Source organism: Dyadobacter crusticola DSM 16708 (assembly GCF_000701505.1).
Taxonomy (GTDB): Bacteria; Bacteroidota; Bacteroidia; order Cytophagales; family Spirosomataceae; genus Dyadobacter; species Dyadobacter crusticola.
The window spans coordinates 633,791-691,461 of the sequence record NZ_JNJB01000001.1 but is presented as its reverse complement, the minus strand read 5'-3'; the positions used below and the strand labels follow the sequence as shown (position 1 = coordinate 691,461).

The following is a 57,671-nucleotide window of genomic DNA, read 5'->3' as shown; positions in this document are numbered from 1 at the left end:
TAAAATACGTATCATCGCAATTGCGAGTGTGGTGAATAATGAAATAAGTGCCAAGCGTTCTCCACGAGACATTGGTTGCTCGTTTCTTGGTTCTTTCACAGGAATTGTGATAACGGAACCTGGTTCAACACGAGGGTAGGATCGGAAGAACAGGAATTTGTTGGTCCTGTGTGTACGGCCATTGGGGTACGAAACGTAGGTTCTGTTTTTACGTGCTCTCTCCGTATAGCCACCTGCTTGTGAGATATATTCCTTGAAGTTGAAGCTTCGGTCAAAGTTCACGACCGAAGGGTTGTAAACTCCTCCTTGAATCCGGATCATTTCTGACTTTTTAGGAATGTAAAGCGTGTCTCCGTCGACAAGTAGAAGGTTGGCAGGAATATTTGGCTTTTCAACTATTGCCTTCAAATCAAGCGCCACAAGTTCTCTGTTCCGGTAAAAGCGTGCTCCTTCAATGTATGCTTCCTTTTTCAATCCGCCTACTTTCGGAAACAGATCTGAGATACGTTCGAAGTTGTTCAATATCGTGTAAGTGCCCGGGTAGGTAACTTCTCCGGCAACTGTGACAATTTTCTGACTTTCGTACCGCGGCGATTTGCGGATAAGTACAATGTCGTAAGGCAAAAGCTTAAACTTCTGGTCTTCCTCATTCAACACCAGGTTATCCGCTACATTCAATGTGAATATGCGCACATTCTGCGACTCAGGCAGACCGGTAGTATCATTTTTTACCCGCCTGGAAACTTCAATGCGGTAAGGAACCCCGCCTTCGGTAAAGCCGCCAGCCTGAAATATAAGGTCGGCTATTGTAATGTCTTTGTAATAATAGTAAGCTCCTGGGTTGATAACCGATCCGTCAATTGACAGGTAAGTGAATTCTTTCAAGTCTTCGACAGACTTGATTGTCAAAATATCACCTGGTAATAGCTGAATATCGGGGATTTCATTGTTCAGCAGTTTTCTCAGATCGATTGCAACCAAGCCGGTTTGCGTATCCCCGCTGGCGCGTTCCAACAATGCGCGGTTCAAAAATGCTCTCTGACCAATTCCCTGTGCTATGTTGATCAGTTCCTTCACTGTTTTTGTACGTTCATCCAAGGGGTAAAAACCTGGGCGGGTGACAGCGCCACGAATTTCGACCTGATTGGCAATCACGTCGAGGATCTTCTTGATCGTAAAAATGTCGCCATTTTTGGGCACAAAAGAACTGATTTGAGTTGAATCAATCGTGCCGATAACAAAGTTGTTACCTGTATTACGTTGATATTGAATAAGCTGGGTAAATGCTTCGGGAGAAAAGCCGCCTGCATATCTGATCAGATCATTTAAGGTTTCACCAGCTTTTGCTTCAAAAACACCCGTTTTCTTCAATTGCCCTGCAAGTTCAATTCGCGTATCGTAAGGGCGAATAAGTATAATGTCCTGATCCCGCAACGCTATATTATCGCGGAGATCTCCGTCAATCAGAAACCGGTAAAGGTCAATTTTGCGAAGTATCTTGTTGTCTCTGATAATCTCTATATTCCTGTAAGATCCGTTGCGGTTAGGCCCGCCTGACACATATAATGCATTGAACGCACTAGCCAGGGAAGAAACAGTGTAGCTTCCAGGTCTGACAGCTTCTCCGATAATCATCACTTTAATGCTGCGTACATTGCCCAGCGTAATGCTCGAGTAAGTGCCGGATCCAGGTCTGTTTAATGTAGAGTATGCCTGCCTAAGCCGGTTAACTATTCTTTCATTTGCTTGCTCAATGGTGAGGCCGCTTACCTGCACCGGCGCCAGATTCAGCATTTTAACTGTTCCTTCCGGACTAACCTTCATCCTGAAATTGTCAACCGAATTCCCGTAAATATCAACGATCAGCTCATCGTCCGGACCAAGAATGTAGTTTTTGGGAGTAGCTATACGCAGGTTGGGTTCAAAAGTAGCGGATGAGCGACTAAAGAATGCTGATCCAAACGTTCTGTTTAATCTCCTCTGCCTTGCTCTTCCAGCGGCTGTCGAATCTCTTTCGTTGTTAGTCTCGTCGTCGAGTTCATCCAGATCATCCTGCTCCCGCGTTTCGTCGATCTCGTCTCTATTAGGATCGTTTCTCGTATTGTCTTTCGAATTTTGCTGAAGTCTCCGGCGAATTGTAGAGATATCATCGAGAGAGTAGCCTCTCTGAAGCGCAGCTCTTTCAATATCCATGTCGGACATTCCCGCACCTTTTGCCTGATTGTAAAAATCGACAGCCTGCTGGTTGCCTACTTGTGTGGGATCTACCGTTGGTTGAGTGGTTGGTGTCTGCGGAGCGGTGTTTTGTGCAAAAACTTGAAGATGGGCGAGAATTAGAAATACTGGAAAAATACTCTTAAAGTATTTCGCTAAAACGGATTGATAATGCATGTAGTGTTTTTATTTCAGCCGGTACTGGTGCGCTCCATTGTACCGGAATTATTTGGAAAATCCTAAGTTGTGGTAAAACTACAAAATCTTAACTAATAATGGTTTAACAGCCACTACAGTTGGCAAAATAGAACTATACAACTTTTATTGACAATTCTTTCAACTGACTGTCTGCGATAACCGAAGGTGAATCGATCATCACGTCACGGCCTGAGTTATTTTTCGGGAATGCAATGAAGTCTCTGATCGAGTCAGCACCTCCGAAAATGGAGCAAAGCCTGTCAAAACCAAATGCGATACCTGCGTGCGGTGGTGCGCCGAATTCGAATGCATTCATCAGAAAACCAAATTGTTCCTGCGCTTCTTCCGGCGAAAACCCGAGAATGCCAAACATTTTCTGTTGCAGTTCTTTCTCGAATATCCGGACAGATCCTCCGCCAACTTCAACGCCATTTATAACCATATCGTATGCATTCGCTCTGACAAGACCCAGATTTTTGTCCAAAAGATCAAGATCCTCAGGCTTCGGACTTGTGAATGGATGATGCATTGCAAACCACCGGTTTTCACTTTCACCAAATTCCAGCAGCGGAAAATCAAGAACCCAAAGAACTCGGTATTCGTCTGGATTACGTAAACCCAACCGCGATCCCATCTCCAACCGCAATTCATTTAATTGCTTCCGCACTTTATCGCCCTGACCCGAGAGGATCAGCAGCAAATCGCCCGGTTTTGCATTGAATGCAACTATCCATTTTTTAAGGTCTCCTTCGGTGTAAAATTTGTCAACGGAAGACTTGATTGATCCATCGGCATTATATCGTACATAAATCAAACCTTTCGCACCGATTTGCGGACGTTTGATCCAGTCTGTAAGCTCATCCATTTGCTTGCGTGTATACTCGGCACAGCCAGGTGCGCAAATACCCACAACCAATCCTGCATCATCAAAAACACCGAAGCCTTTGCCCGAAGTAAGATCCTGATCTTCGCCTTTGAGCTCCGTGAATTTCATGTCAAATCGAATATCCGGCTTGTCTGAACCATACAAACGCATTGCATCTGCGTAAGTCATTCGGGGGACTTCCGGCAGCTCGATTCCTTTTACATTCAAAAACAAATTCCTGATCATACCCTCGAAAGTGTTCAGTACATCTTCCTGGGTCACAAATGACATTTCGCAGTCAATTTGTGTAAACTCAGGTTGACGGTCTGCACGCAGATCTTCGTCCCGGAAACACTTCACGATTTGATAATAACGGTCAAAACCGGCTACCATCAATAACTGTTTGAAAGTTTGGGGCGATTGGGGCAATGCATAAAATTCACCTGGGTTCATCCTGCTCGGCACCACAAAATCGCGCGCTCCTTCTGGCGTGGATTTGATCAGAACCGGAGTTTCGACTTCGATAAAATCTAAGTTATCGAGGTAAGTCCTTGTATATCGGGCAACCTGATGACGCAGCTGCAGATTCTTGCGCACATTGTTTCTTCTCAGGTCAAGATAGCGGTATTTCATCCTGATATCGTCACCTCCGTCAGTTTCGTCTTCAATCAGGAACGGCGGCAGTTTTGCGGGATTAAGGATATTCAGTTCCGAAACCCGGATCTCAATGTCGCCAGTCGCTATTTTATCGTTTTTTGACAAACGTTCAATCACAATGCCTTTTGCGGAAACAACAAATTCGCGACCCAGTGATCGGGCGATTTCCAGCACATTCGACGGTGTCTTTCCTTCTTCAAAAAGCAGCTGGGTAATGCCGTACCGATCACGCAGATCGAGCCAGATCATTCCCCCCTTGTCGCGAACCCGCTGAACCCACCCGCACAATACAACCTCTTGATTAACATGTTCTAAGCTTAATTCCCCACAGGTATGTGAACGTAACATATAACTATTTTGATGCTGATATAAAGAAAGTCCCTGATAATAAATGCCGCAAAACTACGTATTTTTAGCAAATCTAACATGCAACGTTTTTCATGAATGTAATCTCCCGGCCGGTCAACCAGCTTTCAATTGTCCTTGTTTCCCTTGCTTTTGGTTTAACTTTTTCGTGTAATCCTGAGCCGGAGCCTCCACTGGGCACGTCTGATCAGTTTGAAACCCGGGCCGAAAAATTTCCCATTACACCGGGCATTGTTGACGAAGCTTCCGGGCTCGCACCAAGCCTGAACATGCTGGGCTACTTGTGGACACACCAGGATTCTGGTAACCCCAATTCCGTTTACCTGATCAGTAAAGATGGGAAGACGATTAAGGAATACACCGTGCCCGGCACAACCAACCGGGATTGGGAGGACATTGCTTCCGGTCCGGGCCCAAATGCAGAGTTAAACTACTTATATATCGCAGATATCGGGAATAACAATTCTCCGATTGCACCTGTAAGTGTCATTTACAGGGTACCGGAAATAGCGGATCTAAATGCGGCTTTCAATCAATCTGCTGTTGAAAAAATATCATTCAGCTATCCCGACGGTCCCAGAGATTCTGAATCGATGATCCTGGATCCTGTAACAAAGGATATTTTCATTATTTCAAAAACGGTCGAAAATACTGGTATTTACAGATTACCTTATCCGCAATCGACTAGTGAGGTGATTGTAGCTGAAAAGGTAGGCTCCGTTCCGGGTGTTTCCACTGCCACAGGTGCAAGCATTTCAAGAGATGGTAGCGAAATTTTAATCCGCACTTATCTGAACGTACATTACTGGAAGCGAATGGAAGGGGAGAGTGTAGGACAGGTTCTTACTCGGTCTGCATTCAAGCAGCTGCGAGTTGAACTGGAACCGCAGGGCGAAGGTATTTGCTTTGAAGCAACTAGGGCCGGATTTTACACTATATCTGAAAGATCCACAGCAACCGCGGTATCATTAAATTTTTACAAGAGAAAATAATTCATTTGATATGTTTAAAACGCTACTAACCGGGGTACTTCTATTTATCCTCTTTGCCGCCAATGCACAACCTGCGTCTAATGAGAATTGGATCCGCGAGAATTACACAAAGACAGAGTACGATGTTCCGGTTAGGGACGGGATCAAGCTTCACACCATTGTATATGTGCCGAAAGATGCGGCTCCCGATAAGAGATACCCGTTTTTAATGCAGCGGACCTGTTACAGTGTCGCTCCGTATGGGGCTGACAAGTATCCCGCGAAATTGGGTCCGAGTCCGGCTTTGATGCGGGATAAGTTCATTTTTGTGTACCAGGATGTTCGTGGAAGGTATATGAGCGAAGGCGAATGGACCAATATGACGCCGCATATTGACCAGAAGAAAAAGAAAACGGACGTAGACGAAGCCTCAGATGCTTATGATACAATCGACTGGCTGCTTAAAAATATTCCAAACAACAATGGCCGGGTAGGGCAATGGGGTATTTCTTATCCCGGTTTTTACACGACAGCCAGTGCATTATCAGGCCATCCTGCATTGAAAGCTTCTTCGCCTCAAGCACCGATTGCGGATTTCTTCTTCGACGATTTCCATCACAACGGTGTTTTTACACAAGGTTATTATCTTACATTCCCTGTATTTGGCATTAAGCCGCCAAAACCGACAACAGCATCCTGGTTTGCGAGCGAAATGATCAGCCCCGAACCTGACGGTTATACTTTCAACCTGAAAATGGGTTCGCTGAAAAATTTTGATAAGTATTATTCCAAAAACTGGTACTGGCAGGAAACGGTCGACCATCCCAACTACGATGAATTCTGGAAAAAGCGTGATATACTTCCGCATTTGAAAGGATTAAAACACGCATTCATGACAGTCGGCGGCTGGTTTGATGCGGAGGATCTGTACGGTCCGTTAAATACCTACAAAACCATTGAGAAGAATAATCCGTCGGCTTACAACACCTTGGTAGTTGGTCCATTCGGACACGGTCGCTGGAGTGCGGAGACCGGGCACACGATGCATAATGATATCTACTTCGGTGACAGTATCGCGACCTTTTACCAAAACAATATTGAAGCCAAATTCTTCAAGCATTTCTTGAAAGAAGCTGGTGATGGAAAAACTGGTTTACCGGAAGCATATCTTTTTGACACTGGTAAAAAAGAATGGAAAACTTACGACAAATGGCCGGTAGCTAATGCAGAAAAACGGAAGCTGTATTTTCATGAGAAAGGTAAACTAAGCTTCAATGCGCCTGCTGAAAACAAGTCGGTTACTGCTTATGTAAGTGACCCTCTGAAACCGGTTCCGTATACTTCGAATTACAAACAAATGTCGGGCTTTACGCCTTTCGAGTATATGTCCGAAGACCAGCGTTTTGCGGCAGCCCGGCCCGATGTGCTGGTTTTTGAAACTGACGTTCTGGACCAGGATATTACATTGGGCGGAGAGATCACTGCATTGTTAAAGATCAGCACAACAGGTACCGATGCCGATTTTTTCGTGAAGTTGATTGACGTTTATCCTGGTAATGAAAAGAACCACGATTACCTGAAAGACAACAAAACCGTATTAGCAGGTTACCAGCAAATGGTAAGGAGTGAAATTATGCGGGCAAGATTCAGAAACAGCTTTGAAAAGCCCGAGCCGTTGGTTGCCGGACAGTTGACGGACATTAAGTTCAGGTTACAGGATGTGCTGCATACTTTCAAAAAAGGACATAAAATTATGGTACAGGTGCAAAGTACTGCATTCCCGCTTTTTGACAGAAATCCTCAGAAGTACGTCGAGAACATTTACAAAGCTGCTGATACTGATTTTACAACTGCTACGCAGACTGTCTACCACCAGGCAGACGCAGCAAGCGCGCTGGAAGTTGATATAATCAAATAACACTCCACATTTATGAAATTTAAATTAATGGCAATGAGTCTTACTGCTGCAAGTCTGAACCTGTCCGCACAGGAAATTACATACCCACAGACCAAAAAGATAGAACATACCGACGAGTACCACGGGACCAAAGTTGCAGATCCTTACCGCTGGCTGGAAGACGATCGTTCAGAAGAAACTGCTGCCTGGGTGAAGGCTCAGAATGAGGTTACTTTCGGGTATTTGAACAAAATTCCATTTAAGGGAAAGATTTTCGCTGATCTCGAAAAAGCATATAACTATCCAAAGTATTCAGCTCCTTCTAAAAAAGGCGAGTACTTCTATTTTTATAAAAACGATGGTTTGCAGAATCAGGCTGTGTTATATCGTCAGAAAGGCCTGAAAGGAACACCGGAAGTGGTGATTGATCCGAATAAGCTTTCGGCAGACGGGACTACCAGACTGGCCGCATTCAGCTTGTCGAAAGATGGCGGGTATGCAGTGGTAGGATTGTCAAAAGGCGGCTCCGACTGGCAGGAATACGGGGTAATGGACATGAAAACGCTCTCTATGTTATCTGATAAAGTAGAATGGGTGAAGGTTTCCGGTGCAGCCTGGCAGGGAAATGGATTTTATTACAGCAGGTATCCAAAGCCGGACGGAAGTGCATTGGCTTCAAAGAATGAAAATCACCAGGTGTATTTCCACACGGTCGGCACGCCGCAAAGTGCAGATAAGCTGGTTTATGAAGACAGCAAAAATCCACAGCGTTTTCACACGGTTGGAACTACCGAAGATGAAGAATATGCAATCCTGAGTATCAGCGATAGAGGTAAGGGAAAAGACGGAAACGGGATTTGGGTTTTGAAAAAAGGAGAGACCAGATTCATTCCAATCAAGGAAGAAATAACAGATTTTAGTTACGGTGTAATTGACAATGTAGGTTCTGACTTTTTGATTGAAACCAATGAGAATGCGCCGAATAGCAAGGTAATGCTGTTTGAAACCAAATCAGGAAAGTGGAAAATCGTTTTGCCGGAAAAACCCGAACCTTTGCAGGGCGCAGGAACAGCAGGAGGGAAGCTTTTTGCGACCTATTCAAAAGATGTGACAACCAGAGCATACGTGTATGATCTGGCAGGGAAGTTGGAAAATGAGGTAGTATTGCCTGCTCTGGGATCTGCGAGCGGGTTTGGCGGGGAACGCGGGGACAGTTTCGTGTTTTATACATTTACTTCCTTCAATTATCCGCCGACTATTTTCAGATACGATATCGCTGCAAAGAAGAGCGAAGTTTTCCGCGAACCGGAAGTAGCATTCAAGCCGGCAGAATACGAGACCAAGCAGGTTTTTTACACGAGCAAAGACGGTACAAAGATCCCTGCATTTATTACCTACAAAAAGGGATTGAAGCTTGATGGTAGCAATCCGACTATCCTTTACGGATACGGCGGGTTCAATGTGAGTTTGCCGCCATCATTTAGTCCAACGCGCATTCCTTTCCTGAACCAAGGTGGCGTTTACGTGCAAGCTAATTTGCGAGGCGGAAGTGAGTACGGTGAGAAATGGCACGAGCAGGGAATGAAGCTCAAAAAGCAAAACGTTTTTGACGATTTCATTGCTGCGGCCGAATACCTGATCAAAGAAAAGTATACCTCGCCGGAAAGACTGGCTATTCAGGGTGGATCAAATGGCGGTTTGCTGGTAGGCGCAGTGATGAACCAGCGCCCTGAACTCTTTAAAGTCGCTTTCCCGGCAGTGGGAGTAATGGATATGCTGCGTTTTCACAAGTTTACAATTGGCTGGAACTGGATCGCCGACTATGGCAGCAGCGACAATGCCGAGGAATTCAAAGCGCTTTACGCATATTCGCCTTTGCACAATATCAACGAAGGCGGTAAATACCCGGCAACGATGATCACCACCGCCGACCACGACGATCGGGTAGTACCTGCACATTCATTCAAATACGCAGCCGAGTTGCAGGCCAAAGCCGGCGCTTCCTCGACTAACCCGCTGTTAATCCGCATTGACACCAACTCCGGCCACGGCGCCAGCAACACCAAAAAAGCGTTAGAGACACAAGCGGATATTTATGCATTCATGTTTGCGAATATGGGATTGACTTGGAAGTAGGGGAGTAGATATGTAACTAATTGTAATTTAATGTCATGATATTTGTTTTTAGAAATTCGCTAGCTCTATCATGCCATTATGAAAAAACTTTTAACGTTCATTCTATTATTATCTTCTTTTAACACCTACTCACAGACTTTAGAACAGGATCGTCTTGCGCTGGTCGCTGTTTATAATGCTGCAAATGGTGTCGGCTGGCCTGGAAACAACTGGGTTATACCGGGAGCGCCTGGTGATAACCCATGTGGCTGGTCAGGAGTAGGATGTGAAGGTGGGCGTGTAACCAGTTTAGATATTTCGGGAGATGAGTTGAAAGGGACTTTACCAGCCGAAATCGGCAGTCTCACGGCATTGAAAAAATTACTTCTGAATGCAAGATTTTCTAGCACTCACCTAACGGGTAATTTGCCTATTGAACTAGGTAACTTGATCAATCTGGAAGAGCTGGATATAGCTGGTCATGCATTTGGAATTACGAATGCAGATGTTATCGGTAATTTAGTTAACCTAAAAACCCTTTGGTTTACCCCTCTTTGGCCAATTCCAGAGAAGATTTTTACTTTAGCTAACGTGGAGACTTTGGTGCTGTCACTTGGCCAAGCTGCCTACCCGATTTTTCCGATCGGACCAGTGCCAACTAGTCTGATGAATATGACTAGTTTGAGAACTCTTATTATCAGTAATATGGGTTTTACGGGCCAATTACCTACTGAGTTAGGGAATCTGACAAATCTGAGATTCTTATCGATTGGAGAGTCTCCCTTCTTAGAGGGAAAACTACCTTCCAGCATCGGTAATTTAACTAATTTAAAACAACTTAGTATCAGCAGAATTCAGAATGCCGGGTCAATTCCGCCTGAAATAGGCAAGCTTACCAACTTAACAGAGTTGATTCTTTATAACAATGCTCACACAGGAACTATCCCAGAAGAGATTAATAATCTTGTGAATGCAACAAAAATCGTCTTGGACTACGGAAATCTGACAGGCCCATTGCCCGACCTCTCTGGATTAAAGCCTGGAATACTTTCAATTGAAAACAACAACTTCAACTTTACTGGCATTGAAGGTTATACTGATCGATATTATAGCTATAAGTCGCAAAAGGAAATACCGATTATTAAAGGAGATGGATATTTCTATGTAAATGCAGGCGGTACATTGTCAAAAAATACATATAAATGGTATTTGAACGGCATGTTGGATGCTACAAATGTGGGGGATCCCAAGTATACACCTAGCGGATTTGGTCAGTATCATGCGGAAGTAACTAACGCTGATGTGCCCAATTTTATCTTACCAAGCGACTACTATTCTTCACCGTTGCCAGTTACTCTTATCACCTTTGATTGCAAAGCCGATAAGGGACAAAACAAGCTCACCTGGCAAACCACCTCGGAAACCAGCAACAAAGGGTTTGAAATTGAAAGAAGCGCTGATGCGAGAACATTTAACAAGATCGGGTATATCGAGGGTAGTGGTGATAGTAAAGCACCGAAGAATTATACCTACTCCGATCAAAACCCTTTTAGTGTTACTTACTATCGTTTAAAACAGCTGGATTATAACGGCGACTCTGAATACTCAAAGATCATTATGGTCAAAAACGAGGCGCAAGTAAGCGTGTACCCTAATCCGGCAAGTGAATACCTGACTATCTCCGGGCTGGAAAGAGAAGAGGACGTTTTGATATTGAGCCAGACAGGTAAAGTTGTTTTGAAGCAAAAAGCCCTGTCGACGAAACCGGTCAATGTCAAAGCTTTGCCAAATGGTTTTTACACTCTGAAAGTCAACAACACAACAAAAAGAATTGTTATCACAAAATAGCAACTAAGGATATTTCACTTCAAAATGGTCTGCCTCATAAAAGAGGCAGGCCATTTTTTTATTAACTTCCTAATTTCCCATTAATTCTCAATTTATTTCTACATGCAGGATACAACAGGACGGTGTGGATAGGTAAGTTTTCTAATCTTGTGCACCTTTCCAGAGTAAGAATCGTGCAACTAAAACCTTTCTGGGAAGTGCTATTCACCTCAAATCGACAAAATAATTAACTTAAAATATATGAGCAGTTCTAAAGTGAGCCAGTATCGGTATGTAAGCTATTTGTGGGATGATGAAAAAGCAGCTTCGCTCGGCGATGATCAGGTGGCGCTTCTTCTGTACCGTTCCAACCTGTTGGGAGCAGATCTCCGACTAACCAACTATGCTGGTGGTAACACAAGCTGTAAAACCATAGAAAAAGACCCTCTTACAGGCAATCCGGTAGAGGTAATGTGGATCAAAGGCTCGGGCGGTGATATCGGTACATTGACAAGGAACGGGCTCGCTGGTCTATATGTCGACAGGCTGCATAGTCTTAAAAATATATACAGAGGACTTGAATTTGAAGATGAAATGGTGGAGCTATTCAACCACTGCATTTATGATCTCAAGTCAAAAGCTCCTTCCATCGATACGCCGCTGCACGGATTGCTCCCATTCAAGCACATCGACCACCTTCATCCCGATGCATTGATCGCGATCGCTGCATCGAAAGAAGGGGAAGCTATTACAAAAGAGTTATTCAACGGTGAACTGGCGTGGGTACCCTGGCAGCGTCCGGGCTTCGATCTTGGATTGAAGCTGGAACAGGCGCTGGCCGAAAACCCGGGAATACGCGGCATTGTGCTGGGTGGACACGGATTATTTACCTGGGGCGATACTGCTTACGAATCTTACATTAATACATTAGATACAATTGAAAAAGCTTCTGAATACCTGAATGAGAACTATGGCAAAAACCGCCCTGTTTTCGGAGGTCAGAAACTGGAAAGTGAGCCGAAAGAGCGCCGCGCGGAGATTGCAGGAAAACTGGCTCCATACCTGCGTGGCTTAGCTTCTGAAAAGCAGGCAATGATCGGCCACTTTACTGATGATGACCGCGTGCTGGAATATATTGCCAGCAATGATCTTGAAAAACTGGCACCATTAGGTACCAGCTGCCCCGATCACTTTTTAAGAACTAAAATCCGCCCGCTGGTACTGGATCTTCCATTCGAAAAGCTGACAGCAACAGATCAGGAGATACTTGAACATATCCGCCCGCAATTTGAAGCTTACCGCGCAGATTACCAGGCTTACTACGATCGCTGCAAGCATGATAACAGCCCCGCAGTGCGTGACCCAAATCCCGTAATTATTTTGTTGCCAGGTGTGGGGATGTTTTCTTTTGCAAAAGACAAACAAACTGCGCGCGTTGCGGCTGAGTTTTATATCAATGCAATCAATGTAATGAAAGGCGCGGAGGCGATTTCTTCTTACGTTTCACTGCCTGAGCAGGAAGCATTTGACATTGAATACTGGTTGCTGGAGGAGGCAAAACTGCAGCGTATGCCGAAAGAAAAGTCGGTGTCCCGTAAAGTGGCGTTTGTTACCGGCGGTTCAGGAGGTATCGGAAAAGCAATTGCGCAAAAGCTCTTGCAGGAAGGTGCTTGCGTCGTGATTTCGGATATTGATGAAAAAGCATTGGCTGAAACCAAAGCTGAGTTTGATGCCAAATTTGGTAAAGACTTTTCTGATACTACCATTGCAAACGTGCTCGACGACGAGCAGATCAAAGCTGCATTGCACGCGACCAAACTGAAATACGGCGGTGTCGACATTGTAGTAAACTGTGCCGGACTTTCGATTTCAAAACCAATAGCTGAGACAACGGTCAAGGATTATGATATTCTGCAAGATGTTTTGGTTAAAGGTCAGTTCCTGGTTTCACAGGAATCTGTTGCTATTATGCGCCAGCAGGGTTTGGGGGGAGATATTATCAACATCGCAAGCAAAAACGGAATCGTTTCAGGACCGAACAATGTAGCTTACGGAACTGCCAAAGCAGCCCAGCAACATATGTCGCGACTGCTCGCCGCTGAGCTCGGACCGGACAAGATCCGCGTGAATGTAGTTAACCCTGACGCGGTGATTGCAGGCAGCAAGATCTGGGAAAGCGGCTGGGCGGCTGGCCGTGCAAAAGCTTATGGAATTAAAGTGGAAGAACTGCCAGCTTATTATGCAAAACGCACGGTTTTGAATGCAGAAATCCACACCGAAGATATCGCAAATGGAGTTTACATTTTTGTGAGTGGATTACTGAGCAAGAGTACAGGAAACGTGATCAATGTGGACGGTGGCGTACCTGCTGCATTCCTGAGATAAATAATTGAGTGAAATGCGCCGGGGCCGGGAAGCCCCGGTTTTTTTGTTCCATAAAAAACGCTTTTACCCATGAGAATTGAACAATATCAGATTGACCAGCACAACGACAGCTTACTTTCCAGACATAATAACCAGCTGGCTTACACCAATAACATACTGGCTGAGGAAGGGATCAATGCCGGCGAAGTAGTAAAAGCACTTTCGGATTTTCAGGTCGCTATCCCGAGCTGGGCCTTGGGTACCGGCGGTACTCGATTCGGCCGTTTCTCCGGCGTTGGCGAGCCGCGTTCTTTGGAGGAAAAAACAGAAGATGTTGGTTTGCTGCACGCATTAAACCGTTCCAGCGGCTCCATTTCGCTGCACATTCCTTGGGATATCCCTGAAAGAGCACAATCCATTATGGACCTCGCTTCTTCGGTCAGTCTCAAATTCGACGCTGTCAATTCGAATACGTTTCAGGATCAGAAGAATCAGGAGCTTTCCTATAAATTCGGCTCGCTGTCGCATGTAGATAAGTCCGTGCGCAAGCAGGCGGTTGAGCACAATATTGAAGTAATCAAATACGGAAAAGAGCTGGGTTCAAAAGCACTATCAATCTGGCTTTCTGATGGATCTACCTTTCCGGGCCAATCCAACTTTGTGAAGTCTTTCCAAAATACGCTTGAATCTTTGCAGGAAATATATACTGCATTACCCGATGATTGGAAGGTATATGTGGAATACAAAGCTTACGAGCCTAATTTCTATTCCACTGTAATCCAGGATTGGGGCAGCTCCTTATTATTTTGTCAAAAGCTGGGACCGAAAGCCGATGTTCTGGTTGATTTGGGCCACCATTTACCGAATGCAAACATTGAGCAAATCGTTGCTACACTGATGATGGAAGGTCGCCTCGCGGGTTTTCACTTCAATGATTCCAAGTATGGCGACGATGACCTGACTGTGGGCAGCATTCGTCCGTATCAATTATTCCTGATTTTCGTAGAACTCGTGGCAGGAATGCAGCGGGCTAACCGCGCCGCGGATACGTATGCCTGGATGATCGACGCGAGCCACAACGTAAAAGATCCGCTGGAAGACCTGCTGCAATCAGTAGAAGCAATCCTGATCGCACAGGCACAAGCTCTGCTGGTGGACCGCACTAAGCTGGAACAAGCAAGAATGGAAAACGACGTAGTACTTGCACAGCAAATTCTACAGAATGCATTCCGCACCGACGTGCGTCCATTGGTTCGCGAATCAATGCGCCGGAACGGCGGCGCGCTCGATCCAATCGGGTTGTTCAGAAGTCTGAATGTACGGAATGAGTTAATGAATGAGAGAGGTAAGCTGACAGTAGCGACGGGGTTGTAACAAAGTAATGCGGTTTACCCCGCTTCGACTGCGAGTTGTACTTAGCCCTTCGACCAGCTTTTGTGCCTGCCCTTCGACTGCGCTCAGGGTGACAAAGCAATAGACTTGTCACCCAGGAGCGCAGTCGAAGGAACCTCAAAGCGATTTCCTCCGGATCAACGTAAACGGATTTTTAATCACTGCCCTTTTATTTTCATTGATCAGTTCGGCGGCGGTTCTGCCCATTTGTTCGTGATCGGTTGAAATGGTGGTAATGCCGTCGAGCAGGATTTCTTTCAGTGGGGTTTCATTGTAGGAGATAATACCGATATCTTTTCCAACTGTTAACTGCTGCTCGCGCGATTTTTTGATCAGGTTAACCAGGTCATTTTCCTCAATTACTACATACGCAGTATCCTTCACAGCCTTGTTATCTTCATGGAAATCGTACATGATCTCGTGCTGGAATTCATGCTGGATACAAAAGATTCGGAAACCTTTGATAATTTCTTTCGGATACCGGATCAGGGTCGGGAATATCAAAACCAGCTTCTTATAGACTTTCAGTAAGTCGACTGCTTCATTCAACGCCAGCACAATATCTTTCTCGAAGTTCTGGTATACAGATGAATGCTTTTTACTGTTCAATTCGAGATCTCTGTCCAATAATATGAGCTTCTCCGGCGGGATTGTTTTGAGCGTTTCGATCGCCTCTTCTGCCTTTTCGTAGAAATGCGGCATGATCACATAGTAGTCGTACTCGCCGAGGCTGTTCTTGATCAGGTTCCGGAAAATATTTGCATTGGAGTGATGGATATGCAGATCCACATTTACATTCTTTCCCAGATTTTCCACAAACGCATTGTAAACCTGCTTTTTGTAGTTACTGATCTTATTAAAAACCAGTAAAATCCTGACCGAGGTTTCAATGTCAACGCGATTGATGAAATACCCTTTTCCACGGACTGAAATGAGTACGCCGTCTTTGATCAGGTGTTTGTAAGCTTTTTCTACGGTATCCCGTGAGAGCAGATATTCCTCACTGAGCTGGTTAATGGAAGGGATTTTGTCGCCTCTTTTCAGCTTTCCTTTGCTGATTGCCTGCAAGAGGGATTTGATAATCTGGATGTACTTGGGGGCACTTTCTTTGAATTCAATGTCAAATTGTATTTCCATTAAAAAGTGGGGTTAGGATAGGTTAAAAGTAACAATTTTATCCTGCATCCAATAGAAAAAACCCGCCGAAATCTAGGATTCCGACGGGTTTTCAAACATACTATTTCAGATTATCTCGGACCTCTGCTGCCTCTGTCAGAAGCGCCTCTCGGTGCACTTTCCTGAGAAGAACGTCCATTGTTTCTTGGCTCCGGCGCGCTTCTTTCCTGACGGCTGGAACGCTGCGGCGCCTCGTAAGATTCACGTCGGCCAGGGCTGGCATTTACCGGCGCATCATTGGAGCGGCTTGGTCGGGCACTTCTCTCCGAACCAAATCCTGGGTTAGCCTCCCTGCTGCTGCGATCAGGCTGACGGGGTGCTTCATACCGGTTATTGCTGCGGTTGTCAGAAGGGAACGCCGGCTCAGCTTCTCTCGTGCGGCTTCCCCTCATATTGTCACGGTCTTCAACAGGATTACGCGGCGCATTGTTGATCCGGTCGCCGTCGCGACGGTCGCCGCTACTGCGATCAGAGTTGTCGCTTATCCGGCCATTGTTGATGCGGTCGTCGCGGCGGTCAGAATTGTCACTGATGCGACCGTTGTTACTCCGTTCATTTCTGTCAAAATCGCTATTGCCCCGCTCACTACGGTTGTTGTTATAATCACCTCTTCCATTGCGGCTGGCATCGATCACCGATCCGCGGCGCGCTGGCTCGTATCTCGAACTTCTGTCATCACTACGCGAATCATAGTAATTATTTCCTCTGCCATTACCTGCAACAATCACTCTGCCGCGGCCACTTGGGCTTGCGTCGATTGTTCGTACAGGTACACTTCTCCGGGTCACACGCTCAATCTCGTCGCGGCGCGGACCGTACACATAGGTGCGGTTGTTGCTGCGATAGTAGTTGTTGATGATCACGGTTTGATTGTAAACGTTCGTTACTCTTCTCCGCGGCGGGCAGTAGTTGTACCAGTTGCGATAGGTTACATAACGTTGTGGTACAAACACCCACCAGAATGAAGGAATATTTACTGAAACATTGATATTAACCCCGGGGCCAAGCGGCGCCCAGCCATAATAGCCGCCACCTGATCGCCAGTTTACCCAGGCAGGTCCCCATTCGTAATCAGGTACCCAGAACCAGCCGAGGTAATCGTCGAAAGACCACCGGCCGTAATGGAAAGGAGCCCAGCCCCAGTCGTAGTCGGATACCCAGGTGTTACCATACTCGGTAACTTCCCAGTATCCATTAGTAGAGTAGGGTTGAAAACCTCTTGGTACGTCGGGCACCCAGATAGAACCGAACTGCGGGTTGCGCACCCACCTTCCGTAAGGAGAGAGCTCCTCATAAAAAGTCTGAAAAGAAATACTGACCCCTGGCTGAGCTTGGGTTTTATTGGACACCGTAACACCGCCTAACATTAAAATGCACAGGCCGAGAATCCGAAGTATGCGCGTGGTGCTCATGGCTGTATGTTTAAATTGTTTTCTGTTTTTAAAAATCGTTTATTGGACATCACTTTTTGCAACCGGTTTAATGATGTTATACAGACTACCGGAAATACAATTAGGTTGCTTTTTGGAATTTCAATGTAAACTTTCGTGGCATTTATTAAAGTTTATTTTGTAAAATATTATTAAACAGCTTCTTAGCATTTATTTTGATTTGACAAATCTGAAAGGCTGACCCCTGGTATGACAATCAAGCGAGCTAACAGCCCTATTTTGCGATTAAACATTAACAAGCGTTAACAATATATCTCCTCCGAATAATGATCAATCCCGACACACTTCACAATGAATTGACTTTCCAGACAGCCCGCAGCGGAGGCGCAGGTGGACAAAATGTTAATAAGGTAGAAACAAAGGTGGAACTGCGATTTGATATCCTGAACTCGTCGGTGCTTACTGACGAACAGAAGCAAACGCTCATAGAGAAACTTGCCTCCAAGTTAACGAATGATAAAGTCCTGGTATTATACCACCAGACCGAGCGCTCACAGCTTGCCAACAAGGACAAAGTCGTTGCCAAATTCGACGACTTGATCAAACAGGCATTTACGGTGAAAAAGCTCCGTAAACCCACCAAACCCACTGCCGCTTCCCGGCTGGAAAGATTGAAAGACAAGCAGCGAAATGCGATGGTCAAATCGTTGCGGAAGAAAACTTTTGAAGATTAAGACTGTTTAGATCAATCGATAATGCACTCCGTTACAGCTGCTCAGCCCAAAATAAGCGCAGTTCTTACAATACCTGTCATCGTAGCTTCACTAGGCTATTTCGTGGATGTTTATGACTTACTGCTGTTCAATATCGTGCGCGTCCCGAGTTTGAAAGATCTGGGGTTGAGCGAAGACGAAATCTCTCGCATTGGTGCTAACATCTATAACTGGCAGCAAGCCGGGCTGCTGATCGGGGGATTTATGTGGGGAGTTTTAGGAGATAAGTTAGGTCGCCGCTCGGTGCTTTTCGGTTCGATACTGACCTATTCACTTGCAAATATTGCCTGCGGTTTTACCAGTAACATTGAAGTTTACTCGCTCTTGCGCTTCATTGCCGGACTAGGCTTGGCAGGTGAGCTGGGCGCTGGTATTACATTAATCGCCGAGATCCTTCCACGGGAGCTCAGAGGGTACGGCGCCTCGATAGTTGCTAGCGTCGGGCTGGCAGGAGCGATCGCAGCCTTCTTTGCCGTAAAGCTCACCGACTGGCGAACTGCGTACCTTATCGGGGGCGGAATGGGTCTGATCCTGCTGGTGCTGCGTTTCAATGTGCTCGAATCTTCGGTTTTCAATAAAAGTCTCGAAAAACGGGGAGCGAAGCGGGTCCCCTGGTGGACGCTGTTTACAAGCTGGGCACGGTTTGTACGCTACCTCCGCTGCATGGGGATCGGGCTGCCTACGTACATGGTAATCGGCATTTATTCCACTTTTGGTAACGAATTCGCAAAAGCGCTGGGCATTCCCGGAGAAGTTCAGGCTGGTACTTGTGTGCTGTACACATACATTGGTGTTGTTACAGGTGACTTTTTTAGCGGTATCCTGAGTCAATGGCTGAAATCACGTCGGAAAGCCATTTTGGTAATGATCGCCATGACTTTGGCCGGAGTAGCGTGGCTGCTTTACGGTGGTATCCGCTCAGATGAAGTGTTGTATATCTGCTACGTCTGCCTTGGATTTTCGATCGGGTATATCGCTATGTTCCTTACCACTACCGCAGAGCAATTTGGAACCAACCTCCGGGCTACTGCCACTACTTCGGTCGCGAACAATGTGCGCGCTACGGTATTAATTACATTGCCTTTGTTCCAGCTGCTAAAACCCTCCGTCGGTGTATTGCATTCCGGTGCGATCGTGGGCGGTATTTGCTTTACCCTGGCTTTGTTGTCTCTGTGGAAAATGGAGGAAACTTACGGCAAAGAGCTCGACTATGAGGAACTGTAACCTTTACTGAGAAGGCGGAGTACCGAACACGAGCTTGTCTGGAGTAGGGTATACCAGCAGTTTTGAAAAGTCGGTTTTCCAGAAATCCAGATCGAGTAACCTGTTGTTTTCATCTTTGGTAAGCGTGATAACAACCGGCGTTCCGTCCTGGTCCTCATACTCTGCCTGTATCAGATCACCCGCGTAAGCATCTACATTGCCGCCCAGACTGATACTTCCCATTACACCGCCTTCGTATTCATCTACTTTTTCGTTAACGGGATAGTCGTCGGGGTTGAGGTTGATGTATCTCAGCATGAAAGCAATCAGGTCTTTTTCGTTTTGTCGAATCGGTCTCATTTGGTGGGGGTAGAAATGGTTTTATTGCGCCACTGTTCGGCTTTTCTTCCAACAAACCAGAAAGAAAGTGCGAGTATGGCAAAGAAAATGCCTTTGTTGGTACGGTCCCAGAAGTACTCAAAATACCGGGTGTAAATGTTAAGCAGAAAGAACACCAGACATAAGTCGCGCAGCACGTACAATCCCTTCTGAAATGCATAATACAGCATTCCGGCGAGCATCAATGTAAACGCGGCTGCCCAATACCAGAAGTGACCTTGTTTCAGCAATTTCCATCCTTCCCAATCGTCATAGTTCCCGAATATAGAGAGTGTCCAGGCTGCAAGCAGGAACAGGAAAAGCCCGATGCTGTAAGTTACTTCCTGTAAGAACTTCATTGAGCCTGTGCGCTTCAAAATGAAAGATGAGCCCCAGATCACAAGTCCGAAAACCGTCATTCTCAGCGGATAATTCATGCCTAAGAACCGGAAACTTCCTTTGGACCAATAATGCGTTTGTGCACCCCACCAGCCTGCAAGTGAAATAATCATCACCGTCCAGAGGAGCGTTGAGCGTAAGAGAACTGCTATACCACCGTACACAATCGCCGCAATGAGCAGCGGCATGGCATAGTTGCTTTGCGCGTCGGCAAAACTGCGTGTCCAGTACGTGACAGCGATAGCGACGGTAAGGATGATCGTGATATTGTAAGCTTCGTTACTGGCGCGTGCCTGCGGAAAGCGTACTTGTCGTCTTTTGGCAAGAAAAACAAACAATGCAGTCAGGAGAGAAAAGCCTATCCCGAAAATGTTCTCGGAAATCCCCCATTTCTGCCGCAGCATTTCCAGCCACTTTTCGTCTATCACCAATGCACCGAAAGCCAGCAGACCGCATGAAATGGCTGAGATCAACGCATAAATGGCAATTGCATCGACATTCGAATTGCGCAACTGGTAACTTCCCCGCAGCTGTTCCGCTTGTTCTTTGGAGATCTGATTACTTTCCTCCCAGAAAAGAATGGCTTTATTGACCGCCTCTGCCTCTTTTTTTTCTAATTCCATTACGGTTTTTAATGCCTGATTTTACAAAGTCTATGCCGATGAAGTAGCAGAAGCATCACTGTTGTGGTGCCTGTTTAACAAAAGTGACAAATTTCTGGTAAGTAGCACCTTGTATTCACTGCAAAATCAGGCGAATTCTATGCAATTCGTCGAAGTTCTATTCAAATCCGTCGAAAGTACAGGCCCATTTGACGAATGTTTTGAAGGAGTCACATTGGCTTGTCTGTACTATTGCTGTGTAAAAAGCAAAAAAGCTGCCCGAATTCGTACTCAGGCAGCCTTTTCGCTGTTGGTTTAATCTATCGTTTCAACCCCGACAAGAATTCAACTACATCCCGGATTTCCCTTTTCGACATAATTGATCCCATCGGCGGCATGCTCGAAGGGACATTTTCCCTTTTGGCAATGCGGGCCGTCGCGATTTTGAGCGGCTCGGCCTCCGAAGTTTTGAGTACCAGTTCATGCTCGTTTTCCTGTGCAAGTACGCCCGCAGCTGTCGTTCCGTCCTTCAAAGTGAGGATTACCATACCATATCCTGGCGATAAACGCGCACTCGGTTCAATCAGCGCCTGCAAGATCTGCTCGCGTGAAAGTACGTTTCCAATATTCGAAAGAGAGGGGCCGACTTCGCCGCCTTGTCCGCCTATGGAGTGACAGCGCACGCATTCCGCAGCTGAGCTTGTCAGAAAGTACCGGCGGCCCAACTGCGCATTTCCGCCAAACAATGCATCCTGGTAGTCCGCAACAGTTTCACCCTTGGAACGCATTGGAGCCAGTTTCGAAATCAAAGCTGTGGATTTTGTTGAATCAATGGCCTCTCCCAGGTCCAGCGCCAGACTTGGGGGAAGTTTCTTGGCTTCCATTCTGCCGATCAGATCAGTGAGGATCGTTTCCGTTTTGACGACCGGCAAGCTGCCCAGCACTTTCAGCATTTGTTGCTGCTCTCTTACGCTACCTTTTTCAAAGATCTGGTTGGAAATGTCGGTGAGTGTTTCTTTGGACATATTCACACTTCCTACCATTCCCAAAGCAGCGGTACGAACATCGGCGTCAGCATCAGACATTCCTTTTTTCATCACCGCGTCCATTCCTGCATAATTCAGCTTGTTCAATGCAACGAGCATTGCCGCGCGCACCTTTGGATCTTTGTTCTCATTCAGGATTTTGACCAAAGTTTCATTGTTGTCTGAAATGTTCAGGTTGCTTGCAATCTGTGAGGTAGCGATGAGTATAGTCGGGTCGCTTTCCTTTAAAAGATCCGCAATGATCGGCTGTACTTTGGATTTAATAGCAGCTGGATCTCTGGTGATAACGCCGCGGTAACGCCCGTCTACACGGTCCATTACAGATGGACTTGCCCAGGTACCCAAAGTCGCCAGAGCCTCTGCCCTTATTTCCTTATCAACATCTTTTCTTTTTGTAAATGCGATGAGATCGTTCAGCTGAGCCTCTCCGCCAACTCTCAGCGCCGCATTGATCGCACGACGAAGCAGCGGCTCCGACTTGAATCTTTTCTCGTTCAAAGTACCCGCCAGCGCCGGCAATGCACCCGGAATAGAAAGATCGTCATTGATCGCGCGTGCTGCCTCTGTTACGATATATTCATCTTTGTCCTGCAGGAAAATACTGATACCCTCATTTTTCATTCTGCGAAGTACCAGTACCGCAGCGGTACGCACCGATTTTTCAGGATTGTTGGCCAATGCAAGAATGGGCTCAGCTTCGCCAATGCGCGATAATGCAAGTACAGCAGCGTGGCGCAAGTACACGTCTTCATCGTTATTCGCTTTGATCATGCTGATCAGCGGCGCGACGCCGTCCTTGTATTTGATCCTTCCGATAGCCTGCGCAGCATAGAACTGCACGCGCGGGTTTTTACTGGACAGCATTGGAACCAGCATCGGGCCGGCTTCCGCAATGCGCGCATCGCCCAACACTTTGGCCGCCTGAACCGTAATCTCTTCGTCGGAATCTTTCAGTAACGTCATCAATACATTGGCGTAAGATTTATCCTGGCGAGCCAATTGTCCCATTCCCCAAATCCCGTGAATGCGGCCCAACTGATTTTCTTTTTGCTCAATTGCTTTGTTCAAAATCGCCGCGCCTTTTGCGCCACGAGACGCAAGCTCGAACTGTGACTTCTGTCTGATCCGCATATCCTGATTTGACAACAGCTTCAACAGCATATCGTCATTTTGCTGTGCATAATCAAGCTGCATGAATTTCTTGGTTTCTGCACGAAGTGCTTTCAGGTCGTTCTTCTCTTCTGTTACATCCAGTTTCCAGACACGCCCGTAATTTTTGGTATCCCATCCATTGATCCAGTCGGCTACATACAAAGCGCCGTCGGGACCGAAACGGATGCCGGTCGGAAGAATGCCTGACAAGATGTTTTTCTCTCCGTTCAGCACGAAAGACGCACCTTTTGGTTTAAGTCCGAAAGCCCAGATTGGTGAGCGGGCCGGGTTACCTACAAATTCTACAAGGAAAAACTTATTCTTCCATTCAGAGCCAAGCGCAGTTCCGGGATTATATTGCATTCCGGTCGGTCCATTATGGAAATTCTGGATAGGAGGGATAATGTAAGCCGCCTGACCTTCCCAGCGAGGTTTGAAAAGCTGTTCGTCCATCCACACCTTATAGCTGTTGTTTTTCGGGTCAGTATACTTTCCATACTGCCAGTTAGAGCGCCAGCCCGCATCAGATCCTTCCACTACGTGCACCAAACGCTCGCTTTCGCCGGGATGGTCACCGTCGTTGTCAGAACTGATCAGGTTACCATATTCGTCGAACACAAATTCGTGTGTATTTCTGAGTCCGTGTGCAAACACTTCAAAGTCACTTCCATCCGGATTGGAGCGCGCAATGATACCCGAGTTAGGATGTTCATGTTTTACACCTTCTTTGGTCGTAATGTTGGCACCGATATCACCGATGTTCCAGTAAATTTTTCCGTCAGGCCCTTCAATCGGGTTGGACATTCCGTGACCTCCAAAGCCGATGTGTACGCCGTATCCGTGACTTATCGAGGTTTTTTCATCCAGCACACCATCACCATTTGTATCCCGTAATCTCCAAAGATCAGGAGCTATTGCCACGAATGCATCTTTGGCACGGATCAGCACACCGCCCGCCACATCTGAAACCTCTTCAAAAAAGTCGTCAAGAATGCGGGTTGATTTGTCTGCGATACCATCATTGTCAGTATCCTGAATTTTCCATACTTCGTCTTTTTCAACGGCAAGATCTTTCCAGTCGTGAGATCCGTCGCCATTCAGATCTTTCAGCCAGCTATTCTCCTTGCTTTTTTCGGGCGCAAATGTACTCCGCAGAAATGCGCGCCGCTCTTCCACGGTTTGCAGCGCAATGGAGGCGGTCATCCAGTTCTGGTGGCCGCGAATATCGAATTCAGAGTTCTTCTGGCGGTTGGTACGGTTGAGGTAAACTGCGCCCCAGTCGTCAACCGCAATTGCAACCGGATCGGGAGCGAGGGAATCGGAGGCCCAGAGATCCAGTTTAAGTCCGTCTGCTAATTTTACCGAAGTCTTTTCACGAATTTCCTTAGCCCGGGCTTTCCCCGTAGCAGCATCTTCTTGCACTACTACTGCGGTGCTGTTTGTTTTTGAAGTAGATCCCGTCGGGGACATTTTCATGCAGGATACCACCACAATGGTAGTCCCAGCCAGGAGTAGTAAAGGTCTTTTTAGTTGGATTTTGGAGATCATTGAGAAATTAGCTTAATGCGCGAAGAATGCTTTTCCAAAACGGAAAGACATACAAAGTAACGAAAAAGGGGGAAAGTACAGGATTATACTGCCGGGAGCTGGCGTGTAGCAGAAGATACTTAACTTAAATGGAAGTCGAAAGCAGCTCCTTCACTGAGACATTGAAATCTGTCAAGACGGGAGCGGCTGAGCAAATATCCAGGTCAGTGCAAATACGGACTGTCTTGCGGGCTGTGTAAACATACACAACCTCATTTTCAGGATAGATATGCCAGACCACTTTTACACTTGCATTGAAGTATTCAGCCAGTTTTTCTTCCACCTTTTCGGCGTCGTCAGTTGGGGAAATTACTTCAATAAGGAATTCAGGTACCGGCTCTATGTCCGATTTGGCTGAATCATCAATCTGTTTTCCATTGAAGTAGGCTAGATCCGGTCGGCGCATCTGAATACCGCTGAGCATTACATCCTGCTCCATAATCAATGCAGCCCCTGTGGAGAAAGCGACAGTCTTAAAGAATAGCTGCTGTAATTTCCTGATAATGAAAAGGTGCTTCTTTTTCAATTTACCAAACCGTATTATCCTGCCATCGTTCCATTCATATTTATATCCATCAACTGACTCCCACTTCTGGAATTCATCCAGAGTGCGGGGTAAAACTGATGATGGGGAACGAAGTATCATAACTGCGGTATCGATGTTGTCTTTACTCAAAAGTCAGGAAAACAGGTTAGCATAAACTTAATAAATCTATGTGTTACAATCAAAACAGTTCCAGCTGACCACTTGATCCTTTCGGTTTTTTTGCTTTGCCTTTAACAGTCCGGCCATTGTACTTCCAGGAGTTATCCCTTTCCTGCTGAACGATATCATCAAAACGGTTATTGGGCTCAAAGTCTTTTTCAAGCCGGGCAGAGACTTTGGACAAATTTCTGAGTGCATCCGACTTATCTTTATCTCCCATCTTGGAAAGCTGGATCGCCCGGTCAAGCGTGAGAATGGATTCGTCGTATACTTTGAGAGGCACAGGAAAAGGATGTCCGTCTTTGCCGCCGTGCGCGAAAGAGAAGCGTGCGGGATCAGAAAAGCGCGACGGTGTCCCGTGAATAATCTCACTGACCAATGTAAGCGATTGGATCGTTCTGGGGCCGACTCCTTCAAGCAATAACAATGATTCCATGTCTGCAACTGGATTATCGTGCGCCAATGCAAGCACTGCGCCCAGCCGTTTCAGGTTCACGTCTTCTGCCCTTACATCGTGGTGGCCCGGCATAACCAGTCTGCTTACCTCCCGCATGATCTTGTCGGGATTCTCTTTTGTAAGTTCCAGAATGCCGATCTTGGTTGGAGCAGCAGCCCTGTCGGTCAGGTTCAGGATATTGCCGCGGTTTGGTCCGTAAATAAATGTATGCGGCTCTTCAACAAAGGACTTAATGCCAGGCGAGTGCCAGTGATATCTTCGTGCGAGTTTTTCATCAGTGTTCATCCCTTGCTGCACCACAGTCCATTCTCCCTCTTTTGACAAAATAAATGAATGCAGGTACAGCTGAAAACCATCCTGAATAGCTGTATTGTCCACTTTCGCAGAGAGCCGGCTGCTATGCACAAGCTGTTTTCCATCCAGTCCGGTTTTATCGGCAATCAGTAAAAGTTCGTGAGGCGTTTCGCGGGAGTGCTTGCCCCGGCCGCCGCAAATGTAAATGCCGAGGTCGGACGATTTTTTGTTAACAGACCGCTTCAATGCACCCATCACGGAGGTAGTAATCCCGGAAGAATGCCAATCCATTCCAAGTACACAGCCGAGTGATTGGAACCAGAAAGGATCACTCAGCTTCTGCAACAGGGCACCGCGCCCATATTCCATGACGATCGCCTCAACGATCGCTCCGCCCAGCGAACTCATACGTTGCGCCAACCAAACCGGTACTTTGCCGTAATGCAGCGGTAAGTCTGCGTGCCCACTTTTCATACAATCTAAGTTACGGAAAACAGTCGGTCTTCGAGATAGCCTGCTGGTCGCGATAGTGCAAATTTCCGAATGGAACAGTTTTTTGTTAACATACGCATTATATAACACTTCCAAGAAAACGCCCGATTAATGGCTATACAGGTTTTAATAACATTGGTGCTTGTGCTGCTCAATGGTTTTTTTGTTGCAGCAGAGTTTGCAATCGTCAAGATCCGGGCTTCCCAGTTGGAGCATAAGGCGCAGGAAGGAAATAAAATGGCCATTTTGTCAAAACGCATTGTGGCCAATCTCGATGGGTACCTGGCCGCTACCCAATTCGGGATTACGCTGGCAAGCTTGGGACTGGGCTGGATAGGGGAGCCGGTCGTTTCAAAAATCCTGATCGGCGGCATGGAGCTTATAGGAATTTCGCTGGATCCAGAGCTCGCGCATCAGATTGCGTTGCCTGCTGCATTCGCTATAATCACGGTACTTCACATTGTTTTCGGAGAACTCGCGCCTAAGTCAATCGCCATTCAGCGGCCAGAGGCGACTACATTGGTTTTGTCTTACCCATTGCACATATTCTTTCTGATTTTCCGCCCAATTGTCTGGATGCTGAACGGTATCGCCAATTTTATCCTGAAAACGATCGGAATCACGCCCTCTCACGGAAGCGACGTTCACAGCAGTGATGAGCTCAGGTACCTGGTCCAGCAACAGAAGGAAAGCGGTATGATTGAAGCTGCAGATTATGATTTGATCAAAAATGCATTTGACTTCTCAGAGCGGCTGGCACGCCAGATTATGATCCCGCGACCGCAGATCGTCGGAGTCGATATCAACGATTTTAATGAGGAGAAACTGGAAATGATTATCGAAGAGGGTTATTCCAGGATACCTGTTTATGAAGATACCCTCGACCAGATCGTAGGAGTACTGCATCTGAAAGATCTGCTTTTGAAAATGCGACAGGGAAAAGACATTGTACTTCAGGAGCTGGTCAGGCCCATTTCTACCGTTCATGGTTCAAAGCCGATCGGTGCATTGCTTCGGGATTTCCAGGTTAATCGCCAGCAAATGGCCGCCATTGTCAATGAATACGGCGGCATCGACGGGATCATTACCATGGAAGATATACTGGAAGAGCTGGTAGGTGAGATTCAGGATGAATACGATAATGAAGCGCCTATTATCAAAAATGAGGAGGATAACAGTTTCACGGTGCTCGGATCCATTTCGATAGAAGACTTAAACGAACGATTGCCGCATGATCTTTCAAAAGGCAACGAATACGAGACGCTGGCCGGTTACCTGATCTGGAAGTTTGGCAGGATACCTTCTGTCGGTGAAAAGTTCAAGACCCGGAATTATGAATTTACTATCCTGAAAAAACAGCGGAGTACAATTACGCAGGTCAAGATTGCATTACTGGATAATCAAAGTGTGATTTAATTTATTGGTAAGATCAAATTCCAGTGATGTTTAGTAGTTTGTGTAAAATTCAGAACTGATCTATGAAAAAGCATTTGATTCATTGCTGTGCTTTATTGTTCCTCTTACTCTTTGCTGCGGATGCAGAAGCGCAGAAAGCAAGGAAAGATGATAGCTTTCCCACCTATGAACAGATCAGAGGAAACCGGAGGGAAATTTATGACTACGTTGCGCCTGTGCAGGTCTCGAACAGAAATGATATTCATGAAATCGGCCCGCCAACTGTACGCCTTATCTCGCGGCATTACAATGCATTCAGTTATCCTGCGGATAGCACGATTTATTTTCTGAATGGAAGGAAGATCAAAAACCAGAAAACTGCTGAGGCAGAGCTTAGACAAAAAGCAGGGAATGTGGAGCGCGTGATGATCGGGGCAGTGGATGAAAAAGGAATGCGGGTGATCGAGATTGATTATGAGCCCAAGAAGGTTGATTAAGCCTGGTGATATAGTTTCAAAATAGTTTCCTTCATTTTACTACCGGTCTCGCTCAGGATAAATGCGATACTTTCGGCCATATCTTCAGGAGAAATCCATTTGCTGAAATCAGAATCGGGCATTGCTTGCCGGTTATCGGGCGTGTCGATGATACTGGGCACAACTACCGCCGCAGAAATATTGCTTTTCTTTCCCTCCGCATTGATCATATCCGCCATTTGAAAGAGCAGCGACTTGGATAATGTATACGCAAAGCTACCGGCACCCTGATCAGGCACAAGTGCCGGCCGGGCTCCCACCAGAATAAACTGCCCGCCGCCATTTTTCTCGAAATGCGCAGTAAGGGGCTTAATTAAATTAAATGCAGTCATGAAGTTCATGCGGATCATTTTTTCAATATCCTGAACTGTCGTTGTTTCCAGCTTTCCGGGCGCAAATCCGCCAGCAAGTAAAATGGCTGCATTGATCCTGCCGGCTTTGATTATCGCATTTTTGGCAAAATTTTCTGCCTGTTCAGGATCGGTCAGATCAGCCTTGTAAGTTGAAACAAAAGCCGGATCGAAGTCGCCGGCTTTTGCTGTATTTCTTAAATTGATATGCAAACCATAACCAAGACCAGTCAGCTTAGAAGTAACCACTTTGCCTAAATTGCCCGTCGCTCCGCTAACGATGATTTGTTTTTCCACAATAAGAGTGCTTATGGTTTATTTTTCAAGAATGCGGATCAGGAACTCGCGGAAAGGCTCTGCAAATTCTTTTCTTTTCAATGCAAATTCAACGGTTGTTTTCAGGTAATCCAGCTTGTCGCCGATATCGTGGCGCTTGCCTTCAATGTGGTGCGCGTAGATATTTTCACGTTTCAGAAGCAGCAGCATTGAGTCAGTAAGCTGAATTTCATTGTTTTTCCCTTTCGGAGTCTGTTCAATTGTATTGAATATTTCCGGTGTAAGGATATAGCGTCCCGCAATGGCCAGGTTAGAAGGGGCAGATTCAATTGCTGGTTTTTCGACTAAAGTAGAAAGCTCCATAATGGAGTCGCTCAGCGTTTTCCCGCCTACAATCCCGTAACGGTTTACCTTATTGGCAGGGACCTGTTCAACAGCAATCACCGAACCACCATATTGCTCGTAAGTGTCCATTAACTGCTGCGTTACGGGAATTACAGAGTCCATGATCGTGTCGCCAAGCAAAACCGCAAAAGGTTCATTGCCAACGTGGTGGCGCGCATAATAGATAGCGTCCCCTAAACCATTTGCTTCTTTCTGACGCACAAAATGCACATTCGCCATATCTGCCAGGCGGCGCATTTCATTGAACCAAAGCAAATCTTCTTTTTCTTCCAGCCTAGTTTCCAGCTCAACATTCCGGTCAAAATGGTCTTCAATCGCCCTTTTTCCCTTTCCAGAAATAATCAGAATATCCTCTATTCCGGAATCAACAGCCTCCTGAACAACGTACTGAATGGTCGGGATATCGATAATAGGAAGCATTTCCTTCGGCATCGATTTGGTTGCTGGTAAGAACCGGGTTCCAAGTCCGGCAGCAGGTATAACGGCTTTGCGAATCATAGTTGGCTTTCGGCCGTCGGCTGTCAGCTTTCGGCTTTTTTGAGTGAATAAATATCCGCCTATGGAGGCGTATTATCTTTAAAATTATAAGTAAAAAGCTTCGAACCAGATATTCTTAGCTGATAGCTGATAGCTGATAGCTGATAGCTGATAGCTGATAGCTGATAGCTGATAGCTGATAGCTGATAGCTGATAGCTGATAGCTGATAGCTGATTCAAACCACGAAGGGCTTAATTACCCTTGCATTATGCTTTTTTAGTTGTACGAAAAGCTGGTTGAGCATATCATCGTCCCGGTATATTCCGATGATCGTGCCTCCTGAGCCGGCAAATTTCGCTGAGGCGCCACAGGCTCTGGCTGCATTAATCAACCTTTTATTGGAATCAGGTACATTGTATATCTGGCAACGCAGGTCGAAATTCTCGTTCATCAACTGGTGCAGATCGTCTGCGCGTCCTTCCAGCAAGGCTTGTTTTCCTTGTTCTGCTTTTGCGGCAATCTGGCCGAGTACATCAATCACGTGTGCTTCTCCCCGGTCAAACCTGGTGCGGACATCGCTGTGTACCTTGCCGGATACTTTGCTGAGATTGGTATTATATGCCACGTAAAGTTTGGGTAAGAGCTCCGGATTAATGCGTTCATAAAGCCCGTGACCTTTTTGTTCTATCATCGTCTTGTCAAAGTCCATGTACACGCAACCTTCGTAGCACTGAATTACGCGGTCCTGCAAACCGGCAGTTATGCCCAATTCTTCGGTTTCTGTAACCATGACAAGCTGCGGCAGGATTTCAAGCGGAATCTCGACCTTATAAAATTGGATCAAAGCACGAAAAAGCGCTACAACAATGGCGCTGGAACCCGACATGCCTACCTGTCTCGGAATGGAAGAGCGGTAGCGGACAGTGAAGTTCCGGTTAGGCAGTCTGATCCCCTGTTCTTCACAATAGTCTCCGAACTTCTTAATTCCCGCTTTGATTAACGGAATACCTCCATTGTACCCCAGCATACTAACTGTATCGCGCAGGTGGAATATACTGCGGAACGTGCTCAGATCCTGCGGCTGGGCTTCAATATGGAGTTCAGGAGATTCGTAAAGCGAGATGGAGGCACCGAAGTTCCTGACTGAAATGGAGATCGTTTTTCCAAAAAAACCGTCAGATGGATTGCCTAATAATCCCGCCCGGGCGTAAGCGCGTGTCTCAATGATCAAGGTGAAATCTTTTTTTGCCAAAAGTAATAACTTATTGACGATACAAAGACGTTTTACCCCTATACGAAATCGGGATTGAGGCAAAATCTCTGCTGGTTAGCAAGCCGACAGGCTGAAAACAAGAAAAGCGGGACAAAAATGTCCACGCTTTTTTAAGAGGCTGGTTTACTGATATATCTTACTGCTTAACTACCTGAATGTTAGCAATTAATTTAACTTCGTCACCAACAACCACGCCGCCAGCTTCTGTTACTGCACTCCATTCCAGGCCAAATTCCTTCCGGTTGATTTTGCCTGTTACTTCAAAGCCGGATTTATTGTTTCCGTAAAAATCCGTCATGCTACCGCCGTACTCTACTGCAAATTCGAAAGGCTTGGTAATTCCTTTTACAGACAGATCTCCTTTAAGTGTATAGCTCTCAGATCCTGTTTTAGCAAGTTTGCCGGTGAAGGAAAGTTTCGGGTGTTTTTCTGATTCGAAGAAATCACCTGACTTCAAGTGCTCGTCGCGCTGCGCCTGGTTGGTGTCAACGCTGGCAGTATCCGCCGAAAATTCAACAGTAGCGCCGTCGAAATCTTCCGTTTCAGTTTCAACTGATCCTTCAAAGGTTCTGAAATAACCTGTAACTGTTGAAATTACAAGGTGTTTTACCTTAAACTGAATTTCTGAATGTGTTGGGTCGATCACCCATTTTGTGGTAGCCATAACAGTAGTGTTTTGATGTATGTAATTACATTTAATGTATATACATGTAAATTTGAGGAATAGTTTCCAATGCACAAAAAAAATCCCGAACAATGTCCGGGATTTCTATCAGGCGTTAACAAATCAGTTTGGCATCGCGAAGATGGCGGGGTCAATTTTTGGATTTACTTCCAAGGTTTTGATGTGCAATGCCATTTTTGCACCCGGCATTGCAGAAGTTGAAACTTCGGATGTAAATGGATAATAAATACCTTCTACCTGCCGGAAGTCTGATTGCGTGTTTTCAGACTCGATATCCTGGCCATTGATGTTAGTTTTTGCCACGATTTTGAGAATGTAAAATGTGTCTTTGGAGATGTAGTTAACTCTCTTCACGCCATTTTTCAAGGTCATTGTCACCTTGTATACCTTTGCGCCAGCCAATTCCTCTTCTCCGTCCAGCGACAGTTGATAACCTTTTTGTTTGTAGTTATATAAACCGGTAATGTCTGTTTCCGAGGCCATTGATTTTACGGCCTCTTCGGGTAATGCGGTTGCCTTTGTTTCACCGGTCATCGGATTGATAGCCCAACCTGTATTTCCATTAATCGCCTGCACAATGGTTGAACCCTGCACGGTGGTCTCACTTCTGAAAGCCTGGTTTTGAACGATTGTGGTGTTGATCGGCACTTTCATGTTCATTACATCCATTTCAGCAGTGATCCTCATGCTTTGCAGTTTAGATAACTTATCCTCTCCGCCCATTGCCTTAATGTGTTTTGAAACGATTTCATCCAGACTCTGCGCTTGAAGGTTTGTGAAAATACCAGCAAGTATCAGGAGCAGGAATATGGTTTGAATGGGTCTGTTTGTCATGTTTGAAATGGTTTGGTTATTGTTAGTCGATGGCAAGGATTTCATTGGGGAATACTGTTACGAGCTTATACCTGGCACTTAAGTTAGCTATCGAAGTCCAATTTTTGTGCAAGAGCTTAAAAAGCTTACCGGCCTTTATGTTTTTCAATTGCAGGTATACTACTCTGGGAGGCGGAGTTGACGTACTGACCCTAACAGAGAAATTTGAATCTCTGGTTACAATAGTTAAATTATGATCCTTGGCGTAATTCCAAATCTCAGAATCAAGCCATTCATCATTTAAATCTTTTTGGTGGATGAACTCCTCCGAGTTCCAAATGGAACAATGATATGGAAGATTTACGTCGATGAGATATTTAAGCATATTAGGCAGCTACCGGGTAGCTTGCAAAAGTTCGTCCGGCCATTTGTGCAGCAAATTGAAGGCAAGCATCTATATCCAGGTTCTCCAGAGAAGGAAATTCATGTAGAATAACATCTCTGCTATCTCCGGCAGCCAGGTGTTCCAACACTGTTTGTACAGTAATTCTTTTTCCACGGATTGTAGGCTTACCGTTGCATAAGTCCGGATTCAACGTGATCCTGTTTATCAAATCGACCATATTCTTGTGGTATAGCGAGGTGTATTCACAAATATAACAACAAAAAAACGAGCGAACAGTGCTTGTTCGCTCGTTTGATTTGGTGCAGTTTACTGCTATTTAGTTCTTCAGTGCTTCCGCTCCTCCAACAATTTCAAGGATCTCCTTGGTAATTGCTGCCTGACGGGTACGGTTGTAAACCAGTCTCAGGTCTTTCAGAAGCTCTTGCGCATTTTCAGTTGCTTTATCCATTGCTGTCATCCGCGCACCTTGTTCAGAAGCGTTAGATTCGAGAACTGCACGGTACAACTGTATTTTCAGTGACTTTGGAATCAGCTCTGTTAAAATTTGTTCTTCGGTAGGTTCGAAAATGTAGTTAACCTCAGCTTTGGTGGTTCTGGCGCTTTTGTCTTCATTGGGGATCGGTAAGTACCGGTCTGCATGAATGATCTGCGTTGCAACGTTTTTGAACTCGTTATAAACAATGTCAACTGCATCGAAGCGTCCGTCGGTAAATGCCTTCATAATCTCCTCTGCTGCCAATTTTACGTTCGTAAAACTCAGTCTGCCAAACAAATCTGTATAGCCAATGTTAACAAGCAGTCCGCGGCGGCTCAGCGATTCAGCGCCTTTCTTACCAATCGCGAAAATCTCGACATTTCCCTTGCGTGCCTGCTCCGAGTACTTCTGCTCGATCAGCGCGAGTGTTGCTTTGATGATATTGGTATTGAATGCACCGCACAATCCGCGATCGGAAGTGATCACTACGATCAGTACCTTCTCTATCGGACGTACCGTTTTCAACGGGCTTTCTGCTGAACTTTCTGCTCCGGCTGAAACAGTTGCAAGCATGTCACTCAATTTCTGAGCGTATGGGCGCATTTGTAAAATACCGTCCTGGGCCCGGCGCAGTTTTGCCGCAGCAACCATCTTCATTGCTTTGGTGATCTGCTGCGTAGAGTTAACCGATACAATGCGGCTACGTACTTCTTTTAAGCTTGCCATTATTTGGAAGTTTAAAACATATCCGGTCGATGCCGGTGGTTAATATTTGGAAAGGGAGCAGGAATACTGCTCCCTTTTAAGACTTAGTGATATTTAACAGCAACTTCTCTGGCTACTTTCTCGATCACATCGGTAACGCTGTTGTCCAGCTTACCTGCGCGCAATGCAGCAAGTGCTTCTTTGTGCTGACCGCTAAGAACGGTAAGGAAGTCCTTTTCAAACTCTCTCACTTTGTTTACGTCCACTGAATCAAGCAAACCTTTTGTAGAAGCATACACAGTAGCAACCTGCTGTTCAACAGGAACCGGTGCATATTGTGGCTGTTTCAATACTTCCTGATTGCGACGACCGCGGTCAATAGCAAGCTTGGTAGCAGCATCGAGGTCAGAACCAAATTTCGCAAAAGCTTCCAATTCACGGAACTGCGCCTGATCCAATTTAAGGGTACCAGACACTTTCTTCATGGATTTGATCTGTGCATTACCACCCACACGTGATACCGAGATACCTACGTTGATCGCAGGACGGATACCAGAGTTGAAGAGGTTAGATTCAAGGAAGATCTGCCCGTCTGTAATTGAAATTACGTTTGTAGGAATGTAAGCAGAAACGTCACCAGCCTGTGTTTCAATGATTGGAAGAGCTGTTAACGAACCACCGCCTTTCACAATCCCCTGAAGAGATGGAGGAAGGTCATTCATATTTCGTGCGATCGAATCATCTGAGATGATTTTTGCAGCACGTTCCAAAAGGCGGCTGTGCAGATAGAATACGTCACCTGGGTAAGCTTCACGGCCCGGAGGACGACGAAGCAGCAAGGAAACTTCACGGTAAGCTACCGCTTGTTTTGAAAGGTCATCATAAATAACCAAAGCAGGGCGGCCTGTGTCACGGAAGTATTCACCGATCGCAGCACCTGTAAATGGCGCATAAAATTGCATTGGCGAAGGATCAGAAGCACCTGCTGCAACGATCACTGTGTAATCCATTGCACCGTACTTGCGAAGTGTTGCCTCGATACCTTTGATAGTTGAAGCTTTCTGGCCGCACGCTACATAGATACAGAAAACCGGCTCGCCTTTGTCGTAATATTCTTTTTGATTGATGATCGTATCGATTGCCACAGCTGTTTTACCAGTCTGGCGGTCACCGATGATCAGCTCGCGCTGACCGCGGCCGATGGGGATCATTGCATCGATCGCTTTGATACCTGTCTGCAGAGGCTCGGTCACCGGTTGACGGTAAATAACACCAGGCGCTTTACGCTCGATAGGCATTTCGAAAACTTCACCCAGGATAGGGCCGTTTCCGTCAATAGGTTCAGCGAGGGTATTTACAACACGGCCTATGATTCCGTCACCCACTTTTACGGAGGCGATTTCTTTCGTACGCTTTACTGTTGCACCTTCCTTAATGTCACTGAAATCTCCAAGCAATACGGCGCCGACATTATCTTCTTCCAGGTTAAGAGCCAAGGCTTTCAGCCCTGTTTCGAACACAAGCAGCTCACCTGCCTGTACCTGAGAGAGACCATAAATACGGGCAACACCGTCACCAACCTGAAGAACTGTCCCTACTTCTTCGAGCTCTGCTTCTGATCTGGCGCCTGCGAGTTGTTCGCGCAGGATAGCCGAAACTTCATCCGGTCTAACAGATACCATAGTATAATTGACTTATTTAGAGTATAGTAGTAAGTTTTTGAAAACTGCCGCAAAGGTAGTGTTTAATTTTGGTAAAAACAGTATCTTCTGAATAGTATAATTGATGAGAAACTGTGTCTCCGCAAAATTAGATTATTCCAAGTATAAACCCCTCATGCCCTTTCAGACAACATTTGCCGTTCATAAGCTATAAGGAACATTTTTAAAACTTTTTTAGGTACTAATTGTGTTTTTGTTGTAATTGAATTCGTTAATATCACTTACATCTGAATAGTTTATTTTATCGTCCATCAATCAGTATAATGTACAAATTAGAAAAAACCATTTTGGCAGCGTTGTTATTAGGCGCATTTGTAACAACGGAAGGCAACACACAGACTATCAAGAAAACGACCAAGCCAGCTACGGCTGTAAAAAAGGCTCCGGCTGCACCAGCAAAAGCAGCAACATCGCCATTAGTACTCAAAAATCAGATGGATTCTTTGTCAGCAGCGATTGGAGTGAGTTTTGCTAATTCACTTGCTTCACAGGGAGTAGCGGGAATAAATAACGAAGTGCTTACCAGGACGATCAATGCAGCGCTGAAAGGCGGTCAAACTACATTTTCACCGGAAGAAGCAAATTCTTTTATAGGTAACTATTTTCAAAAAATGATGGAAGAGAAAGGCGCTGTTGTGCGCACAGAAGGCGAGAAATTTTTGGAGGAAAATAAGAAGAAAACGGGAGTAACCACAACCGAAAGTGGCTTGCAGTATGAAGTAATCAAAACCGGGGACGGTCCGAAACCAACTGCAACTGACAAGGTTAAGACACACTACCACGGAACTCTGACCAATGGAACGGTTTTTGACAGTTCGGTCGACAGAGGAGAGCCTGTTGAGTTTCCGGTGAATGGCGTGATAAAAGGATGGACAGAAGCTCTTCAGTTAATGCCGGTCGGCTCAAAATGGAAACTGTATATCCCATATCAGCTTGCGTACGGAGAGCGGGCCGCAGGACCTCAGATACCAGCATATTCTGCATTGGTCTTCGAGGTCGAATTGTTAGAAATAGTTAAATAGGAAAACGTGCGAAGATGAGAAAGTACTTAATCACTCTTATTCCGGTTGTGTTGCTCGGGTGGCAGCGGGGCCCTGTTCAGGATCATACGGCAACAGTACCTGCTGTTGGAACGTCATCTTTGGAAGATGACATCAAGCCAATCCCTGCTCAATACAAAGCGGAGGAGTTGACTACACGTATTTTGTCAAGTTATCATTATAGAAAAACCAAGCTGAACGATTCCTTGTCCGAAGCGATTTTCGACAAGTACATTGACGGGATAGACCACGGAAAGCTGTACTATCTGGCCGAGGATATCAAGCAATTTGATCAGTACAAACATTCTTTTGACGATTATCTGCAAAAGAGGGAGTTGGACGTTCCTTTTCAGATTTATAACGTTTTCAGAAAACGGTACAAAGAGAGAAGCGACTATATTCAAAAGCTGCTGGGAGAAACGAAGCCATTTGATTTCACGGCAGACGAATCAATGGATACAGACCGCGAAAAAGCAGTCTGGGCAAAGAATACCAACGAGCTGAATGATACATGGAGAAAGTACCTGAAAAGCGAGGCACTTGATCTCAAACTTTCAGGAAAAGCGGATACAGCAGTAATTACTACGTTGCGTGACCGCTATAAAAACCGTGATCGTGCATTGGGTCGTATTCGTACCGAGCAGGTATTCCAGATGTTTATGAATGCATATGCAGAATCAATGGACCCGCATACGAGCTACATGGCACCAACTTCTGCCGATCGTTTCAAGCAGGAAATGAGCCAGTCACTGGAAGGGATCGGTGCATTGCTGGGCGAGGAAGATAATTACATTAAGATCAAGGACGTAATTCCCGGCGGACCTGCATTCAAAGGAAAGCAACTCAAGAAAGAGGATAAGATAGTAGCGGTAGCGCAAGGAGATGAAGGTAAAATGGTGGATATCATTGGCTGGTTCGTTGATGACGCTGTGAAGCTGATCAAAGGCCCGAAATCTACTGTGGTTCGTCTGCAGGTAATCTCCGCAGATGCGCTTCCGGGAACTCCTCCGAAAGAGTACCGTCTCGTTCGTGAGAAAATCAAACTGGAAGAACAACGTGCGAAGAGCGAGATCGTTTCGATCAACAATGCAAACAAGACTTTCAAGATTGGTGTAATCGATATTCCATTGTTCTATCGCGACTTTGAAGGGGCTCAGCACAGAGAGAAAGAATTTTCAAGCACTACTCGTGACGTGCAAAAGCTGATCACCGAATTGCAGGCCTCTAATGTGGACGGAATTGTGATCGATTTACGTAACAATGGTGGAGGATCGCTGACAGAAGCTGTTTCACTTACCGGATTGTTTATCAACAGAGGTCCCGTAGTTCAGGTGAAAGAGGGTCAGGGTGAAATTGAGGTACAATCTGATAATGATCCTGCAATCGCTTACGACGGTCCGATGGCCGTAATGGTAAACAGGTTTAGCGCTTCTGCTTCCGAAATTTTTGCCGCAGCAATCCAGGATTACAAACGCGGAATTATCGTTGGCGAGCAGACTTACGGTAAAGGAACTGTGCAGACATTGATCGATTTGAATCAATGGGTACCTAAGGAAGCTGATCAACTCGGTCAAGTGAAATTAACGGTAGCCAAGTTTTACCGCATCAATGGAAGCAGCACGCAGCTGAAAGGCGTAATGCCTGATCTGGAATTGCCAACTGCATTTAAAGAAAATGAATATGGTGAAGGTTCTCAGCCAAGTGCATTGCCGTGGGACCAGATTCCATCTTCGAAATACGAACTTACTAATAGCGTGAATCCGAATATGATCGAGCAATTGCGCGATAAGTACAAGCAGCGGTTGAAAACGGACGACGAACTGAAGACGCTTGCAAAGACTCTGCAGGAGTTCAAGGAAGCCCGTGAAAACAAGGTTGTTTCATTGCAGGAATCGAAGCGGAAGCTTGAAAGAGATGAAGCCGAGAAAAAAAGAGCGGCTATGAAACAACTGGGAGAAGACACGACTGACGGAGATGAAGAAGAAGATCCGAAAGCAGTGGAAGCGCCGAAAGAGGCTAAAAAGAAGAAGGATATTTACCTGACTGAAACTGGTCGGATGCTGGCTGATCTCATCGTGATTTCGAAGGAACCAAGTCTGGCGGGAGCTAAAAAGAAGTAAAAAGTTTAGAGTTTTAATAAAAATGAGGCGAGGGCAATTCCACATCGGAGTTGCCCTCTGTTTTTTGATAAATTGTAATTGTAAATCACTAGATTCGTAACGCTTGATAGCGGGTACTCTGGTGAATAAAAGCAGTTACAAGGACTAAATAGGATACGAATGCAACTCAAAAACGCGACAGTATTGATCACGGGCGGCGCTTCCGGTTTAGGAGAAGCGACTGTCCGGCTATTTGTACAGGCGGGTGCGAATGTGGTAATCTTGGATCTCAACGAAGCTGCCGGACGAACATTGGAATCCACCTTTCCAGCTCAGGTTAGGTTTGTAAAAGCAGATGTTTCGAGCGAGAGCGAAGTGCAGACGGCAATCGATTTGTCGCTTGAAGTATTTGGACGGATCCAAATCGTCATCAACTGTGCCGGTGTCGCGCCTGCCCGGAAAATCGTTGGCAAAGCCGAGGGAGTTTACGGGCCGCATTCTCTGGAAATTTTTGAAAAAACAATCCGTACCAATCTCATCGGTACCTTTAATGTAATGCGCCTGGCAGCATTTGCCATGGAGCGTAATGTGCCTGATGAAGAAGGTGAGCGCGGCGTCATAATCAACACCGCTTCTATCGCAGCTTACGACGGACAAATGGGCCAGGTTGCTTATGCGGCAAGTAAAGGCGGAATCGTAAGCATGACTTTGCCCGTCGCGCGCGACCTTGCTAGGTCAGGGATCCGCGTGATGGTAATTGCTCCGGGCCTTTTTGAGACACCTTTGATGCTGGGGCTGCCGGAAGAAGCCAGACTTTCGCTGGGTCAACAAATTCCATTTCCTTCGCGACTGGGTAGACCAGCAGAATACGCTTTGCTCGCGAAATCCATTGTTGAAAATCCAATGCTTAATGGTGAAGTGATCCGTCTCGACGGGGCTGTCAGAATGGGACCCAGATAATGAATAAGCTGCACAACATATTACCTGCACGTCCCACCATATTGAAGTGGCTGTTTCTGGTCGTTTTATCTACCGGAAGCTCGCTTTTCCGAGACGCAGCAAGCAGCAGCACTTGCCAGACAGAGCAGGTATATACAGCGGAATCCAGGCTAACTGCTGGCAAAGCGATTGCCCTTTTCCACTCGGCGACCGACGTTACTATTCCTGAGTACTTTGGTTTAAAGAAGTTTAGCTTAGTTCTCCTTTCTCATTTTGCAAGATCAATAAAGACGCGATACCATCAGCTAGGCATTACCTTTTTCTCCTTCTCCTACAAACTCCGCCTGATCAATTTGCAGCCTCACAACTGCGTTTCTAATACAACTCCTGCTGTTTTTCCCAGATCCTGAACAATCTGCATTGTTCTGATTACAAATGCGCGGCACACTTGCCAGCGCCTGAATATTTATGCCGTTCTCGACCTGAGAACGGCCAATAGCCATTTCAAAAATCTGGAAAATGAATGCAGGAAAACTTCTTAGCAGCGCAAGAAAATGGTTGCGCCGACTGGCTATGGCTTATATGCTCGGCTTTGCCAATGCGATCAATCAGGAAACAAAAACGATGGACGATACGGGCTTTAAAACGGAGCAGATACTGCCTGATGATATCGATTGACTAAAAGCACATTTGTAACACCCGGACCCTGCGCTGCCGCATTCCGGGTGTTCATGTTTTTAGTTGAATTTGCATAAATGTTGAATAGTATCCCTGCTCCTTATGTACTTTTGGACAAGAAACATAGCTTAAAAATGAACAGGAAATCGATTGCAGTAGATATGGACAATGTCCTCGTTGACATTGAAGTTAATTGGATTGAAGCTTACGAAGAAGCATTTGGAATAAGAGTAAGCCGGGAAGCCATGCTCGGTATCCCCGAAGATCAGGCATTTCCCGACCCACTGGCCGCGCGTAGCCTGCTGTACAAGCCCGGCTTTTTCCGCAATGCGCCAGTAATAGCCGGCGCGCAGGAAGCTATCCTGAAATTACAGGAGCACTTCGAGATTTACATTGTATCTGCCGCAATGGAGTTCCCGAATTCACTGCTTGAAAAACACGACTGGCTGGGTCAGCATTTCCCATCCATTCATTGGAGGAATATCGTTTTCTGCGGGGATAAAAGCGTGATCAATACCGACTACCTGATCGACGATCATTTGAAAAACCTCGACTACTGTAAAGGAACGCCGATCCTTTTCTCTGCGTCGCACAATGCAGGTATCGATAAATACCGCCGCGTAAACAGTTGGGCAGAGGTTTTAGAGCTGTTTGAAGCAGAGATTGCCAAATAGTTTCAGCAATCTCTTATTTCTCTTCCTTAGCCTTTTCTTTGAGCTGTAATAACTCATCGCGCAGCCTGGCAGCTTCCAGGAAGTCCATGTCTTTGGCTGCGGCTTCCATTTTTCGCTGGGTCTCTGCGATGAGCTTTTGCAAATCGTTTTTACCCATATACTGCACAACCGGGTCAGCGGCGATCCTGATTTCCTGCGGCTCTACATACGCCTTCCGCACTTTAGAGTCAGCTACGGAAGTTTGCTCCATGATCGCTGCCTTCGATTTGAGGATTGTTTTCGGAACAATGCCATTTTCAATATTATACTCCATCTGAATGCTGCGGCGACGATTCGTTTCGTCAATCGCAAGTTGCATGGAGCCTGTCATTACATCCGCATACATAATTACCTTCCCACGGTCGTTACGCGCAGCACGGCCAATCGTCTGGATCATCGAGCGGGTATCTCGCAAGAATCCCTCCTTATCTGCATCCATGATCGCCACCAATGATACTTCCGGCAAATCCAGACCTTCGCGCAGGAGGTTAACTCCCACCAGCACGTCAAAAACACCTAACCGCAGTTCTCTTAATATTTCAACACGGTCCAGCGCCTTTACTTCTGAATGGATGTACCGGCATTTGATACCCACCCGGTCGAGATATTTGCTCAATTCCTCCGCCATTCTTTTGGTAAGCGTGGTGACCAGAATGCGATCGCCCATCTTGATCCGCTCTGTAATTTCTTCCAGCAGATTGTCGATCTGGTTCAAACTTGGCCTGACCTCAATTTGCGGATCAAGCAAGCCGGTTGGACGGATAATTTGCTCAACAACAACTCCTTCTGATTTCCTCAACTCGTAATCCGCCGGAGTAGCGCTCACGAAAATGGTTTGCGGCGTCATATCCTCAAATTCCTGGAATGTAAGCGGCCGGTTGTCCAGTGCAGAGGGGAGCCGGAAACCGTATTCCACCAAAGCTTCTTTCCGCGAACGGTCACCACCCCACATAGCGCGGATTTGCGGCATGGTTACGTGGCTCTCGTCCACAACCATCAGGAAATCGTCAGGGAAGTAATCCAGCAAGCAGAATGGCCGCTGACCAGGCAATCGCCTGTCGAAGTAACGCGAGTAGTTTTCAATACCGGAGCAGTAGCCGAGCTCGCGCATCATTTCCATGTCGAATTCGGTACGTTCCTTCACGCGTTCCGCTTCTGCCAGTCTTCCTTCTTTGGTGAAAAACTGGATTTGCTGCACTAAGTCATTCTGTATTTCTGAAATGGACTGAGTCAGTACATCGCGACCAGTTACAAACAGGTTAGCCGGAAATATCGCCACAGCTTTTTCTGACGAAATCTTCTTTCCCGTTTCCGGCTCAATGCGCTGGATCTCCTCGATTTCATCCCCAAAAAAAATGAAACGGTAAGCAAAATCAGCGTAACCTGGAAAAACATCGACGGTATCTCCCTTCACCCGGAAATTACCGCGGTTAAATTCCAGCTCCGTCCGGCTGTAGAGGATTTCCACCAGCCTGAACAAAAACTGATTCCTGCTCACAATATCGCCGAGCTTGGCACTTACGATACTCTTTTTGTATTCGTGCGGGTTACCTGCACCGTAAATGCAGGAAACCGATGCCACTACAATGACGTCGCGTCTCCCGCTCATCAGTGAAGAAACCGTATGGAGCCGCAGCTTTTCGATTTCCTGATTGATCATCAGGTCTTTTTCTATATACGTATTGGTCGTGGATATAAATGCTTCCGGCTGGTAGTAGTCGTAATAACTGATAAAGTACTCGACTGCATTATTTGGAAAAAATTGCTTGAATTCGCCGTAAAGCTGTGCTGCCAGGGTTTTGTTGTGGCTGAGCACCAGGGTGGGTTTGTTGACGCGGGCGACTACATTGGCAACTGTAAAGGTCTTGCCCGACCCGGTCACCCCTAGTAGTGTTTGTGCTGGTTCGCCAGCTTGTATTCCCTGAACAAGTTGTTCGATTGCGTCGGGCTGATCGCCCGTAGGTTGGTATTGGGAAGTGAGTTCGAAGTTCATAACGCATATTAGGCCGTACCGGAAATAACGCATTTCAAAGATAGATTAGTTTCTTTGAAATGCGTCCGGAACTGCCTTATGCTTGTCTTAGAACACTTTCAGCGTTTTCAACTGCCTTTTTCTCTTTCCAATGCTGCCATTCAAGGCCCAGCAGCTTGGTCATGCTTTTGTCTACAAACGTGTGACGTACCAGGTTCATACCGCCTTTTACAGCTGTAAAAATGGAGTTATTGGCTCTCAATGCAAGACTGAAACCTCCGTCGATATAGCGGATATAGTGCCACCACAATGAAGGAATAAAAATCGTTTCTCCGTGGTACAATGTAGTTTCGTGGCCCACTGCACCTTTTAATGCAGGAAAACGCTCATAGTCCGGATTAAGCGGATCCACTTTGCTCATTACCGTAAAGGGGTGGTGGTATAGTCTGCGGCTCTCTTCCGGAGAAAACAGGATCAGCTGCTTGCGTGTCTGGAATTGCGTCAGGAATACATTGGAGCAATCCATATCGTAATGCAGGCTGGTAATCGATCCCTCACCTCCGAAGAATACAAACTTGTAAGACTTTAAAAATCCGTCCATGATCGTCGGAAAACGAATGTCGTTTGCGAGCTCAGGGATTTTCTTGAAAATATCAAAAAGGAAGATGCGAAGGTCAGTTGGTCCTTTCTCGATCAACGAGAGATATTCGCCAAACTTCATTGTTTTCGCGATCTGAAAATATTTATCTGCGTCGTGGAGATGGTTGTCAACCAAAGGAACATCCAGGTTGCCGTGGTTTTCCCTCAGCCACTCAAATGTCCATTTTTGAATCGCCGGCCAGTCTTTTGCCAAATCCGTAAAAACCACCGGCTTACTTGGTTTCAGGTAATTTTCGATAAATTCCTCGCGCGTCAACCCACTACGCTTTTCTATTGGCACTAATTTCATACAGAAACTGAGTAAATAGGTAATCAATTAGACTATAATACTGTAAACTCAACGTTTTCAGCGGCATGCATATAAGTTTTACCTTATCTAACGCCCGGTCAAATGTATTAAAGAGAATTCAAAAATATAAATTTCGATTCATTTAATAATCATATTCTTTTTACTATATAGAATTGGTAGGTTAATGAGATTGAGGATATAATTTTTATGCAGTACTACACCATTCTACCCCCGCCCGACCTCGCCGCCTATGTCCGGTGCTTTTGGGTGCTGGAACACGAAGTGAATGCCTGCAAGCCCTATTTTCATAAAATAATGGCCGACGGCTGTGCCGAGCTGATCTTTCACTATCAGGGCAGGTTTGACGAAATAGCGCAATCGGGCGAGGCGGCACTTTCTTTCACGTCCGGGTTAAGCGGACCTTCATCCCAGTTTCGCCGGTTCCGCATTGGTGAAAGTTTCGGGATATTCGGTGTGTACCTTTTCCCGTATGCATTGCCGGCTATGTTTGCGATTCCCGTCAGTGAGCTGGTCAATGAAATGCCTGATTTGCATTCGTTGCTGGGTAAAATGGGAAGCGAGCTGGAAGAGCAGATGATGCTTGCGGAAAACAACCAGGCCAGGGTTGCGATCATATGCAGGTTCCTGCGTGGCTGCCTTCTCGAAAGTGCACAACCCGAGCCAGCTGCATTCGCGATGATCAATCAGGTGATTCAAAGTAACGGACTTACCAGCGTGTCCGAGCTCGCTGCGCAGAACAGTTTGTCGACCCGCCAACTGGAACGTAAGTTCAAAACATTCGCCGGGTTCAGTCCCAAGCTTTTCTCACGCATTGTCCGGTTTCACGCCGCGATGAATGCCTACGGTGACAGGAGCAAATCATTGACCGAGATCGCCTACGAGGCTGGTTACTACGATCAATCCCATTTTATTCACGAGTTTAAAGCATTCTCCGGAGAACACCCGGGCAACTACTACTCGGGAAATTCGGAAGCGACAGAATACCGCGAGGTTTAATGTCGTGTTTTTCCAATTTTCTGTACTGGTACCGATCTAGTTTTGCCTCAAACATAAACCAAAAATCATGAGCACTGTAAAAATTCCAAACGGGCATCAGACGGTAATGCCCTATTTAATGCTGGACAAAGCAACCCGCTTCAAAGATTTTGTAACCTGGGTTTTCGATGGAGAAGTTGCTTCAACGCATTTTCAGGAGGACGATCCTGGTCTGATCAAACATGCCGAAGTGAGGGTAGGAGAGAGTACTATCATGTTTTGCGATAGTCGGGCGGAGTGGCCTGCCCAGCCAGCCAACCTTTTCGTGTATGTTGAAAATGCGGACGATACCTACCAAAAAGCGCTCGAATCGGGTGCGACGAGCATGATGGAACCCGCAGATCAGGATTATGGAAGAAGCTGTGGTGTAACTGATCCTTGCGGGAATGTGTGGTGGATTACTTCGGTGATCTGATACATTGAATTTTGCCTTCAAGCTGTCTTTGTCGCTATATTGAGAAGCGAAAAGACAGCTTTCTTTTTTATGATCAATTACGACAACAAAGTTTTTACCCCGCTCTCTAACACAGAAAACGGTGAGGTGGATTTGAGTATGCAGTTCGTTTACAAGCAAACAGGGAATATCGTTACTTCCACTTATGCAGGCGGCCGGATCATCACGGGGCACCTGATTGCATTGGTAGACGAAGCCGGCAACCTGGATATGCGTTATCACCAGGTAAATGACAAAGGTGAGATCACGACGGGCATTTGTAAATCAACACCGGAGCAACTGCCGAACGGAAAATTGCGTATGCATGAAAAATGGCGATGGACTTCCGGGGATCTCTCTTTTGGCGAATCGCTCCTGGAAGAGTTATAATGCCTTAACCTGCTTGTATTATGCGCTTTTTTAAGATCTGCTTCCTCATCTTACTTCTTACTTCAATCTTCCAAAATCTGCACGCACAGACTTCCAGAATTGTGTCTGGCAGCTCCAAGTTCAGTGTCAGATTTGTACTGGGTACCTGCAACGGGAATTTCGCCGCGCCGACGGGAACAGCAGTTTTCAATGAGAAGAGCCCGGAGAATGCTTCTTTTGATATCAAAATCGCCGCAAATACCTTTGAAACAAACAATAACTCGCGCGACAAAGACATGAAAAGCGAAAAGTATTTTTATGTTGAAAAGTATCCGGATATTCATTTCAAATCATCCCGTGTCGAAAAAAAAGGAAGTAGCTACCAGGCGATCGGTACGCTTACGATCCGCGACGTTTCCAAAACAGTTACCCTCCCATTTGAAGCTAAAAAGAATGCAGATGGGAGCTACAATCTGAGCAGTACATTCGAGGTAAACCGACTCGACTACAAAATCGGTGAAAAGGACTGGAAACTAAAAGACATCGTAACAGTCACTTTGCAGGCAGTCGCCAGGTAATAACTTCTTCAATAGCAAGCGGCTCTTTTCAGAAGCCTAAAATGCACTTGCCTAAATATTTTTGTGTTTACTTGTATTTAGTCTAAATAATACATTTTCTTTGTATTCATATTTAGTCTAAATAAGCACGAATGAAATTAATCTTTACAATCTGTTGCGTGCTCGTCAGCATAGCCGGTGCCCGGGCGCAGGCGGGCAATGGCGTGATCGAAGGCAAAGTGACTTCCAAAGACGGACTGCCGGCAGCTTCGGTAAGCTTGTTTTTAAAAGGTACCAGCTACGGTACCCGGTCGGATAGTGAAGGTTTTTTCAGTTTGAATGCGCCGGCAGGAAGTTACCAGCTTGTAGTAAAAAGCATAGGAACAGAAGAAAAGGAGATCAAAGTGCTGATTGAAGCGGGCCAGACCATTCAGCTTTGCAACATACAGATAACAGAAAATCCGCTTGCATTAATGGAAATGGTCGTAACCGGCCAGTCTGAACCTCAGTCGCTTAGAAACTCAGTTTACCAGGTTCGCACGATCGACAGCGAGCGGATCAGAATGCGAGGGGCTACCAGTTTGCAGGCTGTTCTGAACACCGAGCTGGGGATCAGGTTTTCAAATGACCTTACCCTCGGTACCAGCGACATTCAATTAATGGGCATGTCCGGCCAGAATGTGAAGATCCTGCTCGACGGTATTCCAATGGTAGACAGAGGTAGCACGCGCGAGAGTCTGGGGCAGATCGATATCAACAGCATTGAACGTATAGAGATTGTCGAAGGCCCGATGTCGGTGATCTACGGAACCGACGCGCTCGCCGGCGTGATCAATATCATTACCAAAAAAAGTCACTCCGGTTCCAATATCATTGTGAGTGCCCGGTTACAGGAAGAAACAGCCGGTAAAGAATATGACGCGCTCACCAAAAAAGGTACCCACAACCAGAGCCTGGGATTAACCTGGCAAAATCAGAAGCTGCAACTTTCGGGCAACCTTACCCGGAATAATTTCGGTGGCTGGCAGGGAAACGCAGTGGGTCGCGAGAAAGAATGGAAACCAAAAGACCAGATGCTTTACACCGCAGGCGCGCGTTACAAGACGGGCAACTGGAATATCTGGTACCGGTTTAATGGAACGGACGAAACGATCCGCGATTTCGGCAGACGAAATATCAATACCAAGGAAGCGGTTGATAGGGATTATATATCAAAAAGGTGGTTTCACCAGGTACAATCCGATTGGAAGGTTAATAAAAAGCTGAATGTCAACGGCGTTTTCTCTTATACCGATTACTCCCGGCGCACGCTTACTACCAAGCTGGACGCGAACGACCGCCGCACTTTGTCACTTGAACCCGGCTCACAAGACAAGTTTGTCTTCACCACCGCGTTTTTCAGAGGAACCGCGTTTTACAAAGTTTCTGACGCATTTTCGGTACTCGCGGGACTTGATTTTTCGAAGAATGAAAGCTCGGGTGCGCGGATTTCCGGTACGCCCTCCATTGCGGAATATGCATTGTTTGTAGCGCCGGAGCTCAAAGTTGGGGAGGTACTGCGACTTACCCCGGGCCTGCGTTTCCTGAAAAATTCTGTCTACGACGCGCCTCCTGTTATCCCTTCCCTGAATGCAAAACTGACTATTTCTAAAACCCTTGATTTTCGCTTTGGCTATGCGCGTGGTTTCCGTTCGCCTGCATTGCGCGAGTTGTATTTCGATTTTGTAGATGCGTCCCATTCAATTTTCGGGAATACAAATCTCAAAGCGGAATATTCGAACAGCTTCAACTCATTCCTGGTGTGGCAGGCTGCTGCCCGGCCGCATTACCGCCTGACTTCCACAGCAGGTGGCTTCTACAACATTTTTAATGACCTGATCGCCTTTGCGCTCGATCCGAACGACGCAAGCCGGACTACTTACCTGAATGTGCATCTGTTTAAAACAACAGGTTTTACAATCGATAACAAGCTATTTACCAAGCGCATTCAGGCGAGCATAGGTGGAAGTTACATCGGCAGGTACAACGAATTTTCTGCTGATCCGGAGCTTTACGGGGAATTGCCGGGCTTCGTGTGGTCTCCGGAAATCAATGCAAACCTGCTGTATACTTTCACAAAAATCAAGGCCGGGGTTAACCTTTTTTACAAATACTCAGGTAAGCGGCCAAACTATGAATCTGCGGACCAGATCAAGGTGAGCCTGGCTGAAACGGCAGGTTTTCACATGGCGGATATCACCATCAACAAAGCTTTTGGAAAATACGTGAGCCTGCTCGGTGGCGTGAAAAACGTCTTCGATGTGACATCCATTAACAATACTTCAACAGATACAGGCGGCGCGCACAGTACCGGCGGCGCGGTTCCAATGTCGTACGGGCGCTCGTGGTTCCTCGGCCTGAATGTACAGTGGTCAAAACATTAACATATACCCTTTAACATAACTCAATCCAAAATGAAGAAAATAGTCAAATCTCTGCTGCTGATCGCCTTCCTGGGAAGCTTCAATGCTTGTAATGACGACGAGCCGCCGCTTCCCGATAATGTAGCCGGGTTTGAAAGTGCTGAAAAAGGTTTTGAAGGAGAGGAGACAGAAATCAAAATCACACTCTCGCGGGCAGTGGATGTTATTACTCCTATTACGGTATCATTAACTCCCACACAGCTGACTTACGGTAATGAGTTTACAACCACTCCGGCGGCGGCAAACAATGCAATCGCATTGTCAGTACCTGCCGGCCAGTCTTCGGTATCATTTAAGGTAACCAAAAAAGCAGGCATTCTCCTCGATGGTGACGAGCATGTCGCATTCAAGATCACGTCAGTAGGAGCGCCTGCACTGGTAGGTACTGCCACAGACCTGAAATTGAGTTTTAAAGCGATTGTTTCAGAAGGTACGAGTATTCAGCTTAATGGTATTGCAGACCAAGAACCGGGTAGCAGCGCGGCCAATTCCGTATTCCTCGATCTGAGCAGCAACACGCAAACTGCGGTGCTGCGCGACAGCTGGGACCTTGGTTTTTACAGCGGCACCGATTTTCGCGTGATTATTAATGCAACCAATGGAGCCTCTGCATTAATGGTCAACAAATCGGATATCAACGCGGTAACTGCGAAGGATTTTGTTGCCGATTCGCTGGCAGTTGGTCAGGGAGTGGGTAAGCTGGCACTTGTTGATGATGCAAAAGGCGATTTGACAAAAACAGTAATCAAAGAAATTTCAGCTGCGGACGCGGACAATAAAGTGTACATCCTGAACCGTAAAGGCGGCGCGGCAAACGTACTTCCGGCTGATCAGCTCTACAAGATCCGCATTGTGCGGAGAGGAGCGGGATATTCGGTTCAGTATGCCAAAGTGAATGAAAATACCTTTAAAACAATCGACGTAAACAAAGACGCGACTTCCAATTTTGAATACGTGTCCTTGGAAAAAGGTGTTGCTGTGGACGTGGAGCCTGCGAAGGATAAGTGGGACATTCAATGGGGATATAGTATGTACTATACCAACTTCGGCACCGGGCTGATCCCTTACGGATTTTCAGATCTGGTTTTCACAAACAGACAAGCGAACGTAGAATCCGCCGAGGTGCTGACTACCACGGCTACTTACGATGCGTTTGCAGAAAGCAACCTGGCAGGTATCACATTCTCGAAAGATGCTGACGCAATCGGCTCCAAATGGCGGGTGACTTCCGGAAGTACTGTTGGCGTGAAAACCGACCGTTTCTACCTGATCAAGGATCCGGCAGGCAACATCTATAAACTACGGTTTGTGAGCTTCCATCCAAATGACGGTGGAGAGCGGGGCAAGCCGAAGCTGGAATACAAGCTTGTTGAAAAAGGCGCTTAACTGAACCGGGGAGCAACACGCCAACTGTGTTTCTCCCCGCATTAATTCAAATCATCTGCTATGAAAACGCTGTTCATTTCGATATTCCTATTCATTTCCGCATTGCAAATGCAGGAGCAAAAAGAGATTATTCCCGTGGTAAACGACCATGCCGGACAAATCGTGGTCGTCAAAGACCTTGATGCAAATACCAAACCTTACGTGTATTTCAGCTTTGCCACTGGAAAGGATGTTCCTGCGAGAGAAGCTAAAACCAAGAACTGGGACATCGCTTTCAGCAAAACGACCATTGCCGTAAATGGAGGAACAAGCGGCCCGGGCCAGGGTGGGGCATTGGTGGTGGAAAAACCATTTACTTCAATCACCGAGGCGCCCAAAGAAGGATATAAGTCAGACAGTGAAGCAGGATTTGCAGTACCTGGCGGAAGTGGTAATTCTTGGTACAAATATGATATGGGCGTGCACGCAATCCTGCCGATTGTCGGGCGGACGATTCTGCTGAAAACGGCCGAGGGTAAGTATGCCAAAATCGAGATCATCAGCTATTATAAAGGAGCGCCGGAAGATGTTCCGACAGAAGAATCCAGCTACTACACTTTCCGGTACGCACTGGCTGATGCCGATGGTAAGTTCTAGTTATTCCATTCGTATTTCCGGTTTCTTGATTTTTCGATCAGCTCCATTGCTTCGGAGATAAATCCGGCGAGGTGTTTTCTCTTATTATTTAATCCATCCATCCTGAAACAAGCGCGACGATCAGTGCGATCACGGCCATTGCCACCAGGAGGGAAAGTACCTTCCTCAGTCCATTCCTTTTTTGAGGTATATAAATGAATTTGTATTTGACCTCATCGATATCCTCCATGGTTTCCACGTTTTTCATCCCCGCTTTTTCGAGCACGCGGACAGAAGCCGCATTGTCTACATTGACGAAGGCAATCACATTCGCCGCCCGCAGGTTGTTTTTTGCAAAATGAATGAGCCCGGTGGCGATTTCGGTGGCGATCCCTTTGCCCCAGTATTCAAACCGTATACGATAGCCTATCTCAATGTCGAATCCACTCCTGTCGAGCTTGGCAACCCCGATGAGCTCGGCTGACTCGGCTACTTCGATGAGATAGCGGCCCAGGTAGGTATCTGAACCGTATTCTTCCAGGATACTTCGCAGCATTTCGTCCGACTGCGCACGGTTGAGCGCGTAGCCGGTAACATATTTCATTACATCGTCATTATTACTCAGGTGGTAGTACTTCTCGCTGTCCGCGGCAGTCATTTTGGTTAGCACAAACCGTCCTATTCTGATTGGCTCCACATCCATAAAGTTGCATTTTTGTCAAAGTGCGGACATAATTGCACGGGCTGATTCAGGCATTCACAGGTTTAGTTAAGAAATTTGGCCAATTCATGAAAAGTTGATGATTTTATTGGAGAAAAACGGTTTTAGCATACTTTTTATTCTAAAACAAATTTGTTAACACTCATTAACAATCACTAAAATTTGGTTTCTACATTTGAATTGTTACATTTGACCTTACACGGAATGATAGTAACATTCCGTATTGATAGTTCCAATTATTCTTGAATTCATTATAAAAGTATGAATTTTTTAATGTACTGATCACAATCAGCATCATGATAAAAAGAGCTTTTGTATTGTTTTTCTGCCTTGTGCACTTCCTTGTTTTCCCTGTTTTGGCGGAACGATTAGGCGCGGTGTGCAAACTGGAACTTGGTGCCAGTAACTTCTCCATTCATCCCCAATTATCTACCGAAGAAGCTGACGATTTCGTCATTGAAGACGATACTTTGCCCAGAAATCAGGCGATCGTCCGGGCTGACGAATTTGAATGGCAGGAGAGTTTAACGGACCTGCTGCGCCACCGCCATTCTACTTACAGGTTTATTACAATTGTTGATCAACAGGCCGCGCCTGAATATCACATTACACAGATCTCCAAAGCTGTGCGGGAGTCTGTCGTATTGCCTGCCATTACCAAAGGTACCCTCGTACTGCCTGGCTACTACGGTTTTCTTCACCGTCTCTGCCCATTCTAAAATTGCCTTCGAGCTTCTTATAGTTTCCGTTTGATACACACGGACAGGATCAGCGCGCCGCTTTCAGCCGCCTGCTCCTGAGCTCATTTACTATGTGCCCGTCCGGGCGCCTGGCTATTCTGTTCACCCCAACCACATTACCACCATTTCAACTACTCATCATGAAAAATCTACAATGGCCGCTTTTCCTGTTTATCAGCGCATTTGCATTTGGCTGTGCCTCGAAAAGTGAAACCACTTCCGGAATGAGCGACAGCATTCGGACTATCCCCGTAACCGAGCTGAAACCGCAAAAAACAGACCTGCACCGGGAGTATGTCGGCGATATACACGCAGTCAGGAATGTTGAGATATATGCACGTGTAAAAGGATATCTGGAACAAGTATATGTTGACGAAGGCAAGGAAGTCAGAAAAGGACAGATACTTTTCCGGATCAATAATGAAGAATATGCAGCGCAACTCGCCAAAGCCAAAGCAAACCTGCAAAGCGCGATAGCAGAAGCAAAAGGCGCTGAGCTCGAAATGAAACGGGTTAAGGTTTTGGTAGATAAAAACGTGGTCGCTAAATCTGAAATGGAAGTGGCAGAGGCCAAACTTGCTGCTGCACACGCCAGGATCGAAGAGGCCCGTTCCGAAAAATCCAATGCCTCGATCCAGCTGGCGAGGACCGAGATCAAAGCACCGTTTGACGGCATAATCGACAGAATTCCGCATAAAATGGGCAGCCTGATCGATGAAGGGACGCTTTTAACTACCCTTTCCGATACCAAAACGGTTTTCGCCTACTTTAATGTATCTGAAAACGAGTACCTCGAATACGTGCGTGCAAGAGGCGCTACCAACAAAGGTGCGATCGTGGAGCTCGAACTGGCCGACGGTTCTTATTTCAAACACAAAGGCACAATTGAAACAATGGAAGGTGCATTTGACGAAGGTACAGGCTCCATTGCATTCCGCGCACGTTTCGCCAACCCCGACAAGCTGCTGAAACACGGTTCAACGGGTACTGTCAGGCTTACCAACACAGTCGAAAATGCGATTTTGATTCCTCAGAAAGCTGCATTTGAGATCCAGGACAAGAACTTTGTCTATGTTTTGGGTAAAGACAATAAAGTCAAGACGAGAAGCTTTGTGCCGAAATCGAGACTATCGGGTTATTATGTGGTAAAGTCAGGTTTGGAATCAGGGGAAACGATCGTTTGCGAAGGACTTCAGGGATTGAAGGACGGAGCGACGATTAATCCGAAAACCATAACAATGGACAGCCTCAATACGGAGGCAAGCAAGATCGAGCTTACAGCCCGATAAGATCTATTTGTTTCACCTGAATTTTAAATCATGTTTCAAAAATTCATCGAGCGACCGGTGCTATCACTGGTTATCTCCATATTTATAACCCTGCTCGGGCTCCTGGCATTCACAAGCCTGCCCGTTTCTCAGTTTCCGGATATTGTACCACCGTCGGTGGTAGTAACCGCGACTTATACCGGCGCCAACTCCGAGGTTTGCGTGGATGCAGTGGCAGTACCCCTCGAAAGAGCGATCAACGGTGTGCCTGGCATGACTTACATGACCAGTGTATCCGGTAACGACGGCGTTACCACCATTACCATTTCATTTAATGTGGGAGTCGATCCCGACCTCGCTGCTGTAAACGTCCAGAACCGCGTACAAACCGTTATTGACGAACTTCCCGAAGAGGTAATTAAGGCGGGTGTTACCACCGAAAAGGAGGTAAACAGTATGCTGATGTACCTGGATATCATGAGTTCGGATACCTCCATTGCGGAGGATTTCGTGTACAACTTTGCCGATATCAACATTCTTAAAGAGCTGAAAAGGATTGACGGTGTGGGCCGTGCTCAGATTATGGGTAGCAAGGATTATTCGATGCGGGTTTGGCTCAAACCCGACCGGATGAACAGCTACAATGTGTCTGCCGATGAAGTTGTAAAAGCGATCCGCGACCAGAACGTGGTGGCCGCTCCGGGGAAAACAGGTGTGGCATCGGGCCGTGAGCAGCAGGTTTTACAGTATGTTCTAAAATATACCGGAAAGCTTTTCGAACCTGAGCAGTACGAGAATATTGTGCTGAGGTCAAATCCTGACGGTTCCATGCTGAAATTAAAGGATGTGGCCGACATTGAATTTGGTACGCTGGAATACGATATGGCTTCCAAATCCAATGGAAAACCATCGGCTTCCATTATGATTAAGCAGCGGCCCGGTTCCAATGCGCAGGAAGTTATCCAGAACATCAAGGATAAGGTGGCGGAGCTGAAAACAACCACTTTTCCCCCGGGAATGGACTACTTTGTCTCTTACGACGTTTCGCGCTTCCTCGACGCTTCCATTCACGAAGTGGTGCGCACGCTGATCGAAGCATTTATCCTGGTGATCATCATTGTATACCTGTTTTTACAAGATTTCAGGTCGACCATTATCCCGGCGCTCGCGGTGCCTGTTGCACTCGTGGGTACATTCGCATTTATGCAGCTGTTTGGTTTCTCGATCAACCTGCTGACTTTATTTGCATTGGTATTGGCGATCGGTATCGTGGTGGATAATGCAATTGTCGTCGTCGAGGCCGTGCACGCAAAAATGGCTGAAAAGCATCTGGATGCGCGTGAGGCTACCATTGAATCCATGAAAGAAATGAGTGGCGCGATCATCGCTATTACATTGGTAATGTCGGCAGTGTTTGTCCCTGTTGCATTTATGTCAGGTCCTGTCGGCATATTCTACCGCCAGTTTTCCATTACGCTGGCGATTTCCATTGTGATTTCGGGGGTCAATGCATTGACCCTTACTCCTGCACTTTGCGCATTGATGCTGAAAAACACGCACGGTCAGCCTTCCAAAAACACGTTGCTTGACCGCTTCTTCCGTGGTTTCAACAATGGTTATAATGGTATTTCGAACAAGTACCGAAACCTGCTTTCGGTCATAGTAGGCAGAAGAATGATCACGATCGGGCTGCTGCTTGCATTTTGCATTGGAACTTATGGAATCAACACGGTACTGCCAACCGGCTTTATCCCGACGGAAGATCAGGGTGTAATCAATGTGAATGTAACCACTCCCGTGGCGGCTACCGTAGAGCGGACCGAGGCTGTTTTGGATGAAATTCAAAAGGTAGCGCAGTCCCTGGAACCCGTGGAATCTGTGTCTTCACTTTCAGGATATAGCCTGATCACAGAGTCGGCAGGTTCGTCATACGGAATGGCGATGATCAACCTGAAACCCTGGGACCAGCGTACTGCTTCCGTTCAGGATATTATTGCCCAAATGGAGCAGAAGACGAAGCATATCACCGATGCCGACATTCAGTTTTTCCCGCCACCGACTGTTCCGGGATTTGGTAATTCGAGTGGTTTTGAGCTCCGCGTACAAGACCGTACCGGAAGTGACGACCTTCAAAAAACGGCGGAGATTACCAATCAGTTTGTCAAAGATTTAATGGCCGCACCCGAGATCGCCAGTGCATTCAGCAGCTTTGACGCAAGTTTCCCTCAATATATGATCCACGTGGACGCGGATATTGCTTCAAAAAAAGGAGTGTCGGTGGACAATGCGATGAGCACATTGCAAACGCTGATCGGCAGTCTTTATGCCTCCAACTTCATACGTTTTGGTCAAATGTACAAGGTAATGGTGCAAGCCGATCCGAGTTTCCGCCGCAGTCCGGAAGATATTCTGAAACTGTACGTGAAGAACAACCGCGGCGAAATGGTGCCGTTCTCGACATTCATTCGCCTGGAAAGGGTTTACGGACCAGAGCTTCTGACTCGCTACAACATGTACACGTCGGCGATGATCAATGGAGACGCGGCGCCAGGATACAGCAGCGGAGATGCGATCAAGGCAGTGGAAAGGGTAGCCGCGACGAGCCTGCCAAAAGGATTTACTTACGATTGGTCGGGTATGACGCGTGAAGAAATCCTGTCAGGTAACCAGGCAATCTACATCTTTGGTATCTGTCTCATCTTCGTTTACCTGCTCCTTGCTGCTCAGTACGAAAGCTTCCTGCTTCCATTACCTGTAATTCTTTCCTTGCCAACGGGCGTTTTTGGTGCATTCCTGGCTTTGAAGTTAATGGGGCTGGAAAACAACATTTACGCGCAGGTTTCTTTGGTTATGCTGATTGGTCTTTTAGGTAAAAACGCGATCCTGATTGTTGAATACGCAATCATAAGGCAGAAAGAGGGGCGCTCTGTGATCGATGCGGTTCTGGAAGGCGCTACTGAAAGGCTTCGTCCCATTCTGATGACCTCGTTTGCATTCGTGGCCGGTTTGATCCCGCTCGTGGTAGCATCAGGCGCGGGTGCGATCGGTAACCGTTCCATTGGTACTGCCGCGGCAGGAGGTATGCTCATTGGTACTCTGTTCGGGGTAATCATTATCCCCGGATTGTACGTGCTTTTTGCCAGTATGATCAAGCCCAAAAAGACCAAAAAGGTAAGTGCAGCGCATGAGGAGCCAGTTCTTGGCTAGTTAAAATATACGTCGGCAGCCGGCATTGCGCTGGCTGCCTTTTCATACATCTTATTAAACAGTAATGAAAACCTCCCAAAGGCTACATTCCGTGTTGATGATAGTCAGCACACTCTTAATATTGTCCGGATGCAAGCTCACGAAACCCGTGGAGCAGGCGGCCAGAATCAGCACGCCACAGCACTTTGCCGACCAGGCTGATTCGACCGGCATTGCGGCGATTCAATGGAAATCTTTTTTCAAAGACAAGTACCTGATTGCATTGATTGACACTGCATTGAAGGGTAACCTGGATCTGCAAATGGCATCTCAGCGTATCGAAATGGTGCGTACCAATATCCTGATCGCGCAAGGTGCATTATTTCCCGCCGTTTCAGCAGAAGTGACCGGCGGTGGCCGTAAGTTCGGTGATTATACAATGGACGGA

The 57,671-nt window shown here is 46.4% G+C and carries 48 protein-coding genes (2 of these 48 running past the window's edge); 27 read left to right on the top strand and 21 right to left on the bottom strand.

Annotated features, from left to right (window positions below; genetic code table 11):
• Both Q369_RS0103030 and aspS read right to left on the bottom strand, forming a co-directional pair.
• Positions 1-2,391, bottom strand: the 5' portion of a protein-coding gene (locus Q369_RS0103030; protein WP_031526294.1) for an SLBB domain-containing protein. 3 nt of this gene lie to the left of the window's left edge; only the first 2,391 of its 2,394 coding nucleotides appear in the window; it begins with the start codon at positions 2,389-2,391; its stop codon lies beyond the left edge, outside the window.
• 133 nt (positions 2,392-2,524) lie between these two features.
• Positions 2,525-4,282, bottom strand: a complete 1,758-nt coding sequence (aspS, locus tag Q369_RS0103025; protein ID WP_031526293.1) for an aspartate--tRNA ligase — start codon at positions 4,280-4,282, stop codon at positions 2,525-2,527.
• 92 nt (positions 4,283-4,374) lie between these two features.
• Here aspS and Q369_RS0103020 point away from each other — a divergent pair, with 92 nt between their 5' ends.
• The 6 genes from Q369_RS0103020 (at position 4,375) to Q369_RS0102995 (ending at position 14,848) form a co-directional block, all read left to right on the top strand.
• Positions 4,375-5,292, top strand: coding sequence for a YjiK family protein (locus tag Q369_RS0103020; RefSeq protein WP_031526292.1), 918 nt, complete (start codon positions 4,375-4,377; stop codon positions 5,290-5,292).
• Positions 5,293-5,302: 10 nt separating this feature from the next.
• Complete coding sequence (locus Q369_RS0103015) at positions 5,303-7,189, top strand: CocE/NonD family hydrolase (protein WP_031526291.1); 1,887 nt, start codon at positions 5,303-5,305, stop codon at positions 7,187-7,189.
• A 33-nt stretch (positions 7,190-7,222) separates the two neighbouring features.
• Positions 7,223-9,304 (top strand): prolyl oligopeptidase family serine peptidase, encoded by a 2,082-nt coding sequence (locus Q369_RS0103010; protein WP_035332939.1) that lies wholly within the window; start codon positions 7,223-7,225, stop codon positions 9,302-9,304.
• A 78-nt stretch (positions 9,305-9,382) separates the two neighbouring features.
• Complete coding sequence (locus tag Q369_RS27490) at positions 9,383-11,131, top strand: leucine-rich repeat domain-containing protein (RefSeq protein WP_035332852.1); 1,749 nt, start codon at positions 9,383-9,385, stop codon at positions 11,129-11,131.
• A 240-nt stretch (positions 11,132-11,371) separates the two neighbouring features.
• A complete protein-coding gene (locus Q369_RS0103000) occupies positions 11,372-13,495 on the top strand; it encodes a bifunctional rhamnulose-1-phosphate aldolase/short-chain dehydrogenase (protein WP_031526287.1) in 2,124 nt (707 codons plus the stop codon).
• Positions 13,496-13,564: 69 nt separating this feature from the next.
• Positions 13,565-14,848 carry a sugar isomerase gene (locus tag Q369_RS0102995; RefSeq protein ID WP_031526286.1) on the top strand — a complete coding sequence of 428 codons (1,284 nt, stop codon included), beginning with the start codon at positions 13,565-13,567 and terminating at the stop codon, positions 14,846-14,848.
• Between the two features lie 135 nt (positions 14,849-14,983).
• On the opposite strand, the gene Q369_RS0102990 is transcribed toward Q369_RS0102995, so the two are convergent.
• Together Q369_RS0102990 and Q369_RS0102985 are read right to left on the bottom strand one after the other, a co-directional pair.
• The gene (locus Q369_RS0102990; RefSeq protein WP_031526285.1) at positions 14,984-16,003 is read right to left on the bottom strand and encodes a GntR family transcriptional regulator; all 1,020 of its coding nucleotides are present in this window, start codon (positions 16,001-16,003) and stop codon (positions 14,984-14,986) included.
• Between the two features lie 110 nt (positions 16,004-16,113).
• Positions 16,114-17,454: a DUF6600 domain-containing protein gene (locus tag Q369_RS0102985; protein WP_031526284.1), complete on the bottom strand. Its 1,341-nt coding sequence runs from the start codon at positions 17,452-17,454 to the stop codon at positions 16,114-16,116.
• A 305-nt stretch (positions 17,455-17,759) separates the two neighbouring features.
• On the opposite strand from Q369_RS0102985, the gene arfB reads away from it, so the two are divergent.
• Both arfB and Q369_RS0102975 read left to right on the top strand, forming a co-directional pair.
• Positions 17,760-18,167, top strand: a complete 408-nt coding sequence (gene arfB / locus Q369_RS0102980; protein WP_031526283.1) for an alternative ribosome rescue aminoacyl-tRNA hydrolase ArfB — start codon at positions 17,760-17,762, stop codon at positions 18,165-18,167.
• A 21-nt stretch (positions 18,168-18,188) separates the two neighbouring features.
• A complete protein-coding gene (locus Q369_RS0102975; protein WP_031526281.1) occupies positions 18,189-19,430 on the top strand; it encodes an MFS transporter in 1,242 nt (413 codons plus the stop codon).
• 3 nt (positions 19,431-19,433) lie between these two features.
• Here the strand turns inward: Q369_RS0102975 and Q369_RS0102970 are convergent, their stop codons facing one another.
• From Q369_RS0102970 to Q369_RS0102950, 5 genes are all read right to left on the bottom strand, one after another.
• Entirely contained in the window at positions 19,434-19,769 is a 336-nt protein-coding gene (locus Q369_RS0102970) for a DUF6984 family protein (RefSeq protein ID WP_031526280.1), read from the bottom strand.
• Positions 19,766-20,809, bottom strand: a complete 1,044-nt coding sequence (locus Q369_RS0102965) for a hypothetical protein (protein ID WP_031526279.1) — start codon at positions 20,807-20,809, stop codon at positions 19,766-19,768. Before Q369_RS0102965 ends, Q369_RS0102970 begins: the two co-directional genes overlap by 4 nt.
• A 299-nt stretch (positions 20,810-21,108) precedes the next feature.
• Positions 21,109-24,534 carry a DUF7133 domain-containing protein gene (locus Q369_RS0102960; protein ID WP_031526278.1) on the bottom strand — a complete coding sequence of 1,142 codons (3,426 nt, stop codon included), beginning with the start codon at positions 24,532-24,534 and terminating at the stop codon, positions 21,109-21,111.
• Between the two features lie 124 nt (positions 24,535-24,658).
• Positions 24,659-25,219 carry a Uma2 family endonuclease gene (locus tag Q369_RS0102955; RefSeq protein WP_031526276.1) on the bottom strand — a complete coding sequence of 187 codons (561 nt, stop codon included), beginning with the start codon at positions 25,217-25,219 and terminating at the stop codon, positions 24,659-24,661.
• Between the two features lie 79 nt (positions 25,220-25,298).
• Positions 25,299-26,504: a DUF763 domain-containing protein gene (locus Q369_RS0102950; protein WP_031526275.1), complete on the bottom strand. Its 1,206-nt coding sequence runs from the start codon at positions 26,502-26,504 to the stop codon at positions 25,299-25,301.
• Between the two features lie 129 nt (positions 26,505-26,633).
• Between Q369_RS0102950 and Q369_RS0102945 the strand changes: the two genes are divergently transcribed.
• Together Q369_RS0102945 and Q369_RS0102940 are read left to right on the top strand one after the other, a co-directional pair.
• Complete coding sequence (locus Q369_RS0102945) at positions 26,634-27,938, top strand: hemolysin family protein (RefSeq protein WP_031526274.1); 1,305 nt, start codon at positions 26,634-26,636, stop codon at positions 27,936-27,938.
• A 62-nt stretch (positions 27,939-28,000) separates the two neighbouring features.
• Complete coding sequence (locus Q369_RS0102940) at positions 28,001-28,414, top strand: hypothetical protein (RefSeq protein WP_031526273.1); 414 nt, start codon at positions 28,001-28,003, stop codon at positions 28,412-28,414.
• On the opposite strand, the gene Q369_RS0102935 is transcribed toward Q369_RS0102940, so the two are convergent.
• The 9 genes from Q369_RS0102935 to atpA all read right to left on the bottom strand — a co-directional run bounded on the left by Q369_RS0102935 (position 28,411) and on the right by atpA (position 36,001).
• Positions 28,411-29,100 carry an SDR family NAD(P)-dependent oxidoreductase gene (locus Q369_RS0102935; RefSeq protein ID WP_031526272.1) on the bottom strand — a complete coding sequence of 230 codons (690 nt, stop codon included), beginning with the start codon at positions 29,098-29,100 and terminating at the stop codon, positions 28,411-28,413. The two genes, Q369_RS0102940 and Q369_RS0102935, sit on opposite strands and share 4 nt — an antisense overlap.
• A gap of 18 nt (positions 29,101-29,118) precedes the next feature.
• Positions 29,119-29,982, bottom strand: a complete 864-nt coding sequence (galU, locus tag Q369_RS0102930) for a UTP--glucose-1-phosphate uridylyltransferase GalU (protein ID WP_031526271.1) — start codon at positions 29,980-29,982, stop codon at positions 29,119-29,121.
• A gap of 215 nt (positions 29,983-30,197) precedes the next feature.
• Complete coding sequence (locus tag Q369_RS0102925; protein WP_031526270.1) at positions 30,198-31,193, bottom strand: mevalonate kinase family protein; 996 nt, start codon at positions 31,191-31,193, stop codon at positions 30,198-30,200.
• A 178-nt stretch (positions 31,194-31,371) separates the two neighbouring features.
• Positions 31,372-31,899, bottom strand: coding sequence for a YceI family protein (locus Q369_RS0102920; RefSeq protein WP_031526268.1), 528 nt, complete (start codon positions 31,897-31,899; stop codon positions 31,372-31,374).
• A 123-nt stretch (positions 31,900-32,022) separates the two neighbouring features.
• The gene (locus Q369_RS0102915; protein WP_031526267.1) at positions 32,023-32,754 is read right to left on the bottom strand and encodes an outer membrane lipoprotein-sorting protein; all 732 of its coding nucleotides are present in this window, start codon (positions 32,752-32,754) and stop codon (positions 32,023-32,025) included.
• A gap of 22 nt (positions 32,755-32,776) precedes the next feature.
• A complete protein-coding gene (locus Q369_RS29240; protein ID WP_031526266.1) occupies positions 32,777-33,118 on the bottom strand; it encodes a DUF5615 family PIN-like protein in 342 nt (113 codons plus the stop codon).
• A gap of 1 nt (position 33,119) precedes the next feature.
• A complete protein-coding gene (locus Q369_RS0102905; RefSeq protein WP_031526265.1) occupies positions 33,120-33,356 on the bottom strand; it encodes a DUF433 domain-containing protein in 237 nt (78 codons plus the stop codon).
• 99 nt (positions 33,357-33,455) lie between these two features.
• Positions 33,456-34,340, bottom strand: a complete 885-nt coding sequence (gene atpG / locus Q369_RS0102900; protein ID WP_031526264.1) for an ATP synthase F1 subunit gamma — start codon at positions 34,338-34,340, stop codon at positions 33,456-33,458.
• 83 nt (positions 34,341-34,423) lie between these two features.
• Positions 34,424-36,001, bottom strand: a complete 1,578-nt coding sequence (gene atpA / locus Q369_RS0102895) for a F0F1 ATP synthase subunit alpha (RefSeq protein ID WP_031526263.1) — start codon at positions 35,999-36,001, stop codon at positions 34,424-34,426.
• 302 nt (positions 36,002-36,303) lie between these two features.
• On the opposite strand from atpA, the gene bamJ reads away from it, so the two are divergent.
• From bamJ to Q369_RS0102865, 6 genes are all read left to right on the top strand, one after another.
• Positions 36,304-37,062: a BamJ family beta-barrel-assembly machinery protein gene (gene bamJ / locus Q369_RS0102890; RefSeq protein WP_031526262.1), complete on the top strand. Its 759-nt coding sequence runs from the start codon at positions 36,304-36,306 to the stop codon at positions 37,060-37,062.
• A gap of 14 nt (positions 37,063-37,076) precedes the next feature.
• On the top strand, positions 37,077-39,200 hold the full coding sequence (locus Q369_RS0102885; protein ID WP_031526260.1) for a carboxy terminal-processing peptidase: 2,124 nt from the start codon (positions 37,077-37,079) through the stop codon (positions 39,198-39,200).
• Positions 39,201-39,359: 159 nt separating this feature from the next.
• Entirely contained in the window at positions 39,360-40,139 is a 780-nt protein-coding gene (locus Q369_RS0102880; RefSeq protein ID WP_031526259.1) for a 3-hydroxyacyl-CoA dehydrogenase, read from the top strand.
• Positions 40,139-40,528, top strand: a complete 390-nt coding sequence (locus tag Q369_RS28970) for a hypothetical protein (RefSeq protein WP_157488015.1) — start codon at positions 40,139-40,141, stop codon at positions 40,526-40,528. The genes Q369_RS0102880 and Q369_RS28970 overlap by 1 nt, the downstream gene beginning before the upstream one ends.
• A gap of 109 nt (positions 40,529-40,637) precedes the next feature.
• Positions 40,638-40,796 (top strand): hypothetical protein, encoded by a 159-nt coding sequence (locus tag Q369_RS28965; protein ID WP_157488013.1) that lies wholly within the window; start codon positions 40,638-40,640, stop codon positions 40,794-40,796.
• A 134-nt stretch (positions 40,797-40,930) separates the two neighbouring features.
• Positions 40,931-41,470, top strand: a complete 540-nt coding sequence (locus Q369_RS0102865; protein WP_031526257.1) for a 5' nucleotidase, NT5C type — start codon at positions 40,931-40,933, stop codon at positions 41,468-41,470.
• A gap of 13 nt (positions 41,471-41,483) precedes the next feature.
• Here the strand turns inward: Q369_RS0102865 and uvrB are convergent, their stop codons facing one another.
• Complete coding sequence (gene uvrB / locus Q369_RS0102860) at positions 41,484-43,502, bottom strand: excinuclease ABC subunit UvrB (RefSeq protein WP_031526256.1); 2,019 nt, start codon at positions 43,500-43,502, stop codon at positions 41,484-41,486.
• A 76-nt stretch (positions 43,503-43,578) separates the two neighbouring features.
• The gene (locus Q369_RS0102855) at positions 43,579-44,430 is read right to left on the bottom strand and encodes a cupin-like domain-containing protein (protein WP_031526255.1); all 852 of its coding nucleotides are present in this window, start codon (positions 44,428-44,430) and stop codon (positions 43,579-43,581) included.
• Between the two features lie 207 nt (positions 44,431-44,637).
• Between Q369_RS0102855 and Q369_RS0102850 the strand changes: the two genes are divergently transcribed.
• From Q369_RS0102850 to Q369_RS0102820, 7 genes are all read left to right on the top strand, one after another.
• On the top strand, positions 44,638-45,447 hold the full coding sequence (locus Q369_RS0102850) for a helix-turn-helix domain-containing protein (protein ID WP_031526253.1): 810 nt from the start codon (positions 44,638-44,640) through the stop codon (positions 45,445-45,447).
• A 67-nt stretch (positions 45,448-45,514) separates the two neighbouring features.
• Positions 45,515-45,901 (top strand): VOC family protein, encoded by a 387-nt coding sequence (locus Q369_RS0102845; protein ID WP_031526252.1) that lies wholly within the window; start codon positions 45,515-45,517, stop codon positions 45,899-45,901.
• 69 nt (positions 45,902-45,970) lie between these two features.
• Positions 45,971-46,309 carry an avidin-fold protein gene (locus tag Q369_RS0102840; protein ID WP_031526251.1) on the top strand — a complete coding sequence of 113 codons (339 nt, stop codon included), beginning with the start codon at positions 45,971-45,973 and terminating at the stop codon, positions 46,307-46,309.
• 20 nt (positions 46,310-46,329) lie between these two features.
• Positions 46,330-46,866, top strand: coding sequence for a YceI family protein (locus tag Q369_RS0102835; protein WP_031526249.1), 537 nt, complete (start codon positions 46,330-46,332; stop codon positions 46,864-46,866).
• 131 nt (positions 46,867-46,997) lie between these two features.
• Positions 46,998-49,268 (top strand): TonB-dependent receptor, encoded by a 2,271-nt coding sequence (locus Q369_RS0102830; RefSeq protein ID WP_035332850.1) that lies wholly within the window; start codon positions 46,998-47,000, stop codon positions 49,266-49,268.
• Between the two features lie 30 nt (positions 49,269-49,298).
• Complete coding sequence (locus Q369_RS0102825) at positions 49,299-50,693, top strand: HmuY family protein (RefSeq protein WP_031526247.1); 1,395 nt, start codon at positions 49,299-49,301, stop codon at positions 50,691-50,693.
• A gap of 60 nt (positions 50,694-50,753) precedes the next feature.
• Complete coding sequence (locus Q369_RS0102820; protein ID WP_229206720.1) at positions 50,754-51,329, top strand: HmuY family protein; 576 nt, start codon at positions 50,754-50,756, stop codon at positions 51,327-51,329.
• An 88-nt stretch (positions 51,330-51,417) separates the two neighbouring features.
• Here Q369_RS0102820 and Q369_RS0102810 read toward each other — a convergent pair whose 3' ends face one another.
• Positions 51,418-52,011, bottom strand: a complete 594-nt coding sequence (locus Q369_RS0102810) for a GNAT family N-acetyltransferase (RefSeq protein ID WP_051663870.1) — start codon at positions 52,009-52,011, stop codon at positions 51,418-51,420.
• Positions 52,012-52,325: 314 nt separating this feature from the next.
• Here Q369_RS0102810 and Q369_RS0102800 point away from each other — a divergent pair, with 314 nt between their 5' ends.
• The 4 genes from Q369_RS0102800 to Q369_RS0102785 all read left to right on the top strand — a co-directional run.
• Positions 52,326-52,748 carry a hypothetical protein gene (locus tag Q369_RS0102800; RefSeq protein WP_031526243.1) on the top strand — a complete coding sequence of 141 codons (423 nt, stop codon included), beginning with the start codon at positions 52,326-52,328 and terminating at the stop codon, positions 52,746-52,748.
• Between the two features lie 161 nt (positions 52,749-52,909).
• Positions 52,910-54,058, top strand: a complete 1,149-nt coding sequence (locus Q369_RS0102795; RefSeq protein ID WP_031526241.1) for an efflux RND transporter periplasmic adaptor subunit — start codon at positions 52,910-52,912, stop codon at positions 54,056-54,058.
• Between the two features lie 30 nt (positions 54,059-54,088).
• The gene (locus Q369_RS0102790; protein WP_031526239.1) at positions 54,089-57,244 is read left to right on the top strand and encodes an efflux RND transporter permease subunit; all 3,156 of its coding nucleotides are present in this window, start codon (positions 54,089-54,091) and stop codon (positions 57,242-57,244) included.
• A gap of 64 nt (positions 57,245-57,308) precedes the next feature.
• Positions 57,309-57,671, top strand: the start of a protein-coding gene (locus Q369_RS0102785; protein WP_031526238.1) for an efflux transporter outer membrane subunit. It continues 1,083 nt past the right edge of the window; only the first 363 of its 1,446 coding nucleotides appear in the window; it begins with the start codon at positions 57,309-57,311; the stop codon falls past the right edge of the window.

Excerpts from the sequence above, each read along its gene's own strand:
- Q369_RS0102810 (WP_051663870.1), bottom strand. The coding sequence starts at position 52,011 with ATGGATGTGGAGCCAATCAGAATAGGACGGTTTGTGCTAACCAAAATG.
- Q369_RS0102955 (WP_031526276.1), bottom strand. The coding sequence starts at position 25,219 with ATGATACTTCGTTCCCCATCATCAGTTTTACCCCGCACTCTGGATGAA.
- Q369_RS0102835 (WP_031526249.1), top strand. The coding sequence starts at position 46,330 with ATGCGCTTTTTTAAGATCTGCTTCCTCATCTTACTTCTTACTTCAATC.
- Q369_RS0102825 (WP_031526247.1), top strand. The coding sequence starts at position 49,299 with ATGAAGAAAATAGTCAAATCTCTGCTGCTGATCGCCTTCCTGGGAAGC.
- Q369_RS0102790 (WP_031526239.1), top strand. The coding sequence starts at position 54,089 with ATGTTTCAAAAATTCATCGAGCGACCGGTGCTATCACTGGTTATCTCC.
- Q369_RS0102965 (WP_031526279.1), bottom strand. The coding sequence starts at position 20,809 with ATGGAATTAGAAAAAAAAGAGGCAGAGGCGGTCAATAAAGCCATTCTT.
- Q369_RS0102915 (WP_031526267.1), bottom strand. The coding sequence starts at position 32,754 with ATGACAAACAGACCCATTCAAACCATATTCCTGCTCCTGATACTTGCT.
- Q369_RS0103020 (WP_031526292.1), top strand. The coding sequence starts at position 4,375 with ATGAATGTAATCTCCCGGCCGGTCAACCAGCTTTCAATTGTCCTTGTT.
- atpA (WP_031526263.1), bottom strand. The coding sequence starts at position 36,001 with ATGGTATCTGTTAGACCGGATGAAGTTTCGGCTATCCTGCGCGAACAA.
- Q369_RS27490 (WP_035332852.1), top strand. The coding sequence starts at position 9,383 with ATGAAAAAACTTTTAACGTTCATTCTATTATTATCTTCTTTTAACACC.
- Q369_RS0102970 (WP_031526280.1), bottom strand. The coding sequence starts at position 19,769 with ATGAGACCGATTCGACAAAACGAAAAAGACCTGATTGCTTTCATGCTG.
- Q369_RS0102880 (WP_031526259.1), top strand. The coding sequence starts at position 39,360 with ATGCAACTCAAAAACGCGACAGTATTGATCACGGGCGGCGCTTCCGGT.
- Q369_RS0103010 (WP_035332939.1), top strand. The coding sequence starts at position 7,223 with ATGAGTCTTACTGCTGCAAGTCTGAACCTGTCCGCACAGGAAATTACA.
- Q369_RS0103000 (WP_031526287.1), top strand. The coding sequence starts at position 11,372 with ATGAGCAGTTCTAAAGTGAGCCAGTATCGGTATGTAAGCTATTTGTGG.
- Q369_RS0102885 (WP_031526260.1), top strand. The coding sequence starts at position 37,077 with ATGAGAAAGTACTTAATCACTCTTATTCCGGTTGTGTTGCTCGGGTGG.
- bamJ (WP_031526262.1), top strand. The coding sequence starts at position 36,304 with ATGTACAAATTAGAAAAAACCATTTTGGCAGCGTTGTTATTAGGCGCA.
- Q369_RS0102820 (WP_229206720.1), top strand. The coding sequence starts at position 50,754 with ATGAAAACGCTGTTCATTTCGATATTCCTATTCATTTCCGCATTGCAA.
- Q369_RS0102920 (WP_031526268.1), bottom strand. The coding sequence starts at position 31,899 with ATGGCTACCACAAAATGGGTGATCGACCCAACACATTCAGAAATTCAG.
- Q369_RS0102800 (WP_031526243.1), top strand. The coding sequence starts at position 52,326 with ATGATAAAAAGAGCTTTTGTATTGTTTTTCTGCCTTGTGCACTTCCTT.
- Q369_RS0102865 (WP_031526257.1), top strand. The coding sequence starts at position 40,931 with ATGAACAGGAAATCGATTGCAGTAGATATGGACAATGTCCTCGTTGAC.
- Q369_RS0102905 (WP_031526265.1), bottom strand. The coding sequence starts at position 33,356 with ATGGTCGATTTGATAAACAGGATCACGTTGAATCCGGACTTATGCAAC.
- Q369_RS0102830 (WP_035332850.1), top strand. The coding sequence starts at position 46,998 with ATGAAATTAATCTTTACAATCTGTTGCGTGCTCGTCAGCATAGCCGGT.
- galU (WP_031526271.1), bottom strand. The coding sequence starts at position 29,982 with ATGATTCGCAAAGCCGTTATACCTGCTGCCGGACTTGGAACCCGGTTC.
- Q369_RS0102945 (WP_031526274.1), top strand. The coding sequence starts at position 26,634 with ATGGCTATACAGGTTTTAATAACATTGGTGCTTGTGCTGCTCAATGGT.
- Q369_RS0103015 (WP_031526291.1), top strand. The coding sequence starts at position 5,303 with ATGTTTAAAACGCTACTAACCGGGGTACTTCTATTTATCCTCTTTGCC.
- Q369_RS0102795 (WP_031526241.1), top strand. The coding sequence starts at position 52,910 with ATGAAAAATCTACAATGGCCGCTTTTCCTGTTTATCAGCGCATTTGCA.
- Q369_RS0102990 (WP_031526285.1), bottom strand. The coding sequence starts at position 16,003 with ATGGAAATACAATTTGACATTGAATTCAAAGAAAGTGCCCCCAAGTAC.
- Q369_RS0102950 (WP_031526275.1), bottom strand. The coding sequence starts at position 26,504 with ATGAAAAGTGGGCACGCAGACTTACCGCTGCATTACGGCAAAGTACCG.
- Q369_RS28970 (WP_157488015.1), top strand. The coding sequence starts at position 40,139 with ATGAATAAGCTGCACAACATATTACCTGCACGTCCCACCATATTGAAG.
- uvrB (WP_031526256.1), bottom strand. The coding sequence starts at position 43,502 with ATGAACTTCGAACTCACTTCCCAATACCAACCTACGGGCGATCAGCCC.
- Q369_RS29240 (WP_031526266.1), bottom strand. The coding sequence starts at position 33,118 with ATGCTTAAATATCTCATCGACGTAAATCTTCCATATCATTGTTCCATT.
- arfB (WP_031526283.1), top strand. The coding sequence starts at position 17,760 with ATGATCAATCCCGACACACTTCACAATGAATTGACTTTCCAGACAGCC.
- Q369_RS0102845 (WP_031526252.1), top strand. The coding sequence starts at position 45,515 with ATGAGCACTGTAAAAATTCCAAACGGGCATCAGACGGTAATGCCCTAT.
- Q369_RS0102985 (WP_031526284.1), bottom strand. The coding sequence starts at position 17,454 with ATGAGCACCACGCGCATACTTCGGATTCTCGGCCTGTGCATTTTAATG.
- aspS (WP_031526293.1), bottom strand. The coding sequence starts at position 4,282 with ATGTTACGTTCACATACCTGTGGGGAATTAAGCTTAGAACATGTTAAT.
- Q369_RS0102940 (WP_031526273.1), top strand. The coding sequence starts at position 28,001 with ATGAAAAAGCATTTGATTCATTGCTGTGCTTTATTGTTCCTCTTACTC.
- Q369_RS0102960 (WP_031526278.1), bottom strand. The coding sequence starts at position 24,534 with ATGATCTCCAAAATCCAACTAAAAAGACCTTTACTACTCCTGGCTGGG.
- Q369_RS0102855 (WP_031526255.1), bottom strand. The coding sequence starts at position 44,430 with ATGAAATTAGTGCCAATAGAAAAGCGTAGTGGGTTGACGCGCGAGGAA.
- Q369_RS0102850 (WP_031526253.1), top strand. The coding sequence starts at position 44,638 with ATGCAGTACTACACCATTCTACCCCCGCCCGACCTCGCCGCCTATGTC.
- Q369_RS0102840 (WP_031526251.1), top strand. The coding sequence starts at position 45,971 with ATGATCAATTACGACAACAAAGTTTTTACCCCGCTCTCTAACACAGAA.
- Q369_RS0102975 (WP_031526281.1), top strand. The coding sequence starts at position 18,189 with ATGCACTCCGTTACAGCTGCTCAGCCCAAAATAAGCGCAGTTCTTACA.
- Q369_RS28965 (WP_157488013.1), top strand. The coding sequence starts at position 40,638 with ATGAATGCAGGAAAACTTCTTAGCAGCGCAAGAAAATGGTTGCGCCGA.
- atpG (WP_031526264.1), bottom strand. The coding sequence starts at position 34,340 with ATGGCAAGCTTAAAAGAAGTACGTAGCCGCATTGTATCGGTTAACTCT.
- Q369_RS0102995 (WP_031526286.1), top strand. The coding sequence starts at position 13,565 with ATGAGAATTGAACAATATCAGATTGACCAGCACAACGACAGCTTACTT.